The sequence below is a fragment of the Lysinibacillus sp. G1-3 genome (genome assembly GCF_056322905.1).
Genome location: NZ_JBWHYQ010000009.1, coordinates 1 through 57,671 on the forward strand (window position 1 = coordinate 1; position 57,671 = coordinate 57,671).

General features: G+C 34.3%; 55 protein-coding genes and 2 pseudogenes (1 of these 57 running past the window's edge). 39 read left to right on the forward strand and 18 right to left on the reverse strand.

All coding sequences use genetic code 11. The features are described 5' to 3' along the window. Window positions 1–81, forward strand: a complete 81-nt coding sequence (locus ACVYAD_RS10665) for a hypothetical protein (RefSeq protein ID WP_476424579.1) — start codon at window positions 1–3, stop codon at window positions 79–81. Window positions 82–161: 80 nt separating this feature from the next. Here ACVYAD_RS10665 and ACVYAD_RS10670 read toward each other — a convergent pair whose 3' ends face one another. From ACVYAD_RS10670 to ACVYAD_RS10680, 3 genes are all read right to left on the reverse strand, one after another. After that, window positions 162–482, reverse strand: coding sequence for a hypothetical protein (locus ACVYAD_RS10670; RefSeq protein ID WP_476426338.1), 321 nt, complete (start codon window positions 480–482; stop codon window positions 162–164). Between the two features lie 44 nt (window positions 483–526). Continuing rightward, on the reverse strand, window positions 527–742 hold the full coding sequence (locus tag ACVYAD_RS10675) for a hypothetical protein (RefSeq protein ID WP_476426339.1): 216 nt from the start codon (window positions 740–742) through the stop codon (window positions 527–529). A 97-nt stretch (window positions 743–839) separates the two neighbouring features. Continuing rightward, window positions 840–1,643, reverse strand: a complete 804-nt coding sequence (locus ACVYAD_RS10680; protein WP_476426340.1) for a hypothetical protein — start codon at window positions 1,641–1,643, stop codon at window positions 840–842. A 1,076-nt stretch (window positions 1,644–2,719) separates the two neighbouring features. Here ACVYAD_RS10680 and ACVYAD_RS10685 point away from each other — a divergent pair. Beyond that, window positions 2,720–2,947, forward strand: a complete 228-nt coding sequence (locus tag ACVYAD_RS10685) for a hypothetical protein (RefSeq protein ID WP_349658492.1) — start codon at window positions 2,720–2,722, stop codon at window positions 2,945–2,947. Window positions 2,948–3,439: 492 nt separating this feature from the next. Here the strand turns inward: ACVYAD_RS10685 and ACVYAD_RS10690 are convergent, their stop codons facing one another. After that, window positions 3,440–4,363, reverse strand: coding sequence for a VanZ family protein (locus ACVYAD_RS10690; protein WP_476426342.1), 924 nt, complete (start codon window positions 4,361–4,363; stop codon window positions 3,440–3,442). Window positions 4,364–4,897: 534 nt separating this feature from the next. Here ACVYAD_RS10690 and ACVYAD_RS10695 point away from each other — a divergent pair. Continuing rightward, entirely contained in the window at window positions 4,898–5,200 is a 303-nt protein-coding gene (locus tag ACVYAD_RS10695) for a YfzA family protein (RefSeq protein WP_476426344.1), read from the forward strand. A gap of 219 nt (window positions 5,201–5,419) precedes the next feature. Here the strand turns inward: ACVYAD_RS10695 and ACVYAD_RS10700 are convergent, their stop codons facing one another. The 6 genes from ACVYAD_RS10700 to ACVYAD_RS10725 all read right to left on the reverse strand — a co-directional run bounded on the left by ACVYAD_RS10700 (window position 5,420) and on the right by ACVYAD_RS10725 (window position 12,400). Then, complete coding sequence (locus tag ACVYAD_RS10700; protein ID WP_197143042.1) at window positions 5,420–5,665, reverse strand: YkuS family protein; 246 nt, start codon at window positions 5,663–5,665, stop codon at window positions 5,420–5,422. 335 nt (window positions 5,666–6,000) lie between these two features. Next, window positions 6,001–6,312, reverse strand: coding sequence for an RNHCP domain-containing protein (locus tag ACVYAD_RS10705; protein ID WP_476426346.1), 312 nt, complete (start codon window positions 6,310–6,312; stop codon window positions 6,001–6,003). Between the two features lie 423 nt (window positions 6,313–6,735). Beyond that, window positions 6,736–7,884 carry a hypothetical protein gene (locus ACVYAD_RS10710; protein ID WP_476426348.1) on the reverse strand — a complete coding sequence of 383 codons (1,149 nt, stop codon included), beginning with the start codon at window positions 7,882–7,884 and terminating at the stop codon, window positions 6,736–6,738. Window positions 7,885–8,238: 354 nt separating this feature from the next. Next, window positions 8,239–9,387: a hypothetical protein gene (locus tag ACVYAD_RS10715; RefSeq protein WP_476426350.1), complete on the reverse strand. Its 1,149-nt coding sequence runs from the start codon at window positions 9,385–9,387 to the stop codon at window positions 8,239–8,241. Between the two features lie 360 nt (window positions 9,388–9,747). After that, window positions 9,748–10,899, reverse strand: a complete 1,152-nt coding sequence (locus ACVYAD_RS10720) for a hypothetical protein (RefSeq protein WP_476426351.1) — start codon at window positions 10,897–10,899, stop codon at window positions 9,748–9,750. 292 nt (window positions 10,900–11,191) lie between these two features. Continuing rightward, window positions 11,192–12,400, reverse strand: a complete 1,209-nt coding sequence (locus ACVYAD_RS10725; RefSeq protein ID WP_476426353.1) for a hypothetical protein — start codon at window positions 12,398–12,400, stop codon at window positions 11,192–11,194. Between the two features lie 165 nt (window positions 12,401–12,565). Here ACVYAD_RS10725 and ACVYAD_RS10730 point away from each other — a divergent pair, with 165 nt between their 5' ends. The 5 genes and pseudogenes from ACVYAD_RS10730 (at window position 12,566) to ACVYAD_RS10750 (ending at window position 14,973) form a co-directional block, all read left to right on the forward strand. Then, the gene (locus ACVYAD_RS10730) at window positions 12,566–12,760 is read left to right on the forward strand and encodes a transmembrane Fragile-X-F protein (RefSeq protein ID WP_349658483.1); all 195 of its coding nucleotides are present in this window, start codon (window positions 12,566–12,568) and stop codon (window positions 12,758–12,760) included. Window positions 12,761–12,775: 15 nt separating this feature from the next. Continuing rightward, a pseudogene (locus tag ACVYAD_RS10735) lies at window positions 12,776–13,072 on the forward strand (HAD family hydrolase); the annotation flags it as partial. 9 nt (window positions 13,073–13,081) lie between these two features. Continuing rightward, window positions 13,082–13,249 (forward strand): hypothetical protein, encoded by a 168-nt coding sequence (locus ACVYAD_RS10740; protein WP_476426354.1) that lies wholly within the window; start codon window positions 13,082–13,084, stop codon window positions 13,247–13,249. 114 nt (window positions 13,250–13,363) lie between these two features. After that, the gene (locus ACVYAD_RS10745; protein WP_476426356.1) at window positions 13,364–14,104 is read left to right on the forward strand and encodes an alpha/beta hydrolase; all 741 of its coding nucleotides are present in this window, start codon (window positions 13,364–13,366) and stop codon (window positions 14,102–14,104) included. A gap of 281 nt (window positions 14,105–14,385) precedes the next feature. Then, window positions 14,386–14,973 carry a hypothetical protein gene (locus ACVYAD_RS10750; RefSeq protein ID WP_476426358.1) on the forward strand — a complete coding sequence of 196 codons (588 nt, stop codon included), beginning with the start codon at window positions 14,386–14,388 and terminating at the stop codon, window positions 14,971–14,973. A gap of 78 nt (window positions 14,974–15,051) precedes the next feature. Here ACVYAD_RS10750 and ACVYAD_RS10755 read toward each other — a convergent pair whose 3' ends face one another. Next, window positions 15,052–15,627, reverse strand: coding sequence for an LOG family protein (locus ACVYAD_RS10755; RefSeq protein WP_476426360.1), 576 nt, complete (start codon window positions 15,625–15,627; stop codon window positions 15,052–15,054). A 124-nt stretch (window positions 15,628–15,751) separates the two neighbouring features. On the opposite strand from ACVYAD_RS10755, the gene ACVYAD_RS10760 reads away from it, so the two are divergent. The 5 genes from ACVYAD_RS10760 (at window position 15,752) to ACVYAD_RS10780 (ending at window position 18,619) form a co-directional block, all read left to right on the forward strand. After that, a complete protein-coding gene (locus ACVYAD_RS10760) occupies window positions 15,752–16,069 on the forward strand; it encodes a MazG nucleotide pyrophosphohydrolase domain-containing protein (protein ID WP_386830581.1) in 318 nt (105 codons plus the stop codon). Between the two features lie 25 nt (window positions 16,070–16,094). Then, window positions 16,095–16,538, forward strand: coding sequence for a GNAT family N-acetyltransferase (locus tag ACVYAD_RS10765; protein WP_349658480.1), 444 nt, complete (start codon window positions 16,095–16,097; stop codon window positions 16,536–16,538). Between the two features lie 192 nt (window positions 16,539–16,730). Then, window positions 16,731–17,249, forward strand: coding sequence for a hypothetical protein (locus ACVYAD_RS10770; protein ID WP_476426362.1), 519 nt, complete (start codon window positions 16,731–16,733; stop codon window positions 17,247–17,249). A gap of 87 nt (window positions 17,250–17,336) precedes the next feature. Next, the gene (locus ACVYAD_RS10775) at window positions 17,337–17,912 is read left to right on the forward strand and encodes a suppressor of fused domain protein (protein WP_476426364.1); all 576 of its coding nucleotides are present in this window, start codon (window positions 17,337–17,339) and stop codon (window positions 17,910–17,912) included. A 200-nt stretch (window positions 17,913–18,112) separates the two neighbouring features. Then, a complete protein-coding gene (locus tag ACVYAD_RS10780; RefSeq protein ID WP_349658477.1) occupies window positions 18,113–18,619 on the forward strand; it encodes a hypothetical protein in 507 nt (168 codons plus the stop codon). 79 nt (window positions 18,620–18,698) lie between these two features. Here ACVYAD_RS10780 and ACVYAD_RS10785 read toward each other — a convergent pair whose 3' ends face one another. Further along, on the reverse strand, window positions 18,699–19,871 hold the full coding sequence (locus ACVYAD_RS10785; protein ID WP_476426366.1) for a multidrug effflux MFS transporter: 1,173 nt from the start codon (window positions 19,869–19,871) through the stop codon (window positions 18,699–18,701). Window positions 19,872–20,380: 509 nt separating this feature from the next. Here ACVYAD_RS10785 and ACVYAD_RS10790 point away from each other — a divergent pair. The 4 genes from ACVYAD_RS10790 to ACVYAD_RS10805 all read left to right on the forward strand — a co-directional run bounded on the left by ACVYAD_RS10790 (window position 20,381) and on the right by ACVYAD_RS10805 (window position 23,473). Continuing rightward, window positions 20,381–21,244, forward strand: coding sequence for a GNAT family N-acetyltransferase (locus tag ACVYAD_RS10790; RefSeq protein WP_476426368.1), 864 nt, complete (start codon window positions 20,381–20,383; stop codon window positions 21,242–21,244). 105 nt (window positions 21,245–21,349) lie between these two features. Beyond that, window positions 21,350–21,880 carry a GNAT family N-acetyltransferase gene (locus tag ACVYAD_RS10795; protein WP_476426370.1) on the forward strand — a complete coding sequence of 177 codons (531 nt, stop codon included), beginning with the start codon at window positions 21,350–21,352 and terminating at the stop codon, window positions 21,878–21,880. Window positions 21,881–22,190: 310 nt separating this feature from the next. After that, a complete protein-coding gene (locus tag ACVYAD_RS10800) occupies window positions 22,191–22,400 on the forward strand; it encodes a hypothetical protein (RefSeq protein WP_476426372.1) in 210 nt (69 codons plus the stop codon). 245 nt (window positions 22,401–22,645) lie between these two features. Further along, window positions 22,646–23,473, forward strand: coding sequence for a DUF4097 family beta strand repeat-containing protein (locus ACVYAD_RS10805; RefSeq protein ID WP_476426374.1), 828 nt, complete (start codon window positions 22,646–22,648; stop codon window positions 23,471–23,473). Window positions 23,474–23,665: 192 nt separating this feature from the next. Here the strand turns inward: ACVYAD_RS10805 and ACVYAD_RS10810 are convergent, their stop codons facing one another. Then, entirely contained in the window at window positions 23,666–24,064 is a 399-nt protein-coding gene (locus ACVYAD_RS10810; protein WP_476426376.1) for a glucosamine 6-phosphate synthetase, read from the reverse strand. Window positions 24,065–25,448: 1,384 nt separating this feature from the next. On the opposite strand from ACVYAD_RS10810, the gene ACVYAD_RS10815 reads away from it, so the two are divergent. The 14 genes and pseudogenes from ACVYAD_RS10815 to ACVYAD_RS10880 all read left to right on the forward strand — a co-directional run. Continuing rightward, the gene (locus ACVYAD_RS10815) at window positions 25,449–26,927 is read left to right on the forward strand and encodes an Lsa family ABC-F type ribosomal protection protein (RefSeq protein ID WP_476426378.1); all 1,479 of its coding nucleotides are present in this window, start codon (window positions 25,449–25,451) and stop codon (window positions 26,925–26,927) included. 839 nt (window positions 26,928–27,766) lie between these two features. Continuing rightward, window positions 27,767–28,363 carry a hypothetical protein gene (locus ACVYAD_RS10820; RefSeq protein WP_476426380.1) on the forward strand — a complete coding sequence of 199 codons (597 nt, stop codon included), beginning with the start codon at window positions 27,767–27,769 and terminating at the stop codon, window positions 28,361–28,363. Between the two features lie 438 nt (window positions 28,364–28,801). Next, window positions 28,802–30,625, forward strand: coding sequence for an IucA/IucC family protein (locus tag ACVYAD_RS10825; RefSeq protein ID WP_476426382.1), 1,824 nt, complete (start codon window positions 28,802–28,804; stop codon window positions 30,623–30,625). Next, window positions 30,597–32,351 carry an IucA/IucC family protein gene (locus ACVYAD_RS10830; RefSeq protein ID WP_476426384.1) on the forward strand — a complete coding sequence of 585 codons (1,755 nt, stop codon included), beginning with the start codon at window positions 30,597–30,599 and terminating at the stop codon, window positions 32,349–32,351. Before ACVYAD_RS10825 ends, ACVYAD_RS10830 begins: the two co-directional genes overlap by 29 nt. Further along, entirely contained in the window at window positions 32,348–33,586 is a 1,239-nt protein-coding gene (locus tag ACVYAD_RS10835) for an AMP-binding protein (protein WP_476426386.1), read from the forward strand. The genes ACVYAD_RS10830 and ACVYAD_RS10835 overlap by 4 nt, the downstream gene beginning before the upstream one ends. Next, window positions 33,583–33,840: a petrobactin biosynthesis protein AsbD gene (gene asbD / locus ACVYAD_RS10840; protein WP_049666019.1), complete on the forward strand. Its 258-nt coding sequence runs from the start codon at window positions 33,583–33,585 to the stop codon at window positions 33,838–33,840. Before ACVYAD_RS10835 ends, asbD begins: the two co-directional genes overlap by 4 nt. A 13-nt stretch (window positions 33,841–33,853) precedes the next feature. Further along, window positions 33,854–34,828 carry a DUF6005 family protein gene (locus ACVYAD_RS10845; RefSeq protein ID WP_476426388.1) on the forward strand — a complete coding sequence of 325 codons (975 nt, stop codon included), beginning with the start codon at window positions 33,854–33,856 and terminating at the stop codon, window positions 34,826–34,828. Then, complete coding sequence (locus ACVYAD_RS10850) at window positions 34,825–35,649, forward strand: sugar phosphate isomerase/epimerase family protein (protein WP_349658461.1); 825 nt, start codon at window positions 34,825–34,827, stop codon at window positions 35,647–35,649. Before ACVYAD_RS10845 ends, ACVYAD_RS10850 begins: the two co-directional genes overlap by 4 nt. 371 nt (window positions 35,650–36,020) lie before the next feature. Then, complete coding sequence (locus ACVYAD_RS10855; RefSeq protein ID WP_476426390.1) at window positions 36,021–36,860, forward strand: hypothetical protein; 840 nt, start codon at window positions 36,021–36,023, stop codon at window positions 36,858–36,860. Between the two features lie 1,269 nt (window positions 36,861–38,129). After that, the gene (locus ACVYAD_RS10860) at window positions 38,130–39,143 is read left to right on the forward strand and encodes an aldo/keto reductase (RefSeq protein WP_349658459.1); all 1,014 of its coding nucleotides are present in this window, start codon (window positions 38,130–38,132) and stop codon (window positions 39,141–39,143) included. Between the two features lie 17 nt (window positions 39,144–39,160). Continuing rightward, complete coding sequence (locus ACVYAD_RS10865) at window positions 39,161–39,571, forward strand: SRPBCC family protein (RefSeq protein WP_476426392.1); 411 nt, start codon at window positions 39,161–39,163, stop codon at window positions 39,569–39,571. 169 nt (window positions 39,572–39,740) lie between these two features. Next, on the forward strand, window positions 39,741–40,910 hold the full coding sequence (locus ACVYAD_RS10870) for a class I SAM-dependent methyltransferase (protein WP_476426394.1): 1,170 nt from the start codon (window positions 39,741–39,743) through the stop codon (window positions 40,908–40,910). 35 nt (window positions 40,911–40,945) lie between these two features. Then, the gene (locus ACVYAD_RS10875) at window positions 40,946–41,239 is read left to right on the forward strand and encodes a putative quinol monooxygenase (protein WP_476426396.1); all 294 of its coding nucleotides are present in this window, start codon (window positions 40,946–40,948) and stop codon (window positions 41,237–41,239) included. Window positions 41,240–42,049: 810 nt separating this feature from the next. Beyond that, a pseudogene (locus ACVYAD_RS10880) lies at window positions 42,050–42,294 on the forward strand (IS66 family transposase); the annotation flags it as partial. Between the two features lie 295 nt (window positions 42,295–42,589). On the opposite strand, the gene ACVYAD_RS10885 reads toward ACVYAD_RS10880, so the two are convergent. The 4 genes from ACVYAD_RS10885 to ACVYAD_RS10900 all read right to left on the reverse strand — a co-directional run bounded on the left by ACVYAD_RS10885 (window position 42,590) and on the right by ACVYAD_RS10900 (window position 46,963). Further along, window positions 42,590–43,225 carry a hypothetical protein gene (locus tag ACVYAD_RS10885; protein ID WP_476426398.1) on the reverse strand — a complete coding sequence of 212 codons (636 nt, stop codon included), beginning with the start codon at window positions 43,223–43,225 and terminating at the stop codon, window positions 42,590–42,592. 65 nt (window positions 43,226–43,290) lie between these two features. Next, the gene (locus ACVYAD_RS10890; protein ID WP_476426400.1) at window positions 43,291–43,803 is read right to left on the reverse strand and encodes a PadR family transcriptional regulator; all 513 of its coding nucleotides are present in this window, start codon (window positions 43,801–43,803) and stop codon (window positions 43,291–43,293) included. A 6-nt stretch (window positions 43,804–43,809) separates the two neighbouring features. Further along, window positions 43,810–46,275, reverse strand: a complete 2,466-nt coding sequence (locus tag ACVYAD_RS10895) for an ABC transporter permease (protein ID WP_476426402.1) — start codon at window positions 46,273–46,275, stop codon at window positions 43,810–43,812. After that, the gene (locus ACVYAD_RS10900) at window positions 46,244–46,963 is read right to left on the reverse strand and encodes an ABC transporter ATP-binding protein (protein ID WP_476426404.1); all 720 of its coding nucleotides are present in this window, start codon (window positions 46,961–46,963) and stop codon (window positions 46,244–46,246) included. The genes ACVYAD_RS10895 and ACVYAD_RS10900 overlap by 32 nt, the downstream gene beginning before the upstream one ends. 485 nt (window positions 46,964–47,448) lie before the next feature. Between ACVYAD_RS10900 and ACVYAD_RS10905 the strand changes: the two genes are divergently transcribed. The 5 genes from ACVYAD_RS10905 (at window position 47,449) to ACVYAD_RS10925 (ending at window position 52,780) form a co-directional block, all read left to right on the forward strand. Beyond that, window positions 47,449–47,619, forward strand: a complete 171-nt coding sequence (locus ACVYAD_RS10905; protein ID WP_476426406.1) for a hypothetical protein — start codon at window positions 47,449–47,451, stop codon at window positions 47,617–47,619. A gap of 309 nt (window positions 47,620–47,928) precedes the next feature. Next, on the forward strand, window positions 47,929–48,354 hold the full coding sequence (locus ACVYAD_RS10910; protein WP_476426408.1) for an HTH domain-containing protein: 426 nt from the start codon (window positions 47,929–47,931) through the stop codon (window positions 48,352–48,354). Window positions 48,355–48,607: 253 nt separating this feature from the next. Further along, complete coding sequence (locus tag ACVYAD_RS10915; RefSeq protein WP_476426410.1) at window positions 48,608–49,165, forward strand: carbon monoxide dehydrogenase; 558 nt, start codon at window positions 48,608–48,610, stop codon at window positions 49,163–49,165. Window positions 49,166–49,511: 346 nt separating this feature from the next. Continuing rightward, complete coding sequence (locus ACVYAD_RS10920; RefSeq protein WP_476426412.1) at window positions 49,512–51,641, forward strand: type IA DNA topoisomerase; 2,130 nt, start codon at window positions 49,512–49,514, stop codon at window positions 51,639–51,641. 296 nt (window positions 51,642–51,937) lie between these two features. Continuing rightward, window positions 51,938–52,780, forward strand: a complete 843-nt coding sequence (locus ACVYAD_RS10925; protein WP_476426589.1) for a nucleotidyltransferase — start codon at window positions 51,938–51,940, stop codon at window positions 52,778–52,780. Between the two features lie 198 nt (window positions 52,781–52,978). Here the strand turns inward: ACVYAD_RS10925 and ACVYAD_RS10930 are convergent, their stop codons facing one another. Continuing rightward, window positions 52,979–53,491, reverse strand: a complete 513-nt coding sequence (locus ACVYAD_RS10930) for a peroxiredoxin family protein (protein ID WP_349658440.1) — start codon at window positions 53,489–53,491, stop codon at window positions 52,979–52,981. A gap of 382 nt (window positions 53,492–53,873) precedes the next feature. On the opposite strand from ACVYAD_RS10930, the gene ACVYAD_RS10935 reads away from it, so the two are divergent. From ACVYAD_RS10935 to ACVYAD_RS10945, 3 genes are all read left to right on the forward strand, one after another. Continuing rightward, window positions 53,874–54,317 carry a MarR family winged helix-turn-helix transcriptional regulator gene (locus tag ACVYAD_RS10935; protein ID WP_476426414.1) on the forward strand — a complete coding sequence of 148 codons (444 nt, stop codon included), beginning with the start codon at window positions 53,874–53,876 and terminating at the stop codon, window positions 54,315–54,317. Between the two features lie 72 nt (window positions 54,318–54,389). Next, a complete protein-coding gene (locus ACVYAD_RS10940; RefSeq protein ID WP_476426416.1) occupies window positions 54,390–56,153 on the forward strand; it encodes an ABC transporter ATP-binding protein in 1,764 nt (587 codons plus the stop codon). Next, window positions 56,146–57,671, forward strand: the 5' portion of a protein-coding gene (locus ACVYAD_RS10945) for an ABC transporter ATP-binding protein (RefSeq protein WP_476426418.1). It continues 301 nt past the right edge of the window; the window shows 1,526 of its 1,827 coding nt (coding positions 1–1,526); the start codon lies at window positions 56,146–56,148; its stop codon lies off the right edge, out of view. The genes ACVYAD_RS10940 and ACVYAD_RS10945 overlap by 8 nt, the downstream gene beginning before the upstream one ends.

A 57,671-nucleotide genomic window follows, 5' to 3' on the forward strand; every position in this document is an offset into this window, starting at 1 on the left:
ATTCATTTTTATAATTACGATCGTTATCAGAAACGATTAAACGGCTTGAGTCCTTTAGAATTTAGGGCTCAAGCCGCTTAATACATTTTTTATTATTTCCGCTGTCTACTTGACGGGGGGCAGTTCATAATTGCCGTCTTGGTCATTTTTCTAATTTTAGATTAAAAACTTACATAACTAACTTCATCACTATCGGGGTCATAATATTGAAAATCTCTTATTCCGTGTTTTTCCTGTAAGTATTCTTTTACTTTTTCTATATCTCTACCGAAAGTAGGAAATGGAGTGCTTCCGAATCTTATTAAATAGGGTCCATCTTCAGGTATAGAAGCGTATAGTATTTCTTTATCATCGTAGTGAAAATCGAGATTCCATCCTCTGTAACAAATCAAATAAGTTCCATCGTCTCTTAGTCCGCATTTGTCTTCATAGGGAACGATGTTAATATTACAAACTTTGTCATTAATTAAAAATGAATCCATGTTGCCGTTACTCCTTTATGAAATTATGTACATAATGCATTTTATTATTTTGTAAGATGATTATCATAGTATTCACCAAGCTTTTCAGCCACGCCTAATCCCATACGACTGATGTCGCTAACACCATCTACATAGCGTTTGATTGCCCCCTGTGTAAGTCCACACTCCTTAAAGATTCGATATGATGTATGTTCGCCTTCACCATTTTTAGCATCTTGTGCAGCCCTAACAACCGCCTCTACTTTTTCTGTAAGTTTCAATGCCTAACACTCCTTTTTTAAATACCATTATAAATCATATGAAATATAAATCAAATGATTTCTATATCAAAAGAAAAAAGCCACTCATTTGAGCGACTTATTTTAGTTTAGCTTGCAATATTGCAGAATCATTTTCAATACTACTGTGGTATGTGTACATAAAAGGACTATGACTATGTGATTTAGTGTGATCAACTAATTTCCCATCACCTGTAAATCCAAGTTTCTCCAGAATAGCTGATTGTTGCTGAATACTTAAAGTATTATCTACACTTTGTAATAATGCTTCGAATGCAATTTTCACTTCTTTATTTTGTGATGCAAAAGCATTCGATGAGACAGCAGCACTAATTTTTTCAAAGTGATTTTCTTTATTCATATCGATAAAGATAAAAATATCACTTGTTAATTCAATGCTATATCTTCCGGCTTCAATTAATTCCTTGTCTTTCATAGTGATATTAGAATTACTCTTAGTCTTGGCAATAATTTGTTTTAATGTTGATTCGTATTTGTCAACGGCATCAGTTGAAGCTTTACCCATTGAATTTGATACATCTTCAGCAATTTTTTCTTTTTGTTCTTTAGTCAGCTCTACTTGCTCTGTTATTAAACCATCTTCTATAATAGAATTTAATTTTCCATCTTTGAAAATAAGTGATACTGAAGAATCTTTATCTACGCCATTTTCTCCATCGTAGTTTAATTCCAATAATAAGTTGTCATTTTCTTTGGCATCTGGATTTTTCGATATGCCACCTACAATTTCTTTTACCTCATCAGGACTCATACCGTTTTCCAACTTTTTAAACTCATCTGGTGTAATTGTAGCAGTTTCTTCTTCACCACATCCAGAAAGTAATAATGCAGACATAGCGCCTATATAAAATAGCTTTTTCATTTAAAAATCCTCCCTCTATATTTCCATTTTAGGAAATTTGATATCGAAAGTACATATAAAAAACAGACAACTTTGTTTAGTTATCTGTTCCCTCATCATCTACTATCATCATTAGTTCGTTCATATCTGTTATCCCGAATGCGTTCACTAGTAATTAAATCGTAATTTAATACCGAATTACGAAATTGAATTACGAAATTGAATAACGAAAAAAGAAGGTGAAAAACAAATGGCATTCGAAATACCTAGCACAATACATAATATTCGACTCAGATATGGATAAGAGTGTGGAGGACCATATGGCGGTTCATTATTACGATTTAACAGAATCAGAAAGAGCTATCGTTTTCAAACTTGCATAGTGATAGTTCAAATTCAATATCAGGCGGATATTTTCTCGAATGAACCCGTGGACTTTGAGGAATTTGAGCAAACCACTGAAGAATTGCACTGCAAAGGGTGTAATTTTAAAGAATTATGTGTGTAGAATTGGAGCGAGTAATCAACTAATAAAAGTCATCAAACTCAAAAATGAAAGCGCCTTTAATTATCGGTGCTTTTTTATTATAAATAACGGGTTATAGTTTCATTTTTGGAGAAATATGCAACAAATCTAATGGTTTTATCGTTATTGTAGATAACTGTACTTTTTGTGGGCAGTATACGTTTTACAGCTGCAGATAGTTTTCCAGGAGATTTGAGTAGCTCTTCTTTAGTCATAATGAGTTTCGTGTTTTCTATCATGCATTTTGTTGTATTAACAATGTATTTACTTCTACATAATTTACTGGTGTCTTTATTTAAAATTAAGTTTCATTATAAGATTGCGTTGGTGTTCAATACGGTTGTTGCTGTCAGTTTAATTATTTACTTTATTAAAGTGTTTTTATATTGAGCTCTTAATCCTATCTTTAACAACATTTAAGGTTCTATAAATATGGAGTACAATACTGTGCAGTAAGAATTATTTAACAAAGCAGAGGCAAATGTCATACCTAACTAGGTGTGGCTTTTTATTATGCTCATATTTCTTGTCATTACAATCCATTCTATAGATAGATGGGAGGTGTTGACTTATGGAGTATGAGTATAAAGTGAAGTTTTACTATAACGAAGGTCATGAAGAAGAGTATAAAATCAAAAATAATATTGAACAAGAAACATTTACGGAAGAAATTTCTAATGGGTTCAATGAGAAGCCTTGGTATTCATTTACTGAAACAGAACATTATAAAACGATTTTAATTAGTACTATAGATGTTTACAAAGTTGTAGTAGAAAAAAACATTTTAGAATTTGATTAATCAAATGTATGTAGTCACATCTTCTAAAAAGATGTGGCTTTTTTTCTTTGAAAGGATGAAATAATTTTTAAGTGCGCTGTTATAAAGGTAGGATTAATTTCAAAATTTATATAGAATCAATTTTGCCATTAAAGCGCAAGAAAAATAACTGTTTCAATCAAAAAATTTTTAATATACAAATGTTTGATACATGATAGAAATTAGAGAGGCGATGTCATCATTGATAGCTTCAATGTGGATGCGATTCGTTAAATTTGTATTTGTACTATCTAAATTTCTAAAGTTAGTTGTCACAAAGTTTTTTTCGATTCAACAACGTTGAAATAAAAAATATACAATAAACAAAGTGAAACCCAAGTACTCAATAAAATTTTGAGCCTAAGCTTCACTTTATTTATGAAACGTAAGAGAACGTCCAGAATGGTATAAATAAGAACATTCTTCTACACTGTTAAGAAAGATGCAATTACTCCAATAACGAAATGAATCACTCTATTCCCACCAATGCTTCAGTTCTGTGAAGCCTACATCCCATAGCATTATATTACCTGTGATCATAATGGTCATTTCTTTAGCTTCGTAATATAACGGAATTTCTAATGGCATTTCAATTGTTTCGGATTCTTCTTTCAAATTCACTTCATTTTTTTTGAATATTACTTTTCCGTCCGTAATTATGGTCACTTCACCTATGAAATCCTCTTGATCGGGAATGCCAATGTTTAGAAAAAATAATAGCTCCTCTTTATCTTCAATAGTATAAGTATAGGTTTTGGTAGTATTTTCATTATTACTATATAAATTGAATTGAGGTTCAATTTTATGTCCAGCTACAGTGAAAGTCGGTACTTCGTTCGTTAGTGGTTTAGTTCCTGTGACTTCTTTAATAGCATGCAATGGTTGTACCGGACTAACTCGTTTATCTAAGACTTCAGAGACAATCATCACGCCAACTAACAGTATAATGGCAGTTATGGATGAAGCAATGAGTTTTTTTATAGTCAGGTTTGAAGTGAACCCAACTTTGTATACAACATATCCAATTGTTGCACCTATACTATTTGAAATAACATCATTTACATCAAAAGTCCCGAGATACGCTAAAGATTGAATCGTTTCCAATCCAAGAATCACAATAATGAACCATCCTATAAATTTTTTATAATTAATTTGATTGAGTAAAGGAAATAAGATACCAAAGGGGATAAATGCTGCTATATTTCCGAAATCATATAACCAAGAAAATGTAAATCTAGGGAAATTCAAAGGAACGCCTGATGGGACGAGCAGAAATTCGTAGCCGGCGCTTTTGTATTCTTCATAACCGTCAAGACGATTAAAGCCTAAGAACATGAAGTATAAGGTCAGACCTGTGTAAAGAAAAGTAATCACCATAATTAAATTTCGTTTTTTCATATTTTTATCTCCTTTTCATACGATACCGCTTGTCATTGTACGAACTACCTTTGGTCCTTAACTTTGAGATTGCCTATAGTACATAAAGCACTCCTATAGAATTTTGTGGCAGTATCATTATTGTAAATGGAAATAATTAATAATTAATAATTAATGAGGGTATTTATGAAGATTTCTTAAGAAATTGCAATAGAAAACTTTCTTTATTTGTTGTGAAGCAACGAAAAGGATTGGTTAATAGGGGAAGTATTGTAATTCAACAAGAAAATAAGTGAAATGAGGGTTAGCAAGCGCGTCTTTTTTCATTAAAATTTCTTGCTAAAATCATAAGTGGAATGATGAAAGGGTGTAAATATGTTGTATGTATCTAGGTCATTATTGGTGATTCATTACAAGGATTTTGTTTCACACAACAAAACATGTTGGATGGAATGGAAAAGGCAAACGGTGTTAAGTAGATTTGTTTAATATTGGTATTTAACCCTTGATTTTACGTATATGTATAAATAGAATTAAATAGAGGGAGGGAATTACTTGGCTAATAAACAACATCATACTCCATTTTTGAAAAAACCTTGGGTATCTTCTATTGGTGTATTTGTATTGTCACAAATAATTTTTATTACATTAGAAGCAATAGGGTGGGTTCCTAATTATCGAGATATTAGTGGAACGCTATTTGGACGAATTACTGAATCGCCAATTTTCAAAGAGTGGTTTACCTTTTATGAAACAAAAAATTTCAATTTACTTACTATCTTTTTTGGCATTGTCTTTCTTGTGCCCGGAATAATTGGTGCACTCAAAAACGTTTTTTCACCAAGCCTACAAAAGTAATACTTGTTCATGCCATATACATATGGAATTTGTAAAAATTGCTTCTGGGAAGATGATAGGCTTCTATTCACAAAGCCAATTCCGGATGCAATATGCCGAGGCATAATTGATATGCTTTGAATGGGCAAATATATTAATGTCCATTCTATAATCGACATAAATATTAAAAGGTGCTGCGCTATAGTCAACAAAGCTATAGCGACAGCACCTAGTTATTTATTAGTGGAAATATTTGTCGACACGTTGAAGTACTTCGTCAGCAGAAAGACCATCAGCGTCAATAACAGGTCCCGCCATGACAGGATCGCTAATTCCCATGATATCTCGATCTTGCCCAGTGATTACACAAGCATCACATTTTTTTGCATCCTCTTCAGTACGAAGCTGAATAACTTCATAACCTTTTGCTTTTAAAGCGTCTTCAACGTTTGTTAATGATTGTTCTACACCAATTATTCTAGTCATTATTCTTCCACCTCCTATATGTAATGTGTCATATAGGATTGCTAATTATTCATTACATTCATTTTTTTGTTATACATAATAAAAAACGCGTCTAATTTGAATTGAATCTAAATCAAAGAATAAAATTTAATGTTAGGAGGGAAGTACAAGATAGTGTTTTCTTTGTACCGAAATAAAAGGGACTTATATTTATAGTGTTTTCGGAAGATGGGATAATGGTAGTTCTTCTTATATTTTTGCTATAGAAGTAAAATGAATACGATAAACATTGGATTATTATGAAAAAGAAAGACACATTGAAGTTTATTTCCAATGTATCTTTTATAAATAATTAACTAAATAATCGATTGCATAAAGTGAATAATTTGATCCTCTTGAATGGAATCAACAGCAACTTTATTTCGACTCTTTTTTTGACATTTTGTACATTGATGGATAAGTTGAAAGCCTTTTTTGCCAGTATAATCTACTGCAATTGGTCTCATCAAACCTTTACAAGTACTCGCTCTGTCACCAGGAACATTATCCATATGTTTCGAAAATAAACAATTTGGACAATGATTTCTGAAGCTGCCGTTGCTTAATGGTTCAACCATCGTACTACAATTTTCACATTGAAATGCTGTATTCTCATTTTTTCTACTCAATTGCTCTTCCTCCAAATGTTATTTCAACATTGAAGGAAGGGTTCCGTTTTCTTTTTCTGCAATAGCAGTAACAGGCTTTTATAGGGAATGTACGAATTCACCGTCTTGCTCTTCAAAACGATTACTTCTAGTTCCTGCTTCACAAAGACTTTTTTCATCCTTTGATCCGGACCACGATTGATTTTATGCTTTTGTGTCAACCACTGTAAGACGGACTGCTCCATCTTCCACTAGTAGGTGTTCACCTATAATCACTGACTTCGGCATTCGTCCCCTAACGAGCAATTGTTTTGAATAAATCAAACGTCAATCTATCACCCCTTAAAATATGGTATTTATTTAAAGGATAACAAATATATTGAAATATTTAAATAGTCTGTACTTGGTGGACGGAGCAAACTTTTGAGTCCCCGATTCTTTTATTTATTGAGGAAGGTAATCTTGGCCGTTAATTGTTATTTTAGAAGCAGAGATTAGAATAGCTTTAATTGCTTCAAAATATGGCTCTAATATATTGTAAAATGCTTCCCATTTTTCTTCAATCTTTGCTGAATCTTCTTTTCTATCTAGCTTTAAGATTTCTTCATAAAGTTGTTTTAATTGTTTGCTATCTGCTTTATTAACTTTGAATTCAAAGCTAGACATATATTCTTCAAACGTTTGAGGTATTATGAATTCACCAAGGATGTCGTGGAATTCAGCCCAGATTTTACCAAATAAATCATAGTTCTCTTCTCTTTCGGCTTTACGTACATCTGCATAAATATTTTTAAGTTTTGTTATAGTTTCAGCAGGGATATCTATTAAGTCCAAGCGTCCGATATATTCTTCAAACGTTGGAGTTGGATAAAGCTCATCAAGATATGGTTGGAGTATTTTATTGAATCCTTTCATTTTTTCCTTAGCCTTTTCATCTTGACCATCTTTTTCAAGCTTTACCCATTCTTCATAAATAGATTTAAGTTCTTTTTTATCATTTTCTGCAATAACTATATTGTTCTCATTAAATCCGTAGTCTTCTAGAAACTCTTCAAAAGGTTGGGGCTGCCAACTAGCTAAATAATATGGCTTCGTGATTTTATTCATTTCTTCATAAATTTTATTCATTTCTTCATATTTCTTTTCAGCCTCATCCATATTTTTCACATTTGAAGCTTCTTTTTCTAGCTTCTTCACTTCACTAAACATTTTTTCTAATTTTGTTAGCTCATCATTAGGTACATTTTTAGGCAAGTCTTTTTTATAAACTTCGAAAGTGTAGAAGTCTAAATAATCCTCTACTACTCCGCCTTCAACTGTGATTTCCTGTCCTTCTACTAAGTTCATTTGTTCTAGTTGCTCGTCAGAAAATTTAAAGAAACTGATGAAGTAGTTTTTACCATCTCTGGCTTTTAAGTTAATCCCGTCTCCGTGGACGCTTTTAATCGTTCCAGTAACTTGTTGTTCGATTTGAACAGTAACACCATTTGTTGGTTCTACTGCAGTAGCCCCTGCTTGAAGTGGCGTCAGAACAGCCATTCCTATTGTTAGTGCTGATGCAATCATCCAAGTTTTTTTAATCGGTTTTTTCATGAACGTATCTCCCTTTTTTTTACTTTGGAACTCTTTGTTTCCAATATTTAGACGAATTACCAAATATAAAGGTTCGTTATTTTTTGGGAAAGATACAATTTCCCAAGATTTCATGTTGAATGTTTAAATGGGGTATAACAATAAAGCTTGGGCAGTAGCAATAGTACAAGGTACATATTGTTGGAAATGAAGGTGTTAATCAATTCCACCACCAGCTTATGAATGACATCGGAGTAGAAAGGGGAGGTATATTTATCGTATTTCAGGAAGGGGGGCTAAATTATTGTAGAACCAGCAAAAAGGGGAATCCCAACAGTCTTATTCATGATTGTTGAGACACCCCGATTGTTTTATTTATTGTGGTAGGTATTCTTGACCGTTAATTGTTAGTTTAGAAGCAGAGATTAAAATTTCTCTATTTGCTTCAAAATATGGCTCTAAAATAGTGTGAAATGCATCCCATTTCTCTTCAATTTTTGCTTGTTCTGCTTTTTTATCTAGCTTTAAGATTTCTTCATAAATCTGTTTTAATTGCTTGCTATCCGCTTCATTAACTTTGAATTCATAGTCTGCCATGTATTCTTCAAATGTTTGAGGCTTTATGAACTGTTCAATGATGTCATAGAATTCCCCGTAAAGTTTATCTTGTAAGTCATAATTGTGATCTTTATCTGCTTTTTGGATATCCTCATAAATAGTTTTTAGTTTTGCTAAAGTTTCAGCAGGGATATCTACTAAATTGAATTCTTTCATATATTCTTCAAATGTTTGAGGTGGATTAAGTTGTTCAAAATATGGATCGAGAATTTCGTAAAATTCATTCATTTTTTCTGTAGCCTTTTCGTCTTGACCGTCTTTTTGAAGTTTTACCCATTCTTCATAAATAGCTTTAAGCTGTTTTTTATCATTTTCTGCAATAACTATATTTTTTTCACTAAACGGAAATTCTTCTATATATTCTTCAAATGGTTGAGGCTGCCAATTAGCTAACATATACGGCTTTGTAATTTTATACATAGCTTCATGAACTTTATTGATTTCTTCAAATTTCTTGTCAAACTCTTCTTCTGTCATTTCACCCGACAATTCTTTTTCCAACTTCTTCACTTCATTAAACATTTTTTCTAATTTTGTTAGATCTTCTTTTGTTACTTCTTTAGGCAAGTACTTTTTATAAACGTCGAAAGTGAAGAAGTCTGAATAATTCTCTACTACACCGCCTTCAACCGTGATTTCCTGTCCTTCTACTAAGTTCATTTGTTCTAGTTGTTGTTCAGAAAATTTATAGAAACTGATATAGTAATTTTTACCATCTCTACCTTTTAAGTTAATCCCGTCTCCGTGGACGCTTTTAATCGTTCCTGTAATTTGTTGTTCGATTTGAACAGTAACACCATTTGCTGGCTCTACTGAAGTAGCTCCTGCTTGAAGGGGCGTTAGAACAGCCATTCCTATTGTTAGTGCTGAAGCAATCATCCAAGATTTTTTAATTGGTTTTTTCATGATCATATCTCCCTTATTTTACTTTGGAACTTGTTGTTTCCAATATTTAGACGAATTACCAAATGAAAAGGTTCGTCGTTTTTTGAAAAAGTTGAAAAGTTTCAAACATTCCATGTTAAGTGTTTAAATAGTTAACATTAAAGTTTGAGCAGTAACTATTGGTCAGGGGAGATAAATGGAGATGAGATTTGCCATAAAAATTGAAAGTAGTGTTTTTTCCACACTGGCTAAAGAAGGTTCTTCTTATACTTACAATGCCGATAGACTTTGAATAAATCCCCAAAAATTGTTGTGGAATCAACAAAAAGGGGAATCCCAACAATCATTTTAATGATTGTTGAAACACCCCGATTCTTTTATTTATTGTGGTAGGTATTCTTGGCCGTTAATGATTAGTTTAGAAGCAGAGATTAGAATTTCTTTATTTGCCTTAAAATATGGCTCTAAAATAGTATCGAATGCTTCCCATTTTTCTTCAATTTTCGCTTGTTCTTCTTTGTAATCTAGCTTTAGGATTTCTTCATAAAGCTGTTTTAATTGCTTGTTATCCGCTTCGCTAACTTTGAATTCATAGCTGTCAGCCATGTATTCATCAAATGTTTGAGGTTTTATGAACTGACTAATGATGTCATAAAATTCCTCGTATAGTTTATCTACTAAGTCAGTATTGTAATCTTTTTCTGCTTTTGGTATATCCTCATAAATACTTTTTAGTTTTGCTAAAGTTTCAGCAGGGATATCTACTAACTCGATGTTTTCTAGATATTCTTCAAATGTTTGAGGTGGATGAAGCTCTTCAAGATATGGATTGAGGATTTCGTAAAATTTTTCCATTTTTTCATTAGCCTTCTCCTCTTGGCCATCTTTTTCAAGTTTTAACCATTCATCATAAATAGCTTTAAGCTCTTTTTTATCAACCTCTGCAATAATTATATTTTTTTCTGCGAATCCAAATTCATCCATATATTCTTCAAACGTTGGAGGCTGCCAATTAGCTACTGTATAAGGTCTTGTAATTTTATACATCTCTTCATAAACTTTTCCAATTTCCTCAAATTTCTTGTCAAACTCTTCTTCTGTCATGTCATCTGAAAATTCTTTTTGCAACTTCTTCACTTCATTAAACATTTTTTCTAATTTTGTTAGCTCTTCATTTGTTACTTCTTTAGGCAATGACTTTTTATAAATCTCGAAAGTGTAGAAGTCTGTATAACTCTCGACTACACCGCCTTCAACTGTGATTTCCTGTCCTTCTACTAATTTCATTTGTCCTAGTTGTTCTTCAGAAAATTTATAGAAACTGATATAGTAGTTTTTACCGTCTCTACCTTTTAAGTCAACTCCGGATTCGCCAATGCTTTTAATCGTTCCTGTAATTTGTTGTTCGATTTGAACAGTAACGCCATTTGCTGGTTCTACTGAAGTAGCTCCTGCTTGAAGGGGCGTTAGAACAGCCATTCCTATTGTTAGTGCTGAAGCAATCATCCAAGATTTTTTAATCGGTTTTTTCATGATCATATCTCCCTTTTTTAATTTGGAAATTACCATTTCCAATATTTAGACGAATTACCAAATAGGGAGGTTCGTCGTTTTTTGAAAAAGTTTTAAAAATTCCATATTAATAATGAGTGTGTTAATAATTTTCACCACCTGCCTTTGGATGCATCGAAGGAGAAGGGTGAAGGGGGGAATCTATCATATTTATGGAAGGAAGGTTTAAAGGAAGTTCTTTAATTGTGGCATCAACAAAAAAAGGGATCCCAACAGTCATGTTAATGATTGCTGGGACTCCCGATTCTTTTGCTTAATGTGGTAGGAATTCTTGGCCATTAATTGTTAGTTTAGAAGCTGAGATTAGAATATCTTTATTTGCTTTAATATATGGCTCTAAAATAGTATTGAATTCTTCCCATTTCTCTTTTATTTTCGCTTGTTCTTCTTTTTTATCAAGCTTTGAGATTTCCTCATAAAGCTGTTTTAATTGCTTGCTATCCGCTTTATTAATTTTGAATTGATAGACAGCCATGTATTTTTCAAACGTTGGAAGTACTCTAAACTGACCAATGATGTTATAGAATTCCCCCATAAGTTTTCTCATTAATTTGGAATTGTCATCTCCTACTGCTTTTCGGTAATCTTCATAAATAGTTTTTAGTTTCGCTAAATCATCAGCAGAGATATCTAAATTAATGCCTTCAATGTATTCTTCAAATGTTGGAAGTGGATGACGAAGTTGGAGATAATATGGTTTGAGGATTTTGTCTATTTCTTCCATTTTTAAATTAGCCTCATCTATTTGAACATCTTTTTCAAGCTTTACCCACTCTTCATAAAGGGCTTTGAGCTCTTTTTTATCATTTTCTGCAATAATTATATTTTTTTTACTAAGTCCGTAAATTTCTAGATACTCTTCAAATGGTTGAGGCTGCCAACTAGCTATCGTATATGGCCTTTCGATTTTATACATAGCTTCATAAATTTTTGTGATTTCTTCATATTTCTCGTCAAACTCTTCTTGTGTCATTTCACCCATTTCAGCCTGCAATTTTATTTCCAACTTCGTCAATTCATTAAACATTTTCTCTAATTTTGTTAGATCTTCATTGGTTACTTCTTTAGGCAATTTCTCATTTTTATACACTTCGAAAGTGTAAAAGTCTGTATGACTCTCTACTACACCGCCTTCAACTGTAATTTCCTGTCCTTCTACTAAGTTCATTTTTTCTCGTTGTTCTTTAGAAAATTTATAGAAACTGATATAGTAGTTTTTACCGTCTCTACCTTTTAAGTAAACCCCGGATCCGTCAAGGCTAAAGCTTTTAATCGTTCCTGTAATTTGTTGTTCGATTTGAACAGTAACACCATTTGTTGGTTTTACTGAAGTAGCTCCTGCTTGTAGAGGCGTTAGAACAGCCATTCCTATTGTTAATGCTGAAGCAATCATCCAAGATTTTTTAATTGGTTTTTTCATGATTATATCTCCCTTTTTTAATTTGGAAATTAAAATTTCCAATATTTAGACGAATTTCCAAATGAAAAAGTTTCGTCATGTTTTGAAAGAAGTTTAAAAGTTTAAAATGTTCCATATAAGTGCTTAAATGGTTGTATAACAATTAAATTGAATGGCGAAATTTAGATATCTATTATTTTATATTCCAATTTGATAGGTGGTGCGAACTTGGGAATTGCTGAAGTTTTAACAATTGTATTTGTAGTATTAAAACTTTCGGGTGTGATTGCATGGTCATGGTGGTTAGTTCTTTTGCCAGCGATCATATCTTTTAGCGTGTATGCATTGATTTTGGTGATGAAGTTAGTAATGGTGTTAATAGCCGTAGTGGCAGTGAAAAAACGTAGTCGAGGAATTAAATAAAAGAGACGGATACTAATGATTAAAGCTGTGATTTTTGATTTAGATGGAACATTGCTAAATCGAGATAGTTCTGTTCGCTCATTTATAGATCAGCAATACGAGCGTTTAATACCACATCTATCACATATTTTAAAAGAAAATTATGTTCATCGCTTTATTGAGTTCGATAATCATGGATATGTATGGAAAGATAAAGTCTATCAGCAATTAATCAAAGAATATTCTATCATGTTGTCTTCGGAAGAGATGTTAGAGGATTACTTACAGGAATTTAAAAATCATTGTGTTCCATTTGAACATTTGAATAGTATGTAGCGCAATTTGAAAAAGCAGGGCCTAAAACTTGGTATGATAACGAATGGAAATCGACTAATGCATTATCCTACTAGTAATGTCCAGATAATAAAATCAACTACAGCATACAATATCGTTGCTCAAGGTGCTGGCTGTAAAGTAGTAGATTATTTCACAGAAGAGCTACTGCCATGAAAAGTAAGTGCTAATAACAAAACGATTGGATGTTATACTTTCATGGAATTTTAAAAATTCGATGTTCAGCTTTTTAATTAAAGCCAAAGAATAAGTTAGTGAGGTATTAAAATAATGATGAAAATAGTACCCCCTAAGCCTTTTTTCTATAAAGGTGGAGAGAAGGCCGTTTTACTTTTACATTCTTTTACTAGCAATACTATTGATATGAAAAAGTTAGGGAAGTATTTACAAAAGAACAATTATTCTTGCTACGCACCATTATATAGTGGGCATGGTTTAACAGCAGAAGAACTTCTCACATTTAGACCATCAGATTGGTGGCAAGATGTCCTAAACGGTTACCAGTTGTTGAAGAATGAAGGTTTTGAAAAAATAGCTGTGATTGGTCTTTCTCTCGGTGGTGTGTTTGCATTAAAAGTTGGTCAAGAGTTGGAGATTAATGGTGTTGTGACAATGTCAGTGCCAACAAACAGGGAAGCTGCTTTTCTACAGAAGCGTGTCTGTCATTATGCAAAAGGATACAAACAACTCGAAGGGAAAAATGAAGAGCAAATAAATTTAGAAATGAAACTTCTTCAAAATATGTCGATCGATTCATTAGTTGAGTTCCAACAGCTAATTAGTACAACGATGAATAAATTAGCACTTGTAACCTCACCAATTCGTATATTATATGGTGAATTAGATGAGCTGTTGTATAAAGAGAGTGCAGAGGTGATTTTTCAAAACGTTGCAACGAATCATAAAACAATAAAGGGGTATCCGAACTCTAAACATTTAATGACAATAGGCACGGACATTAACGACGTGAACAAAGATATTCTTACATTCTTAAATGATTTAACTTGGTAGTTTTAATGAAACTTTAACTAACAGTTAAGAAGGAGTAAAGCTGTTCCTTATTAATATTTTTGTATGTATGTGCCTATTAAGCTTTGTAAAAAAGATTGATCACAGTTTGATTGAAATCACCTCGCTAGTTATTCTTAGAGGTGATTTTTATGTTGGATATGTATGTTAAAATTGATTTGAAGATTGTTAAGAAATGTACTTAAACTAACGTTGCAGTTTAAGATAGAAGGGACACATGTGCATTAAAACGCATCTTGATTCAATAAGGGAAAGTGATGAAAATGAAAAAAATTAGTTTGATTTTGTCCTTAATGTTTTTTTCAATGGGTTTATTTGGCTGCCAACAAAACAATGACAAAAAGGTTGATAATGCAACGCTTAATACCGAAAACTTGGGAATGAATGCGGAAGTCACTGAGGGAGACTTTGTTTACCGACTTGTAACAGAAAAAGCTGAGTATGGTGAGAATGAACCTTTAAAAATATATGCAGAACTAGAATATATAGGTGATAAGGAAGAGGTTAAAATATCTCATGCTGCTTCGCCATTTTATTTTCCGATGGTGGAGACGACACGAAATTATGAAATTAGTTACCGTATGGAGGAACCGGCATTAAGTACAGTTATTTTTAAAGGAGAACCACTTCGTACAGAATATAGGGGGAGTGGCGGTTACGGTTCGCAGGACAAAAAAGAATATATCGAATTTATGAAGCGAATTATGAATCAGGAATTTCCAGAGGGACAATATGTTGTAAATGGTATGGCTGACTTTAATGTTATCGCTAACGAGGAAACAAAACAGAAGAAAGAATATAAACTAAAAGCACAAATTGAATTTAGAGTCAACAACATGAAAAACAGCTGAATGCATATGTTCAGCTGTTTTTTGAGTATGTAAGGTAGTAATGAATTTTTAATAGAATTCATACAATATCCTCTTAGCTCATTTATTTGTTTGATATGTTTTGACTGCAGGAGGAACATAGGCTGCACATTTATCTAGTAGAGCCACAACCTCTTCATCTACAAGTAGGGCATTTCTAGATTGGGCTTGTAAAAATTGTTCGTTTTGCATATGGTCAAATAACCCAATGAGTAAATCATAATAATGATTGATATTTAAAATACCACAAGGCTTTTGCAGAAGACCGATTTGATTCCAAGTGAATACTTCGAATAATTCTTCTAGCGTACCAGGTCCTCCAGGTAAAGCAATAAAGCCGTCAGCTAGTTCCATCATTTTGCTTTTACGTTCATGCATAGAATTGACGACAATTAGCTCTGTTAAATGCTTATGAGAAATTTCACGCTCCTCTAACAACGTCGGAATAACCCCAATGACCTTGCCCCCTTCACGAAGAACCGTGTCAGCTACTGTACCCATCACACCAACACTCGCTCCGCCATAAATTAACGTAATATTCCGTTTTACTAGTTCTTTTCCTAGAAGAATAGCCCCTTCTTTATATGCTTCAGAAGCGCCGATGCTCGATCCGCAAAATACTGCAATACTATTCATAATGGTTCCTCCATATCTGAGTTTTTTCCGCAATAACGGTTAGTGAAGTGGGGATTAAAAACTTCACCGATTCACTTTTATAGTATAATTTAATTTTAAGAGGAATGAAATGGAGGAAATGGAAATGGAATTAAATCAGTTTCAAAAATTCGTGAAAGATTACTATGATGCTCGTGGTTGGTCTGATTTAAGTATTTTTACGCGTATTGGCTTTCTAGCTGAAGAAACTGGGGAAGTAGCAAGAGCTATACGAGCGTTGGAAATTGGTAGGGATCGACCAGATGAAAAGATTCAATCCTATGAAGAAAATAAGCAAGAATTAGTAGAGGAGCTTGGAGATGTTTTAGGGAATATTATCGTGATTGCTAATAAATATGATATTTCACTTGAAGAAATTTTTTCAGCTCATCAGGATAAGCTAATGGAGCGTTATAAAGCATAGAGATACATATGGAAAGGGGAAAGATATGGATTATCAAGTAGAGATTTTATTAGAAAATAACGATGATTTTACTACGTTTTTAAATACAAAGATTAGAGAGTACAACGATGAACATTCACCGTATCATAAAGAAAGTAGAAAAAAAGGTTCTGTTCGTCCGTTGAATATAATCGTAACCGATTTTCAACAGCAATGGATTGGCGGTATCACTGCTGAGGTTTATTGGGGGTGGGTAGAAATCAATAAGTTTTGGTTTAGTCAAGAATTCCGTGGAAAAGGTATTGGAGGACAGCTACTAGCGAAAGCTGAAGAAACAGCCAAGCAAATGGGTGCTACGAAGGCATTGTTAACTACCTATGATTTTCAAGCACGTACGTTTTATGAAGCAAGGGGTTATCAAGTAGTAGGAGAAATAAAAGATTATCCTCCTGGCAGTAGCTATTTTACCATGGTAAAAACACTGATTTAACTTCTTTAATATGGGGGGTGTCAAATGAAAAAGAGCCCCCTTGAATACATAAAGATTGCAAGGTTTGTTATAAGTTAACGAAGCATAGAAATTATAGAAAATAGGGAGCGGGTTTATATTAGTATAAAAGGTAAAAGAATCAGTTGGGTATTAGGAGGATTCGTTGTAATAACTATTGGTTTTATTTCTTTAATGACTTGGTTTTATCCATACTCCTCTTTCAGTGTAAAAAAAAGTTATGCCTACCATCCAGATAGGGTTTTATATAGCGGTAAAAGCTATGAAGCAATCCTCAGTGAGTTTAAAGAATCCTATCAAAAAGATTTAAATGCAGATATAGATAACGAATATCCAAATCTTACGATAAACCGAACACAATATGTACTGCCTATTTTTGAACAAGATTGGTTAATGAGTAAAGATTCTATCCCATTTGATGCAATGAAATTAGACAAGATGCTTTTAGATGTAAAACAAGTTCGAGAGGTTTTGTTAGAACTTGTTGTACAAGTGAATTATACAAGTGAAGAAAGAGATTATTTGGTTAATAATATAAAAACTCTATTATCATTAGAAGATAATATTACTCAATTAAAAAATGACAAGTACTTGTCCAGACAGGAACTGAAAATTCAATTTCATAATCTATACGTAGAATATATACATAACTTTGATTTATTTGTGACTTTTTATGAAAGGTCACGCCATTGAGGAGTGTTTTTCAACGAACGGTGCAGGTAAGTAGAATAAGAATATGTGATAATATGAGGAAAATACATAAGTAATTGGGGGATTTTGGTGAGCGTATCAATAGAAAACAAACAAATTGCTCAATTAGCACTGAAAGCATTTGGGGGTAAATCTAAAGTTTTTAAATATTGGGATAAAAATAACGAAAGTTCAATAGATATTCTTTCATCTAAAGACATTAAATTTGCTGATGATGTAATGTCATTTTCTACAATTGGTCTTTCTGATTTTTCGATTGGTTATGAAAACAATGAATTAACGTTAAGAGTTGAATTGGTAGGTGCAAGTGATTTTGAATGCTTTCCTAACATACTTGGTACGTGTGCGTTTAATATAATTAATTCTAAATTTGAATGCCATCCTGGTGCAATATATAAAGATGTAGTTAATATGTATTTGCCAAATAGTTCTATGAAACATATTTTATTTACAAGTCCATTTTTATGGGAAGATAAATTGCAAACAGTAAATTTCGAAAAAAAACAAGTTACATGGTTAATGATTATTCCCATCTCAGAAGAAGAAAAAAGTTATGCAGATAAATTTGGAGTTAAGACTTTAGAAGATATATTCGAAGAGAAACAAATCAACGTGTTTGACTTAGAGCGAAATTCAATAATTTAAATTCTAATTGAACTAACGTGGAGCTTTATTTGAATAAGATAGACAAACCAGAAGCAATAATTTGAAAAAACACCCATTATTAAAGAATTTAAGGGCATTTGTAATCTCTTCTTTCAGATGATTGATCTGAAAAATATATGGTTGAATGATGACTAAAAAATCGCGCTAATGTCAACCTTATAATAAAGGGGAGATTTAGTGTGTATTCGATATCAAACTTTAAATTACTTGTAGATAAGCAGGCAGAAATTGATACTCTTCATCAAAATTGTGATAATTTAATACAGACAACTGTAACACCTAAAATGGATGCGGAAGTCAATACATTGTTAGATGCCATTAATAAAAAATTAACTGAACAAGGCTTTACCATTACAGTGACATCTACAGGACTAATCGCAAATTATAATGAAGCAGTTATCAATGTTGACAAGCATTCGAAAGATTTGGAAGAGTGCTTTTTCATTAATTTGAATAGTTATGCGGAGGATCAAGTTTCCCTTGTTTTAGACGTTTCCGATACAATGATGCCAAAGATCTCTAATAACCTTGATGGCTATTCTGAGATTATCGAGCAAATGACCGATACATTAAAGTACGCAAAAAGTCTTGAAAAAGCTTGTACTTCACCAAAGTTTATTTATAAAACGCAAAGCAATATTATTTTTCATTCGGCTGAAGAAGTAGTCAATTATTATTTTCAGTAAATAAAAGGCCACCCTAATAGATATATAGGGTGGCCAGTAAAGGAAGCGCTATTGATTTATATATTCCCGCTACAATAGTTTAATCAATAAATTTTCTTCCGAATATGAAAAGAATCATCGTTAAAATGAAGAAATATAGTGGCATAATTATCAAAGAACCAGTATGCAGGAAACTCATACCTGACGTTATGCAGCTTACGAGTAAGTAATAGCCTAAGCTGAAAATCGCGCCAGCTGTCCCGATAACGTCCTGAAAGTTGACAAGCGCAAGGCTTAGGCAATTAGGTAGAGCAATTCCTGATCCTAATAATGTAATAAAAATGGTCACTAACATGCCTATTAGTAAGACGATAGTAGGCAATGGTAATGTACTAACGATTAGTAGTAATAAAGCGCCGACAGTCATAACCAAACAACCGAGATGAATAACTTTTTCTGGCTGATATTTGTTGACTAGTCGTTTAGAAATCATGGCACCGATAATAGAGGCGAGAGCCACAATTATACCAAGAAATCCATAAAGTCCAGGGGATAAATTGAAGTGGTCAATAAAGATAAAAGGAGCTTCAGCATAGTAACTGAATAACACACCATTTATCCCACCAATTAGTAACCCAAAGACAAGAACCCGTGGAGATGAAATCATTCGTTTTACAACTGGAAAAATAGCCGTTCTTTTTCTAGTTGATTGTTCTGTTGTTTCAGGAAGTCTGAAATAAGCATAGATAAACAACAAAATACTCATCGCAACGAGTACAAAGAAAACAGCTCTAAAACCAAGTGCTTGATCGACCCAACCACCAATCAGCGGCCCTACAGCAGGAGTAAACGCAATGACTGCAGAAATTTGCGCAAACATCGCATGTCTTTTACTGCCGGATACACTTTCTCGCAAAATGGTTTGCGTAATAATGGAGCCTGTCGCTGCCCCAAAAGCTTGAATAAATCTACTTACTAATAGAAAAGTGATCGTTTCTGCGTAAAAACACATGAAACTTCCAATACCATAAAATATTAAACCGCCTAGCATGGCCGGTCTTCGTCCAATAAAATCAGAAAGCCATCCCCAACAAAAGACACCGATAGCAAACCCTATAAAATAAATACTTAAAGTTAACTGTACAGAGCGATTTGAAGCATTTAATGCATTTGAAATATCAGGTAGAGATGGTGTATAGATTGTCTCACTAATCTGTGGAAAAGCTACAAGAACAATCATTAATAACAAAGATGGTGCTACATGTTTTTTCAACTTATTGCCCTCCTACAAGCAAAATCTACTTCTTTAGAAAAGAGTAGACGTAGCTAGGGAAACGGCGGGACCATTATAAGTATTCGTTCATAAGATGTCATTTTCAATCACCTATATATGCTAAAAGTAGGAGTGCATAGTCTAGCTTCTATTATATAGATAATTGTAATTTTTAAAAGGCATATATAGAAATAATTTCAATATTTAGGTTCTATACCATACCTTGTGGTTGATTTCCGTTCCGGCTGGGCGCTTTGTCGCTGCCGCTTTGCTTTCGCGCAGAAAACATTTGTCGTTGCCGCTTTGCTTTCGCGCAGAAAACATTTGTTGTTGCTGCCGCTTCGCTTTCAAACAGGATAAAGGCTTCCTTGGCCTTTTTCAAATTACAACGTTTAAAAATGTCATTTCTAACTTTTGATGACGAATCTGAATTTTTTTAAAAAATAAACTTGTGCATAAAAGGGTATACATATAAAATAGAAACAAACGTTCTTTATTGGGAGAGGGAAATGACTACATTTAATCAATTACATTTAGTAGTATTCGAAGAAAATGATATTACAGGATTAATTGCACTATCTAACTCTGTCGGATGGGATTACGATGAATTTGAAATTAGAACAGTGATGAAGTCTGGTGAAATATTTGGGCATAAAAATGCTGAGGGGGAAATTGTTTCAAGTGCGGCCATTATCAGATATGATTCAAATATAGCTTCTATAGGCATGGTTATAGTGCATGAAAATTACAGAGGGCTTGGCCTTGGGAAAGTAGCTACTCAAAAATGTATTGAAAGTGTTTCAGAATATACGGCAATTATGCTCGTCGCAACGGAAGAGGGTGTACCGTTATATAAGAAAATGGGCTTTGCCACTGTTGATTATGTACATAAATATCTGAGTAACAACTTTTTCAGTGACAAAAACCTAGCCTGTAACGAGTATACAATTGAAGATTTTCATGAGCAAAATTTTGCCGATATTGTCAGCTTAGATGCAGTAGCCTTTGGAGTTAAAAGAAGTAATTTTCTACAGAATAGAATAAAACAATCGAAGCAATGTATCGTTATGAAAGATTCTCATGGGGAAATTATAGGCTTTGGATTATCCATTTTAGGACCACTTAATCTAATTTTAGGCCCTATTATTGCGCCTGATTCTCTAACAGCTAGTCTCATCATTAATACATTAGCGAAGGATCATAATGGAAAATTAAGAATAGATGTACCATCCGGTCATGCTAAATTTCTAAAATGGTTAGAGCAAAGTGGTTTTACAGAGGTAAATAAACCTCCAGTGATGATTCTACATACTGAAAAAATGCCAACTAGAAATGATACACTATTTGCTATAGCTGCACAAATTTTTGGATAAAACATATAAACAAAGTGAGCACACGTTTTATTGGGTGTGCTTTTTTGTATTAAAGGATTTTAACGGGAGTGTGGAGAATAAATGTAATTAAAGGGGGAGAAGTTTGTGTTTCCAAATTTAGAGACCGAAAGACTTATTTTAAGAGAGCTGACGCAGGATGATGCGCAAAGCCTTTTCAATTGCTTTTCTAATGAAGAAGTTACCCGCTATTACGGACAAGAACCATTTATAGAGTTACAACAAGCAGAAGATTTAGTGGACTTATTTTCAAAAAACTTTGCCGCAAAAAAAGGGATAAGATGGGGCATTGAGAGGAAGGGAGAAAAGGGTATAATCGGGACAATTGGTTTTCATGCCTGGTCGCCTATACATAGACGAGCAGAAATCGGTTATGAAATTCATCCTGATTATTGGCGAAAAGGATATACGCAAGAAGCGGTTACCGAAATTGTGTCGTATGGCTTTCAAAATATGGGGCTAACTCGTATAGGTGCTGTTGTATTTATTGAAAATGAAGCCTCGAATAAGCTGCTAACTAAAATAGGCTTTCAAAAGGAAGGAATTCTTAGAGATTATATGTATCAAAACGGGCTGGCACACGATACATTTGTCTATTCCATTTTAAATAATATATAAGGGATCATTTCTTCCACCTCAAAATTCGGCAAAAGCGAAAAAGTGGGTGGGGGATAAACGTCACGTAAAAGCCTAATTCGTTCAATTGATAATGATTGGGGAATGAGGAAAACCCTACTGATTAAAGTGCCGCTTTATTAATAATAAATCCTTTAACCTATGAAAATATATTTGCATTATTGATATGCATTTTATTGGTTAATAAATGATGACTAAGATGTGGTTTTGTGCTTGCTTTTTTCGGTTATAGTGCTAATAAAGGCATCGTGTTATTAGTAGTGAAAAAGTAACAGTAAGGGGCTTTGATAGAATGGAGATACAATATAGCACAGCTTATTTTGAAAAGTTGGATTTACTTGAAATTCTATATGCAGGGCAGGCAGCGTTAAAGGGAGCGCTACCCACACACAATGTCGATAAAAGTCATTTGGAAAGCTTTGAACAAATAGAAGCAGCTATTACTAAGCTAAATAAGGAAATTCGAATACTTGAGCTAAACATTATCCAGTCCGTAAAATAAACAAAATAAAACTCATGCAAAAGGTAATGAATTGCATGAGTTTTTTTGTTGCGAGTAGTAGCTTTTTTTTCAGAATTAAAGCATTTCACACCCGATTATTTAATTATATTGGAAAATTAAGGTTTTTGTAAGAGATAGGTAAGAGAAAAGACGCTTTTGATCGATAAAATTAAAGCAGTATAAAAGGGGAGAATACATGACCTTAGAGATTGTGTATTTGAATGTTATTTTAGGAGGTAAGAATAATGAAAAAAGTTGTTGGCGGTATATTGATTTGTATAGCTGCAATAATAGGTTACTCGTTTATAGGACCCGGTTTTGCCAAAGTAACATCTGTTCAAGAAGAAAAAGAGATTGAGATCGATACTATTAAAGATATTAATTTCGAAACTACAGCTGCTGATATTAAAATTATACCGAGCGCGACAAAAGATATGACAGTGAAGTTAGAAGGGGAAATTCAAAAGGATCTTAAAGATAAATATCAGTTAAATATAGAAAAAGAAGGAGGATTGCTGAAAGTTTCATACTTAACAAATGAAAACAGTATAGGTATCAAATTAGGAAGTGAAAAGGATGTTATCTTACAAGTTAGTTTACCTGAAAGAGCTTATAGAGAATTGTTGATACATACAACTTCTGGTGATATTGATATAGGAAGCGTAATAGCCGATAGAATTAATATACAAACTACATCTGGAGATCAAGTTATTAAAAGGGCCAAAGCTAATGACCAAATTTCAATGAGATCTAATAGTGGAAATGTAGAAATAGATGAGTTGTTTTCACCAAGTGGGATGATAAATACAAAATCTGGGCATGTTTCAATGATAATAGAAGAAATGATGAATTCATTAGATGTTGTTACAACAAGCGGAGATGTCCAAACAACTTTCAGACAAGATCCTAAATCTCTCAAAATAGATTTTAAAGGAGATTCCGGAAAACCAGTTATAAAGTTGAAAAATATTATGTATGATGACAAAGGGAAAAATAGTGCTTATGGGACTATTGGGGATGGTATTAATACAATAAATGTGAAAACTAATTCTGGGGATTTTACTGTTGAATAAGATTCTTCAATTATATTTTATCCCAAATTAACGGGCTGTAATACGCCACCTTGAAGTTGGGAGGGAAAGGTGCTAACTGTAGATCGACCATCCTATCCTTCAATTTAATAAAAGAAGCTCTCGTTTTCTTATGAAACGAGAGCTTTTACCTTCTTTCAATACCGGGCGCAATTATGCCGAGGCATAATTGAACTATTTACTTACTAATGCGAGTATGAACTTGTCTCGATCCGCTTCCTCCTGCATTTTATTCTCGACGAGCATTGCACCATATCTCACATTTGTCATATCCCGATCAACTAAAAATTGAACATTCACTTTTGCAGTTTTTTTATTGACAGGACAATCTCCTTTAAATTCTACAACGTCCTGTCCTTTTTGAGTTTTAAAATATACCCAATATGGATTTTTACAAGTGTTGGCAAAGCCAGATTCTAATGTCTTATTACTATTTTCGAATGAATAGTTTTTAACATATGTAATATATTCATTATCTGTAATGTCCTTTTGTGGACCGTAAAAATACCAGAATACCCCTAAAATCCCGATTGGCACAACCCACAGAATGTTCCTTTTGCTTAATTTCCCCATATTTGAAAGCCCCCTTTATGAGAATATTTTATCATCTTTATACTGATTTTTGCTAGCTTACAATAATATTTTCTAGTCTAAGAATTATTATTGTAGAAAACGTTGTTTGTCTGCCGTTTGTTAATAAATTGTTTTTTATTTCTAAATATTTATGGAAACTATGAGGCTTATAATGATGTCATTTATGAGCGTATGTAGGTAACCAACTGGGATAATGTCACAATGTTTGAGTATTGAGCCTCTGAAAAGACAGTACTTATTAATCTGTCTTTATGTCTTAATAGCAACAATCTTTTAGAAAACAGCCTTTATTTATTAGAAAAGCATACTCTTTTTTAAATAATATAAATTTTGAGCTAGAAGTAAAGACTAGTGTAATGATAGGGTAGATCAGATTTTGATAACGATCTTGCTTGATTGTGGATAGCGAAGTAATGAAAGCACAATAAACAAAAAGGGATGACTATTGTGAGAAGAAAAGGCCATTTCATAGACAAAGACAAAAATCAGATTTTTAACGATGATGCATTAGTTTCAAGTAAAGTTTACCCTGATACTCCTACGTTACTGGAACTTGAACAAATGATTTTTAATGGATTAGTAGAAATGATATTTATCTGTAACTATTAAACAGAACAAACAAGCAAATTAGAGCTACTGTCGATTAATGATATTAAGTATGAATGGAATACAAAATATAAATATAATATCAGCCCTGATGATGAAGTGTATCTAAATGATTTCCCTAATGGATACTGTTTTTTTGTTGAGCTTTGGGAAGGCGAAAAGGGAACTCCTATTTTAGTGTTATTCGAATGCCAATAATAGTCCAAAAAAGATTGAAGGGATAGGTATATAGATTGGGGAGACTTCACTAAATTTTACTGTCAGGCGACCATTAGAACTCAATTTTGCATTGATATCGACGCTGATTTGTATTTCATAAAAAAATTTGGTAAAATAAAAATACAAATTATGAGAGGACTGATGAATGGACGATGATTAACTAAACTATATTTTTATTTGAAATGAACAACTTCAAACTTCAAACTTCAAATTACAAAATATAGGATTAGTCTGTCCATTTTTATAAATCAGTTTATACTTTATTTGTCATGTTTCCATTGGCAATTAAGGGACTTATTTACAATCAGTAAAAGACTAATCCTTCCAATTACAAATTGGGAGGATTTTTTTATTCTCTCATAAACAATAATCGATAAGGGGAGAGAGAAATGGGCGATTCAGATACTATTGTTACGCATGTATTACTCCGTACAAGTCGTTAATATCCATCAAACTTATGCGGAGAAATTTAAAATGGATGGATATGCCGACTTTGTATAAAAAGTAAAAAGAGTTGATATACAAAGGAGGAATTATCATGTCAATGATACAAGTTCAAAATTTAACTTTTTCTTATCCAAGCAGCTTTGACAATATTTTTGAAAATGTAAGCTTTCAAATAGATACGGATTGGAAACTTGGATTTATCGGTAGAAATGGACGAGGAAAAACAACATTCTTTAATTTATTATTAGGGAATTATGAGTATAGTGGGAAAATCAATTCTTCGGTCGAATTTAATTATTTCCCTTATCCAGTTTCGGATAAAAACAAGTATACCCATGAAATCATGGAGGAAATTTGCCCCCAAGCAGAAGATTGGGAAATTCTTCGTGAAATATCCTATTTAGACGTTGATGCCGAGGTCATGTATCGACCTTTTCATACATTATCAAATGGAGAACAGACAAAGGTGTTACTTGCTGCACTTTTCTTAACAGAGGGACAATTTCTATTAATTGATGAGCCAACCAACCATCTAGATACGGAAGCGCGAAAGATAGTCTCTGAATATTTAAGGAAGAAAAAAGGATTTATTTTAATTTCACATGACCGAAACTTTTTAGATGGCTGTGTTGATCATATTTTATCTATAAATAGGGCAAATATTGAAGTTCAAAGTGGTAACTATTCTTCTTGGAAACTGAATTTTGATCGACAGCAGGAACACGAAGAGGCAACTAATGAGCGTCTACAAAAAGACATAGGGCGATTAAAACAATCTTCAAAGCGGACATCCGGTTGGTCTAATCAAGTGGAAGCTTCCAAAAATGGGACAACGAATTCAGGCTCTAAGTTAGACAAAGGTTTTGTAGGGCATAAAGCAGCGAAGATGATGAAGAGAGCAAAAAACCTTGAATCAAGGCAACAAAAAGCTATTGAGGAAAAGTCAAAACTGTTGAAAAATGTGGAAAAAACCGAGTCATTAAAATTAGAGTCATTGACGTTTCATTCAAATGAATTGATTGTTTTGGCCGATGTGTCTGTTCAGTACGATAACCAAATAGTGAATAAGCCAATTAGCTTTAAACTTGAACAAGGTGACCGAATTGTGCTTGATGGAAAGAATGGAAGCGGAAAAAGTAGTATCCTCAAACTCATTCAAGGAGATCAGATACAGCATACAGGCTCGATGTATGCAGGTTCAGGCCTCATTATTTCCTATGTCCAACAAGATACTTCTCATTTGAAGGGAATGTTATCGGACTTTATTGAGGAGCATGGGATTGATGAAACGTTATTTAAATCGATCCTACGTAAGATGGACTTTGACCGAATTCAATTTGAAAAAGATATATCTCATTATTCGGGTGGACAAAAGAAAAAGCTGCTTATCGCCAAAAGTTTATGTGAAAAAGCGCATATCTATATTTGGGATGAACCGTTGAATTTTATTGATATTTATTCGCGCATGCAGATTGAAGAGCTTATTCAAAAATTTAATCCGACAATGGTGTTTGTTGAGCATGATCAAGCATTTCAACAAACAGTTGCAACAAAAACGGTAACGCTGTAAAAAATGATCAAACTTGTATATCCTGCTTTAACGGGCAGTTATGCCTCCACCTCAAAATTCGGTAAAAGCAAAGAAGTTAGTTGGGAGATAAACTGCCCGTAAAGCCCGATTCGTTCAACTAATAATGAGTGGGGGATGAAGAAAACCCCCACTCATTAAAATTTCACTTTATGAAAGCTAAAACCTTTTAAAAAAGAATCCATTTTGAACAAATTTTTTAAAAAATGGATTCTTTTATTTGTTGTAAAATATCGGTTTATTTACATATGAAATGACAGAGATCTACGATACATAACGTTTGTCGAAGTTCGATATTTAGAATAGAAAATTGAAAGGGGATGACCAACTGTTGGTAATCGAAAAAATAATGTCCGTTTATTATTTGATAGATGATAAGGTTACCATCATACCAACTAAAGTATTTTATGAGCAATCAGAAAATGACGAATTGGAAAGTATCTACTATGAAATTTCTTTAGAAAGTTAACGTTATATAGCAAAGACATCGGATGCTACAGAAGTTGCTATTGTGAATCTACAAAAAGTGCTTCTACAAAATATAAAAATAGCTTCCTGCCAATCGTGTAGATACGGTAACTTCTGTCCATTTGTTGATATCGATAATGAAGTGTTTTGTCTTAAAGATATTGAAGTCAACGATAAACGTGATGTATGTGATGTTTTTTCATCACATACGTCCCTTGAAAAAAGAAGACGACATTTGCTTGATTTCTGCCCAAATTACATGCCAATATCTGAAGAGTATTACACGTACAATGATTGGAATTAGGAGAAAAAAAGGTGAAGTATTAAGAAAATAATGAAAGAAGGTATATGGCATGTCATTAGAAAATTTAGTAAATCGTATTTGCATAGAGGCTAAAAATAGAGATAGTAAAAAAGTAGACGAATTACTATATCAACTTTGTGAGTATGAGAATCTTAAAATACTGGATATTTATCCTTATCAAATAAAAAGTAATGAAAAGTTTAGTCAAGTAGAAGTATTCTTTGATAAATTGGAAAGTAAAGATTTCCAACAAAAAAATCAGGAATTTCATTCGTATTTTAAAAGCTTAGAAAAATTCGAGAAATTTTTTGAACTGATATGGTTAGGATCATCTGAATTTTATGCTTCTTATGATGTACCATTAACTTTGTATAAAGATACAATGTATTATAAATTCTACGAGAGGGAATGGAATGAAATATTACCAAAAAATCGTGAAGAATCAAATTTAATAAACATTGATGAGTATTCTATGTTACTTTCTCTCATTAAATTAGCTGTTTCGGATCATCTTGATGTATTCTTCATTATACCTGAAAAGAATATTGTATTTAGAGGGGGTGGATTAGCGTTTATCATATATAGTGAACAAAATCTTGATCTATTTGAAAAGATAGCTAATACTGAGGGGCTTTATATACGTTGATACTCTGTCTATATTGGGCATCTTTTCTAGTAACTAAATAAATATTAATTAAAAAACGTCAAAAAATTTTGCATGTTAGGATGTGAAATTTTTTGACGTTTTCTAGTTCTTCGTAATATTTTGTCGTCACGCCGTTTCTTGTATCAATAATCTTGCGCAAGTGATACAAGAAACGAAATATTCTTCTACACTTTTACCTATTTCGATGGTTTATATTGCCATATAGGTCTTTAGACGGTTGAGTCATTTCAGTCTTTCCTATAATATGTAATTGTAATTGAAAGTGATAATCATTATCAATTGTTATCAGCACCACATTTGTTTCTATTCGCTTCTTATCATCAGTCTTTCTAATTAGGGAGACTAATTTTTTTATCAGTGAGTGATAATTATTATCATTTGGTAGGGAGAAGGCTTAGTGAAAGGATGATTAATTACATGCAACAGATAGCTAAACAGATTGCAGAAAATGCAACGTTTCAGGCGTTTATGAATTGTTATATACGAGAGGTGAGTAGCGGACATTGGGTCAGAAAGGAGGAGTGGATAAAAGAACAGCGACTATCTATCTTGATTACAGAGGCGCATATGTTAGAGATTGAGTTGCCGATCCAAAACACACGTTTTGCATTTGGCATGGAATACAAATCTCTAGTTGGAAGACATATATTTGGTGTCTCGTTGAAGTATTGTACGAAACAAAAACAATGGCTTGTCGAAGATAAATTAACGATACTCATCACGCTCATTCAGGAACTACATTTTATGGCTAAGGCGGATGGATGTCTTGGACTTTCTTCCCATTTTGATGAGCTCATTCTTCGCATTATAGAGAGCTATCAAACGATGGCAAATTATATTGAAAAGAGTTTGGAAGATAAGAAACAAAATGGAGCTAACGGTACGTTTATTGAAGCTGAGCAGTCTCTCTTACTTGGCCATTGGCTTCATCCGACACCTAAAAGCAGACAAGGGATGGCAGATTGGCAACAAACGAGTTTTGCTCCAGAGCTACAAGGTTCTTTCCAACTTCACTATTTTCGTGTCGACCGTAAAATTGTGAAAGAGTCTTCTGTATTAGAAAAAAGTGCAAGTGAACTCATTACTCAGTCATTAACAAAATCACAACCTGATTTTGTTATGTCAGAGAAGCATTGCCTCATTCCGATGCACCCGCTTCAAGCACAGTGGCTTTTACAACAACAGTATGTAAAAGAAGCGATTGCTGAAGGGGTAATAAAATACGAAGGTGCGCTTGGGGCATTTTATACAGCAACTTCTTCAATTAGAACGGTATATAGCCCAAATGAAGAAATGATGTATAAGTTTTCAATTCCTGTAAAAATAACAAATTCATTGAGGGTAAATAGAACGCATGAACTAAAAGCGGGAATTGTTATGGCTCGGTTAATGAATAAGATTGATTTCTTACAGAACTATCCATCTTTCCGGATGATTGATGACCCAGCCTATATGACTGTAGAATTCCCAAATCAGACGGAGTCAGGGTTTGAGGTTATTTTTCGCTCAAACGTATTTCCTAAAGGGCATGATGAAGGAATATGCATGATCGCTACTCTTGTGCAAGAGCCCTTGCCAAACGAAAAATCAAAATTGTGTCAGCTCATTATGAAAATATCTCAATCAGAATTCCGCTCAATAGAGAGTGTAAGTTTAGACTGGTTTAAAGACTATTGGAAATGTGCTATTGAATCATTATTAAGATTATACGATGAGCATGGGATCGCTCTCGAAGCACACCAGCAAAATAGTCTGTTAAACATTTCTTCTGGTTATCCAACTACTTATTTTTATCGAGATAACCAAGGTTATTACTTATCAAAAACATATAAAGAAGTACTACTTTCAATAGAGCCTTCTTTACATGAAACAGCTGAGCTATTTTACGAAGATGCCCTTATTCATGATAGATTTACATATTATTTGTTTATGAATCAACTGTTTCCCGTTATATCTCGATTTGGAGCAGATCAGCTAATCGATGAAAAAATTCTTTTGAAGTGGTCTATCGATCAACTCCACTTATTAGAAAAAGAATTTACAGGTTTCGGGAAGGCATTTGTTCGTAACATTCTAAAACAAGAAGAGCTTGCGTTCAAAGCAAATTTATTAACAAGGTTTCATGATGTAGATGAACTAGAAGCCGAACTTGAACAAGCGGTATACACGAAAATTCCAAATCCGTTTGTTCTTCAGCATGAGGAGGCAGAATATGCAGCAGCTACAGCCTTTAGCTTCTAAACAAGGAGAGTTACGTGTAAGGCGGCAGCTTGTAGAAGCAATGATTTTTGAAGGACTAATCAAATATGAAGAAACACCTCTAGATAAATGGACTTCAATTTTTACTCTTGTTGGACAGAAGTGCACCTATCGTTGTGAAGGAAGAAGAATGGCATTTGATCGCATCCGAATAAAGGGAGATAGTATTTTTCTCATAGGAAAAGATGAAACGTTACTAGAAGCAAGTCTTGAGGATCTAGTAGATGAATTACTTTCGACTCGCCAAGACAAAGTTCGGTTACTGAAAGAACTTCATTTGACGAGTAAGCTTTGTGAATGGAATGATCGACATCTCCAAATGCCTATGTCGAGAAGAAGTTCAAGCTATGAAGAATTAGAATCAGAAATTACTGAAGGACATCCATATCACCCTTGTTTTAAATCCAGAACCGGTTTTACGATCGACGACCATAAAGACTATGGCCCTGAGGCAAAGCAATCTTTTACCCTTCAATGGGTTGCAGTGAGAAGAAGCTACGTACGAATTTCTGTTCTTGAAGAAGAAGAGAACTTTTGGAAAAGAGAGCTAGGGAATTTGCTGTGGGAAGACCTTCTTGCAATGCTTGCGGTATTCGATGGAACATTTGAAGAATATACGTTCTTACCAGTTCATCCTTGGCAATGGCATAACATGAAGCAAGAACTAGCTGGATTAATGGAGCGAAAAGATCTAATACCTCTAAATGTGAAAGGAGATTATTATAGGGCAACCCAATCAGTACGAACATTATGGAATTTTTCAAATCCAAAAAAGGCGCAATTAAAATGCTCGATGAATATGGTGAATACCTCTTCATTACGAAAGTTACATTCTCATGCTGTTTGTGCCGCTCCTCATATTTCAGCATGGCTTAAACGGGTGATTCAATTAGACGACTATTTACATAATGAAACGTCTCTTATTGTACTGGAAGAATATGCAGGGATTATTTTTGAACCGAAAACACAAAAACATAGTAGAAAACTAGAAGGTCAGCTTGGCTCCATATGGCGAGAAAGTGTGCGCTCGTATATGAAGGATGAGGAGGAAGCAGTACCGTTTACGGTACTAATGATGATGGAGAGAGATGGGCGTCCATTTATTGATGATTGGCTTCGCCGATATGGAACGGAGGAGTGGGTAAAACGATTGATCGAAGTGAGTGTTATTCCTGTGTGGCACTTGCTTGTCGCTCACGGTATTGCTGTTGAGGCACATGCGCAAAATATGATTTTATTACATCAAAATGGATGGCCAACTCGAGTTGTACTGAGGGATTTCCATGACAGTATTGAATATATGGAAGAATTCATTGCAGACAGAAGCCTCGTTCCAGACTTTGAAACGATACACGAACGTTTTAAAGGTGCACCCGTCGATCATTATTATTGGATGTCTTCAGTAGAGGCTTTACGAGAGTTAGCTATGGATACACTATTCGTGTTTCATTTAAGTGAATTATCTTATTTGCTAGAAGAGCAGTATGGATTTGCAGAAACACGTTTTTGGCGTCTAGTTAAGAACGCAATACAGAAGCACTTTGAACGTTTTCCATCATTATGCTCAAGAAATGAACAGCTTCAGCATACTAGCACACATATTTATGTTGAATCTTTGCTAACAAAGAAAGTTCAAAATCAAGAAGAAGGTAATTTTCGACATAACGTCAACAATACGTTGGCGCAAGCGGATGAAAAGGGGAAATGATGATGTTTTATGTCAACGATCAATTTTATAAAGTAGAAGATATCGAGAAGCAGTTTGAACTATTTGAAAGCTTACCTCATCTAAGGGAGTGTAACAATCGCAGGGTAGCTATTTGTACGGATGATACTTTCCAATATATAGCTCTTTGTTTATACATTCGTGAAAAAGGTGGATCAGTTGTCCCAATCCATCCTGCGACGCCTAAAGAGGGCTCTATACGGCTTGCTTCTTCAGCAGGTAGTCATCTTTTGTTGTTCCAATCAATCGATTTTTTCATCGAACTATCAAATCATTCCAACAACCAAGAAGGCGTATTAGTTCAAATGAGCTCAGGTACAACAGGAGCTCCGAAATGTATTGAACGAACGTGGAGTTCAGTGGAAGAAGAGATTGAAAGTTATGTGAAGACATTACCTGTAGACTCCTTGACAAATTCTGTAGTTGCTTGTCCGGTTACTCATTCTTATGGATTCATTTGTGGTGTCTTAGCTTGCATAAGAAGGGGAGCAAAGCCGGTAATTATTACGAATAGTAATCCTAAATATATATTGAAAAAGCTAAAAGAATATCCTAAGCACATACTCTATGGGGCTCCAGCATTACTTTATACATTAAGTAAATTATTACCTATTGATCAACAATTTGATCGCGTGATGACGTCAGGTACTGTGATGCCACATAGCTGGTTGACATCGTTAAGAGAGAAATCTAACCAAGTACTACAGCAGTATGGATGCTCTGAATCAGGGTGTGTTGCGATTCACCTCAGTGTGGAAGATCCGAAAGAAATGGGTTGTCCCCTTCCTCATGTGAAGGTGACAGCTGGTAACAAACAAACACCGAGCGAAATTATCATTGAAACGTCTACACAAACGATTTATACGAAAGATCTTGGCTATATTGAGGATAATGTTCTTTCTTTTCTTGCAAGAATAGATGACACGATTAATGTAGCAGGCTTGAATGTGTATCCGAAAGAAGTTGAAGATGTGTTAATGGATGAGCCAAGAATAGTCGAAGCAGTCGTATATAAGAAACAAGACAACTTATCAGGAGAGCGAGTATGCGCTCTATATGTGTCTACTGAACCAATCGATAATATGGAACTTAGAGAATGGTGCCGGAAATTTCTCGCGCCACATCAAATTCCGATGGAGTTTGTGTTTGTTCATGAAATTGAAAAGCTACCTAACGGAAAAGTAAGTAGAAAAAAACTTGGAGGCATACCAGTATGACGCGCCAACAATTGATCAAGAGCATCTACGATATTATGGAAAATTCATTAGAGTTGCAGACATTGTCCTCTTTTAATGAAGATGCCCGATTAAATGAGGATTTGTATATGGATTCAATTATGGTCCTTCAACTGATTCTTCATATAGAGTTGGATCTTGGCATTTCCATTCCTGATGAGGTTCTCGTTCCGAAAGATTTCAAAACAGTAGGAACACTAGCAAGCTTTTTAGAAAAACAGCAGAAGGTAGAATAATCGGAGGCTAAAAATGATAAAAGTTCATTGTTTTGTAAGCTGTGTTTGTGAGGTTATTAAGAAAACGAAAGGCGTCGATCATAGGCCCTACTATTTTGGAGTATGGGACGCAGATTTTGATGTGCTTGAAAATGGAATGCTAGCATACCACTCTGATCAAATTGATCATCATTTCTTTCAAACATGGTATGAAATGCTCTATGGAATCAAGCTTTACAAATGGTATGACGAAAAGCAATCAAAACAAGAAAATATAAACAAACTGCTAGGATTATTAGAGAATAAATCTTCACATCAACATGTGATGGTGATGCTGGATTTATCGATGCTTCCAGAGCGAGAGAATAAATTTCATCAACGTCCATTCCCTCATTATGTGATGCTAGAATCAACAGAAAATGAAGAAGAATGGTTTATGTATGACCCTGATTTTCGCTGGGAAGGGATTTTACCGAAAGAGAGAATTTTAGCTGCAATTCAAGAGCCAACTGTCGAAGGTGGTTATTACTTTGATGCAAAGACGATTATTCCTCCAACTACAGAGACGGTGGAAGCCTATTTTAATACATGTATAAAGCTTCAATGTAATCCGTTGACAGATGCAATTACCAAAATTATTAAAGAGTATGTCGAAGGAAAAGAAAAAGAAAGGATGTCAAAACTTCCGACTGCATTAAAACAATTGCCGGTAATAGCGATTAGAAAGTATGCATATGAGCATGCGTTTGCATTTTTTTGGGAAGCACTTGGCCGCGAAGAGGAAGGCTTTGACACATGGTGTAATGAAATTGAGCGTCTAGTGAATGGCTATACAACGATTCAGTATCGAGCGATGAAGCTTGCGCTGACGGAAAATTTGTTATTAGCGGAAGATATTTTTGTGAAGTTAGAAGAACAAAATCTCCTTGAGTTCAAGATTAAGCAAGGATTACAAGAATGCTTTCAAGCATGGTTAACAATACAGCACAAGAAAGAGGTTATAATATGAAACTATCTATTTGTACAATCTCGTTTCGGCACCATCTCCACTCGATTGACCAATTAGCCCAATTTGCAAAAACGCAAGGTTTTCAAGGAATCGAGCTCTGGGGTGTTCATGCAAAGAACTTGGCAGATGAACTTCATTATGGAGCAGATTGGCTAAGCTCCTACGGTTTGGAAACGAGCATGCTTAGTGATTATTTGCCATTAGAAGCACCAGTTTCTGTGATGATGGCTGAAACAGAGAGGTTATCTTCACTTGCAAGGCGCTGGGGAACAAATAAGATTCGTACATTTGTAGGAAAGAAGGGTAGCTCAGACACGAGTACAAAAGAAAGGGAAGAACTTATTTTTAGACTTAGAATGCTCTGTGATTATCTTGAGTCGAAAGGACAATATTTGCTTGTTGAAACTCATCCGAACACATTGACAGATAATCTACCTTCAACAATGCAGTTACTCGAAGAAACGAATCACTCAAGCCTACGAGTGAACTTTGACGTTTTACATATATGGGAATCAGGGATGGACCCTATTGTCGCCATGAAGCAACTTCGTCCTTATATCTCACATTTTCATTTTAAAAATATTGCCTCACGTGCACAACTTGATGTTTTTGCTCCTAACAATGTTTATGCTGCAGCAGGGTCTAGAGAAGGGATGGTTCCATTGTTTGAAGGTACGGTTGATTATGGTGAATTCCTAGCAGAAGTAGGTTCAAACATGGAGGTAGATGCATCATTGGAATGGTTTGGAGCCAATGTGAAGAGCGTATTAGCAAAAGATGTTCAGGAGGTTAAGAAGGCAGTGCAATTGGTGCGAATATAGGGCTGTTTAAAACCTATGCATGAATCACAAGAATAGATTATGTAATAGATAAATAAGTTGAAAAGCTGACGGTCCATCCTAGACGTCAGCTTATTTTAATAGGTTAAAGCGAACATTGTGTAAGTTGGCAGCAGCAGAAATGATCTAGATGGTTAGGACGTTATTTTAGGGACGCGGGAAATAATGAGTTCTCTTTCTTTGAGCCTAATCTTAATGCTAGAACTCAAATCAGAGATAAAATATTTTCGGGAAATTAATCCATATGCCCCAAAATCTCCAGGTAATCTTTAGATAGTCTTCACAGTAACTACAGATAACGCCTATACAATCAAGACTGTAAGACAAATTACTTTAAAAGGAGATTAAAAACTATGAAAAAGAGAAAGAAATTGGCTGCTACAACTTTAGGTGCTGTATTTGCACTTTCGACTTTTGGAGCTGCGTTTGCTGCCGAAATCCCAACCGAAATTAATGGAGGTAGTGAAATTGTGAAAGGGCAAGTTAGTAAACCAGCTAACTTTGATGAGATTTCTAAAGAAAAAGTACGAGAAATTTTTAACCAAGTAAAAGCAGGTATATTAACGAAAGAGGAAGCAATAAATCAACTTGATGAAGCTCTTGGAATGAAGGGAGATAAACAACTAGTAATTAAACCAGCAAACTTAGATGAAATTGCTAAAGAAAAAGTACAAGAAATTTTCAAACAAGCAGAAGCAGGTACATTAACGAAAGAAGAAACAACACAACAACTTGATGAAGCTCTTGGAATGAAGGGAGATAAACAACTAGTAAGTAAACCAGCGAACGTAGATGAGATTTCTAAAGAAAAAGTACAGGAAATTTTCAAACAAGCAGAAGCAGGTACATTAACGAAAGAAGGGGCAACAAAACAGCTTGATGAAGCTCTTGGAATGAAGGGAGATAAACAACTAGTAAGTAAACCAGCTAACTTAGAAGAGATTTCTAAAGAAAAAGTACAAGTAGTTTTCACACAAGCAGAAGTAGGTACAATAACGAAAGAAGAAGCAACACAACAACTTGATGAAGCACTTGGAATGAAGGGAGATAAAAAAACAGTAAGCAAACCAGCTAACTTAGAAGAGATTTCTAAAAACAAAGTACAAGAAATTTTCAACCAAGTAGAGGCTGGTACATTAACGATAGAGGAAGCAATAAATCAACTTGATGAAGCTCTTGGAATGAAGAGATAAAAATATAGTGAGTAGTTCAGTAAGCAAACAAGCGGTATTTAAAGAGAAGGTATAAGCTATTTAACTAGCACGAATAGGTACACTCGGGAGCAATAAGCCAATTTGATGCAGATAGTAAAAAAACAAACTTAAATAAAATACAGTAATAGTTGTACTTGAGCTTTCTAAACATTCCTCTTCATAGAGGTTCATATAAACTCCCCCCAATGGAGAAACATTTACTTTAGGAAAAACTACACTTCCAATAGCTGATGAAATGTTCCCCTCGTAAGAAAATCGCTATGTGCCAATAGGTACATAGCGATTTTTTGTGCATTTTTAATACAATCAAAGAATTGTCCCCTGATGAATGGGATGATAATAAGAACACGTATTACAATCCTGGTACGAAGATTTTAGGAAGTAATAAGTAAAGTAATTTACACTAAACTCAACTAATCTGATTAGTTGAGTTTTATGATTATATATAAAGCTACTAAAATATTTTATAGAAGATGTGATGATTAATGGGGAAAATCGCTATTTTGTTATATGGATAAGGGTGGACTGGCAATCATAATTGTACCTCAAACATCCTTAATAACGTATGATTTACAAAGGTTTAAGAGGGATAGATTTGTTTGACTATTGTTATGATATAAGTCAAACAAATTGAGTATATAAAAATATTTAATATACTAGATCAACTACTACCCCCTTTATAAAAGCCCTTCTTTTTTCTAGGAAAAGGAGGTCTTTTAGTGGCCAAATCAAGCTGTTTAGCTCAGTTAAATAAGTATGGAAAACGTTGATTTAATAAGGTTTTCAGCAATAGCAAAATCAACTGAGTTAAATAAAAAAGACTGAAAAAAATAATTCTGTGAGCAATCTGTGAGCAATTTGGGGAGCACAGTTCATATAATTGCGAGTAACTTTCAAAACTGCGTATTTTTTTGATACACCTAATGCGAGAACTAATTGCAACAATGTTTAAACGGTACACTAAAAAAATATAGTAACAAAGCTCAGATACTCAATTAATTTTGATCCTGAGCTTTTTTAGTTGATCCTGGTACTGTATAAAAACTGAGGTTCTATGGACACTCATATACATTCTTTAGCAGTTATAGGTACTTATTAGTGCCCATATTACTTTAAAGTGCGTACTTTTTTTTTATGTTTAGGTGTTGCATAATCAGTTTTGCCAGGTAGAGAAATGACACTTGTTGACTCCAGTCATTGAACATACTGGCACCAATTTTTAATACTTACATTAGGAGTGTTTTATAGATGCGAGATTTACTGCAAGGAAAACAACTAGGTTTTGGTACAGCACCGTTAGGTAATATGTATCGTAATATTCCAGAAGAAGAAGCATTAGCAACTGTAGATGCGGCCTGGGAAAGTGGAGTCCGTTATTTTGACACAGCGCCACTTTATGGATCAGGCTTAGCAGAGATTCGTCTTGGTGAAGCCCTATCGAAAAGAAATCGTGATGATTACTTTTTAAGTACAAAAGTAGGTCGAATTATTTCAGATGAACTAGAAGATCCGTCTGCACGTGATTTTGGAGAAAAGGGTGGAATATTCGAGTTTGGTCGTAAGAATAAAATTATCCCTGACTATAGCGCTGATGCAACCCTTCGCTCTATCGAGGATAGTTTAAAACGTTTACAAACGGATCGTCTGGATTTTGTTTTTGTTCATGATCCAGCCCAGGATTTTTATGGTGATGAGTGGCTGGCACAATTTGAAATAGCTCGAACAGGAGCGTTCCGTACGCTTACACAATTACGTGAAGAAGGAGTAATTAAGGGGTGGGGACTCGGAGTAAACCGCGTAGAACCAATTGAACTTATGCTTGACTTGGAAGAAGCAAAGCCGGATGTTTCCTTGTTAGCTGGTCGTTATTCATTACTAGACCATGAACGAGCGTTACAACGTCTAATGCCTGCAGCAAAAAAACACAATATGGATATTGTCGTTGGTGGTCCATATAGCTCAGGTGTTCTTGCAGGAGGAGCTCACTTCGAATATCAAAAAGCATCACCAGAAATTATGGCAAAAGTAGAGAAAATCAAAAATATTGCAGATCGTCATCAAATTAGCGTAAAGGCGGCAGGGTTACAATTTTCACTAGCGAATCCAGCGGTTGCTGCTGTCGTTCCTGGTGCGACTAAACCAGAGCGAATTGCAGAAGACCAAGCTGCATTGAAAACAGTCATTCCAGCAGCATTCTGGGAAGAAATGATTGAACAAAAATTGATTGCACCGAATGCACCACTACCAATCGACGTTAAATAAAAAGGAGAATAATCAAAATGGCAAATATTATTACATCTATTAAAATTCCAGCTTCACCTGACCAAGTATGGCAGTTAATCGGTGGCTTTGACTCCCTTCCAGACTGGTTACCTTATATTCCAAGCAGTAAAGTAAGCGAGGGTGGACGTGTACGTAGTCTAGCTAATCCTGATGGTGATACGATTGTAGAGCGTTTAGAAGTATTCAATCATAAGGAACGCTACTACACGTATTCAATTATGAAAGCACCGTTTCCGGTTACTAATTATTTATCTACAATCCACGTTAAAGCAGATACTGATGGTAAATCATCATTGGTAGAGTGGTCTGGCAGTTTCACGCCTGTAGGTGTTAGTGACCAAGAAGCTATAGATCTATTCCATGGCATCTATAAAGATGGCTTAGAAGCATTACAAAATATATATTGAGTATTTATGTAAATCTGAAGATCTACAGCAGCCAAGAGCTTTTTCAAAAAAGCCTTGGCTGTTCATATTAGTACGTACTGTTACTGACCTTCAACTCAATCATAATTAGTTAATTCTAAATGAATTGATTATCAAGGTAGTTTTAATCTTATTTATAGGAGATGTTTATATGGTTGAAGAATTTTTTTATAAAAATATACTAAAAAATCTCTTTTCAGACCCTGTTCAAATTACACTTTGGAATGGAGAAACCTTACAATATGGTGAAGGAAAACCTCTATTTCATGTAACATTCCATAAGCCTCTATCAAAAAAAGAGGTTGCTAAGGACCCTTCTATAGCATTCGGTGAAGCATATATGAATGGAAATCTTGAAATACAAGGAGATCTTGAAAAAGCAATTCAATCTATTTATAAAAAGCAGGATAGCTTTTTAGGTAATAGTAAATTGCAATATTTCAAAAGTAAATGGAATTTCTCAAAACAAAAAAATAAAGAAGATATTGCTCACCATTATGATATCGGGAACGATTTCTATAAACTGTGGCTCGATGAAACAATGACATATTCTTGTGCATACTTTCTAAGCGAAAATGATTCTCTAAAAAAAGCTCAACATAATAAAGTAAATCATATTTTAAAAAAGTTAAATCTTCAGAAAGGTGATACTTTACTGGACATTGGTTGCGGATGGGGTGAACTGATCACGGCTGCCGCAAAGCAATATGGCGTTAAAGCAATGGGCGTAACATTAAGTGAGGAGCAATATACAAAGACTTCTGAGCGAATTAAGCAAGAGGGACTTACTGAGTTAGTTGAAGTATCTTTACTTGATTATCGTGATATTCAAGATCGTAAGTTTGATAAAATTGTTAGCGTAGGCATGATTGAACATGTAGGAAAAGACCACATTACGGAATACTTCGAAACAGTTAATAAATTATTAAATAACGGCGGGGTATCTCTGCTTCATTGTATAACTTCTCCAACGAATGGTGCTACCAATGGCTGGATTGATAAATATATATTCCCTGGCGGATATGTTCCCGCTGTCAACGAATTAATCACCAATATGACAAACCAACAATTTTATATTGTTGATGTGGAAAGCTTACGCAGACATTACGGTAAAACCCTACAACATTGGGCTCAAAATTTTGAAAATGCATTAGAGGAAATTCGTCAGACTAAAGATGAAAGATTCATTCGTATGTGGCGCTTATATTTAAATGCCTGTGCGGCATCATTCTTTACGGGTAATATTGATTTACATCAATTTGTATTTACAAAAGGCATTAATGATTCAATTCCTATGACGCGTTCTTATATGTATGAATAAGAGAATGATATGGCTTAACAAGAAGAGGGAAAATAATGAACGAAATTATAATCAATGTAGTTTTAAAAGCTAAATCAGGGAAAGGTGAAATGCTTAGAAAAGAGTTATTAAATTTAGTTGAAGCATCTCGAGTCGAAGATGGCTGTATTCAATATACTCTTCATGAATCTGTTGAAAATAGAGATACATTTGTTTTTTATGAAAGATGGAAAGATGAAGAGGCGCTTACTTTTCATACTAATACTGAACATTATAAATATTGTGGTCAGCAAACAGAGCCACTACTTGAAAAACAAGAGGTTCATCGATTACAAATATTAAATTCTTAAACGAGAACTCCTGTTGCACCGTTTACATTCTGAATGGTGCTTCTTTAATTGAGACTTATTTATTCGTATAAAGTAGGATGGGAGGATTGGTTCTCCAGAAGCAGAGCCATCCAATTCTGTACTATCTTGATATCGGAAATGTAGCATCAATTACTGAAAAAGTTGGTCAAAAAAAGAAGCAAAGCAATATCAAAAGATATAGGGCTATCAAGGCATGATACTATTTGCTTTTTTCCTTTCCTCATACAGAAAGAATAAATTGGATTAGTTGGAACGCCGTATGCGGTGAAAGTCGCACGTACGGTGTGAACAGGGGAAAAGCCAGAGATAACTTCAAAGGCTTACCTATCTGTATGAAGAAGGGAATGATATAATTTGATAAAAATGTAAAAGAAAAGTAGCTTAATATGATAAAATATAAAGGTCGTAAATTTATATTTTAATTGAAAGTTTCTATATTGACTCTATTTGAATATAGACAAGAAGGAAATATCATCCCTGCATTATATAGTGATAGAGAATTATACATGGGATGCTAATCGCAATTTAAACGAGGATAGTTAATGAAATGAATGGGTAGTTTCCCTCAAAAACTGTAGTGCAATTTAATTTATTTTCTCTAGTCTTGATTTGAAAATGAGAAGTTTTAGGAACGATGATATAGACAGTGAAACTGGGGGATAAAAGTATGAAAGCAGTAATGGATCAATGGCAATGGCATTGGCATTGGTTGGACTATTTTCTATCTCTTATTCGTATGATATGGATTACTTCTAATGGCTACTCGATATTCGTTAATACAACAGGTTTGATGGGCGTATTGAAATCGATAATAATCCAGCTGAAAATGCCATTCATCCCAACGAGGGAGAAAAAATTGGCTTTTCTCTGTCAGTGAATCAGGTGCAAAAGCAAACGCCATCTGCTTGAGCATCGCAGAAACGGTCAAAGCAAATGGTGTGGACTTCTATCAATACCTGATGAAGTTAATGATGGATCTACCGAATCTGGATATCCACCGAAACCTAGAAATTTTAAATCAGTACATGTCTTGATCAAAAAACATCCAAGCTGCATGTGGAAAATAAAATAGCCGTATATCTGATAAAAAAATCAATGATACACGGCTATTCGTGATGCGTACCGAAAAGGTGCGCCTATTTTTTTATAATTCGGGCTTACACTTTATTAATACCTTTTTATAAAAAAGTGTAATTAAACAACACTATTTCATTGTGGACATGTATTCAAAGAATAGATTAATATCTTGTTTCCACTAATTATTAAAAGGCGATTATAACTTGTAAATGCCATAATTGTGCGAATTTTGAAGTTCAAACTTACTTCTGCCTATTTTTTTGGAAACAATGTATAAGACCATGAATTAATAAAGTCAGCAATAAATACAATTCCCCAAATTACACCTATTGCAAACGCAGCATCATTTGGATAAGGTGATTCTTTAGCATTTCCATTTCCTAGCCACGAAAAATCACTTAAGTACATCTTTATTTCTTCCAAACTTTCTGTACCAATTACCCACAGAATAGCTTGAACTGTAATGAACAAAACTGAATGAAAATAGGATGATACACGATATTTCTTTGCAATATATTTAGGATTATTATTTTTTTCAATAATCTCATAATCTTTATCAGTCAATAATTCAACGCCACGTAACTTTCCAATTTTTTTACGCATCCAACGATCCAATTTGATAAAATCGAGTATACCAAATGTAAAAGCATAAATGATAAAGATGATAATAACGATTTGAAAAGTTGATATTTCTCCTGTTTGACGATAGACATACAGTCCGAGTAATCCCTCAATTATCAACAAAAACAGAAATAAAAAAATAAACATTAGGCTCAATCGAGTTTTTTTAAAAAAATAGCGAAATATACCGAATAAGATCAGGGATCCCAATGACAATACCTCTATAAAGATAAACAATTCCCAATTGTAATCAAGGATAACATCCAAAAAATTTTCACTCCCCTTCAAAAGATTGAATAACGGCAAAGGTTTTTAAAAGAGAAAACCTTTACCTAGAATTTTGGTCTATTTCGATTTTCAACTTGATTTATCCAGTTTAAATCTGCTTCTAAATGCAAGAGGGTACCAGTGATTAATAAATACCTATTCTCGTCACCTTGAAGAAGAAATTCCGTTTTAAATTTAGTCAATTCCATGACATCTTTCATTATCATCGCTTTTTGTTGATCAAGCATTTTCTTTTCTTGTTCGAAATCAATCTTACGAGCACAGCTCCATTTAAAATGAAAGTCTTCTTTAGTAGAATGATAGGGTACAGGTTCCAGTAACCAATTTTCCAACTCTTTTTTACCTTCCGTAGTGATTTCATAAAGTTTTCTTTCTTGGTCATCCATTCCTACAGATAAGACAAGTTGATCACGTATTAGACGGTCTAGAGTCGTATAAATTTGACCAGGATTAATTTTTCCTTTAACTCCCAGATGGGATTCTAGCTCTAGTTTTAATTCATACCCATGATTTTTTTGTAGAAATAGCAGAGTTAATATTCCGTTCTTAATCGACATAATTGCTTAACCTTCTTTGAGTGATGATATAATATTTATTTTACTAGCTGTAGTACTGGAAATCCAAGAAGCAAGGAGACTTAGAGAAACACCAGCAATCAGTGCCAGAATAATATTCCCTAAAGGTAATTGAAAAGATATAAACCCTCCCAATAGTTCGGATTGGCTAGTTTTATAAAGTAAAACTACACCCGAAATTATACCACCAATAACCCCCGACAATCCTATAAGTAAACCTTCTCCAATGATCATCTTTTTAACTTGCTGTTTCGTAAAACCAAGCGCTCGCATTGTCCCTATCTCGGTGGTGCGTTCCAACGTATTCATTAATAAAGTGTTTGCTGTACCGATACTAGCTAGTCCAATGATTAAAACTAACATGATTAAAATCAACTCATTCATACCGGTTAATGCTGAAGTAGTTGATTTAATTTCATCTTCTACTGTTTCTACTTTTGAGAGATGAGTGCTGAAATCCAACCATAACTCATTCCGTAATTGTTCACCAGTATATCCGTCATTTAAAGTTAATAATATGTCGAAATGATTCGCCCAACCAAATTTATTATTTAAATGATTCTCATCCATAAATGCAACATAGCCTGAGTAATTCGATGTTTTCACTACATCAAGGACTTCAAGTTGTTGTTTACCTGAGGGTGTATTAATGTAAATATATTCTCCTATATTTCCACCCCATTCATCAAAAGCTCTTTCGCCGAGGATAACAGAAGGTTCCTTTGCCAGTTCATAATATAAAATGTCTTTATTAGAACTTTCAAATAAGGTGGGGCCTTCTTCATCTACAGCAAAAATGGAAAACTGTCTCTTCTCCCCATCAGTGGTTACCCATGTAATTGGCGTAGCTTCCGTTAAAGGATCAACATTTACAACAGCATCATACGATAGTAACTTTTCTATATCCTGATTAGACCAAGGTGCTTCTGATGAAACTCTCAGGTCTCCTCCATACGTATTCCCGATTTCATTTTCATAACCTTCAGGTGCGGATTCAATAACAGCACTTAGTAATAATATCACTGCAATCCCCACAGCAAGAATAGCAGCAGTATTAGCATTTCGATTTAATTTTTTTGTAAGGGTTTGCGTTGCCAGACTACCAGAGTAGCCGAAGATTAATTTTAAAATAGGTTTAAATATCCTGCTCACACCAAGTAACAATAATGGAAACAACAAAATGATGCTTACTAAAATCGCTAAATAAGAGATGGGATGATTGATAAATACAAAAGCAAGCAAGCCAACACCTAGAACTGTCCTAACTATGTACAGGCTTCTCGATGATTGGGTTTGATTTGCCATTTTTAATGTCAATAACACAGAGGTTTTCCCCGCATTGTAAATAGGAAATAATGAAGATACAACAGGAAATAAAATTCCAACTACTACAGCTATTAATGCAGGTATTTTCCAATTTAATGTGTAAACCATGTCAAATTCAAATACGCTTAGTAAAGTTTGCATGAACATATCCCCAAGCCAAATTCCAATAGGCACCCCAACAGCTGTACCTATTAGTCCCAACAGTAGTACTTCAATAAGAATAAGTCTGGAAACAGAACTTTGTAGATATCCGAAACTTTTCATGATTGCAAATTCCTTTTTTCGCTCCATAACACTTGTATAAATCATATTAAAAACAATGAATCCGCTAATAAACATAGATAACCCAGCAATTAAGTAAAAGAACGTATATAGTCCCCCTATATCGTTACTTTGTCGATCATCCGCGATAACTGGTTGTACATATACATTTGAATTACGAAATTCTTCCTGGAGAGATTGAAAAAGTTTCTCTCCTTCTTCAGTTGTTTGAAATCTTACATAGGAAAGTTTGTCCTCCATACCAGTCCATTCTTGTAGCAATTCAAGTGGAGCCATGATTCGGAAGCTGGTTGATTCAGCACGCTCCCAGTTACTCGGACTTGCAAGCAACGGCGTATATTCAACAATGGCGGAAACCTTAGCTTCTCCCAAATCGGTAAACCTAATTGTATCTCCTACGTTTTTATTTAATAGATTTGCAACAGCTTTTGGTATCACCAAACCTTCATTATCCAAACTCCCTTCGATAACAGGAAGTTTCAGTAAAGAACTGCTTTGATCATTCACGCCTGTAATTCGGACGGATCTTTGATTTAAAGATTGATCACCCTCCAGCTCAAAAAAGGCTTGTTTATCAAGTGCAAGCATGGTTTCCGTCACAATTGGGCTAGTTAAAACTGACGAAACCACATCCTCAGAGTATGTATGTTCATCGCTTAGAACCCAATAATCCGCATTTGCCACATACATTTCTTCATAATAATCGAAAACATCATTTGTTGTTTTGTCTGCAATAAGCATAGATGTTACAAAAGCTATACCTAAGATGATCCCAAGTAGGGAAATGAAAAACCTTTTTTTATTTTGTGTTATATTACGCCATGAAATTCGCCACATATTTAGCATAATCATCATCCTTTCTAGAAATCACTTGATCAATAACACCATCCTTAAAAAGAATAATTCGATCAGCAAACCCAGCTGCGAAAATATCATGCGTTACCATGATGATTGTTTGATTATTCTCTCGATTGAATCTTGATATTAATCCGAGTATTTCTTCGGCTTTACCTCTATCTAAATTTCCTGTTGGTTCATCGGCTAATAGAACAGAAGGGTTATTAACTAACGCCCTAGCTATAGCAACTCGTTGTTGTTGACCGCCACTCAGCAAATTAGCACGTTTCCGACCAAGTCCTTTCAATCCTATAGAATCAAGTAGTTCTGTAATTATTTGGTTCTTCTTTTTTGTTAAACTACCATCTGCATGAAGAGGGAAAGCTATATTTTCTTCTACACTTAATGTAGGGAGTAGCTGGTAATTCTGAAAAATAAAACCGATATACTTTCTACGAAATATCGTTCTTTCTTTTTCCGTCATATTACTTAAATTACTTTGATTTATTACTATATCTCCCTCAGTAGGGACATCAAGACCCCCCAAAAGTTGTAGTAATGTGCTCTTTCCAGAACCGCTTGGGCCCATTACAGCCACAAATTCGCCTTCTTCAACGTTCAAATCAAAACCCTTCAAGACTTGAGTTCTTTCTTGCCCCTGTATAAATTCCTTTTTCAAATTTCTAACTTTAATCATGTTTTAATTCCTCCTATTCTTTGGAAATTATTATATACTAAGTATATAATGTATAAAAGTAAAATTATTTAAATTTCATTATAAATTATGTATTTTTTATAAAAGACCCCCTAAGTATAATATATACTTAGTATACATTGTACATAAATATTGTAAATATTGTATAATGATAATAAAGTCGTCACTTTATCGTAAGCCCGTATTCAAATAACGCATATAAAAACACAGCACCTCCCGGTAACTTTATTCTAAAGCTACATAATTCTTATTGAACTAACGGGTAGCTTTACTTAAAGATGGGATACCACAGAAATCCCATCTTTTCTTATTCAACTAACTGGGCAGTTTAGTTGAATAAACGCAGGTGCTTTTGTATTTCGATTTCAAATAAAGGAAATTGGTGTTAATATTAAATGAAGTGTCAAAAAAGTATCAATAATCTGAATAGTAATAGTACAACTGCTATTAAGGTGGAGGTATAACTTATGAAATATATTAAAGGCTTATATGTATCACTTGCACTAATGATGTTAGTTATTTTGGTTAACACAACAATATTTGATGATGAATATTCAGGGATTGTTATGTTCGTTTGTTTAGGCATATTTATAATAGGAACAGCATTTTTTGTAAATACCAAACAATTAAAAAATTAGGATGCACAAAGCGTTGATCGGTAACCTCTATCTAGCTTGTTATTCATATTTTCGCTTGTTATACGGGATCACTATGTCTCAACCAGCCTAATCATGTGTTAACAAGTAGAGGGTGAACAGTTTAGTTGTCGGGATCAAGTCTCACGGGTGCTTCCGTTCGAACCCCGGCTACTATCAATCTATAAATTGAATAAAAAATAGTCAACCAGATTTTAAAATGTACCCTATAAGATAGACACTTTCAAAAAGGTCATCTTATAGGGTATTTTTGTTTATAATGAAGAAAAAAACGAGTGGTGGTTAAATAGGATGACTAAAAATTTATTTTCGAAACAACAACAGGCGCAATTAAAATTAAATCCATACATCAAAACGGTAAGTGCGAAAGCCATTACTTATACGGATGAATTTAAGGAATTTTTTATTGATGAATACGATAAAGGAAAATATCCAAGTGAAATTTTTCTTGAGGCGGGTTTTGACATTGAAGCCCTTGGTCCTACGCGTATTCGTAGAGCTTCGAATCGTTGTCGTACGGCTTATAAAGAACATGGGCTAACAGGTTTAGAAGATGCCAGAAAACATACTTCAGGTCGCCCTTTAGAGCGTGAATTAAGTTTAGAAGAAAAATACGCCCGCTTAGAGGCGAAGATGAAATTGTTAGAAGCAGAAAACGAACTTTTAAAAAAGCTAGATCAACTCGAAAGGCAGCTGATGAGGAAGAAATCAAAATAAGTACTGTACAAAAATTTGAATTAATCCATCAGATTATTGAAAAATATCAATTAAAACGAATGGTGCGTTATCTTTGTGAAATTGCAAATGTTTCACGCTCAGGTTACTATCGCTATTTTAAGGAAGAAGCTGTCTTGACTCGTCAAAAACAGAATGAAGAAGATGAAGTGGTTTTATTAAAAATCATTGAGTTTCGAAGATGGAATTAATGTAACTGAACAGGACACACTAATCCTAATTATAATTTAGGGTGATGAAAGTGAATAAAATTATTCCTCTTCTATTGGTTTTATTTAGTATATTAATTTGTGGGTTGAATTACGGAATAGTAAATGCTAATCCGAACGACACTCCACCTTCTTTTGAGGAAGGGTTCAAAAAAGCTGGATATAAATCTGTAAAAAAAGCAGTAAAGGAATTTGAAAATCATTTTAAATGTGATGTAAAGTTGCCCGAAATGTTGCCTTCAATTCCTTTCACACATCAATTTGGAAGGTTTTTTGAAGATAAGAACTATAATGTGAATGATTCCTTAGAAATTAGGTTTGTTAACAAAGAAATAAGAGAAAATATCTTTAAAATTGACATTCGTCCTTCAAAAAATAAATTGAACTTCAAAAATAAACTGAACTTAAACGGTAAGGAGTATATACTTCGAGATGGTACCAAAGGTATTTATTTCGAGGATCTATTATTTAATTTTTTTGTCTTTGAAAAGAATAATTTGCAGTATATGTTGGGGGTATATAATAAAGTAGCCAATACAGAAACACCTGACATATTAGTCAGAATAGCTAATTCAATTGACTAACTTCTTCAATTAAAGTCCATTAGTTGTTTTCTGCTTCAATTAACGGAGGGATGATAATAAGCTTTATCGAATGACATATTACATGTTTAAATGCATTAGCGATAGTTGGTAATAAAGTGATAAATGAAAATTACTTAGTTAAATCACAGCAGCCTGATTCAGGAAAAATTGCACAAAGCTAGACGAAATAGATTGGCTTGCAACTAGCAATTTAAAATATTTGAAGGGTGCTTCTGGTACAAAGATTTTAGTAAGTGATATTTTAAATTGTTTAAAGTAAAATAGTAGTAATTTATGTTTTTATATAAAAAGCTACTAAAATATTTTAAAGAAGATGTGATGATTAATGGGGAAAATCGCCATTTTGGCAGAGAAACCATCTCAAGCAAGAGCTTATGCAGACGCTTTTAAAATTAAACAAAAAGAGAAAGTATTTATTGAATTGGAACCTTGTTCTACTTTTCCTGAAGGTGCAGTAATTACCTGGGCAGTTGGTCATCTTGTTGAATTAAAAGAACCAAAAGAATATCAAAAGGAATGGGAGAAGTGGTCGCTTGGATCATTACCAATCATTCCTCAAAAATTTGAAGATAAAGTTGTCTCTAAAATGTATATACAATTTAATGCCGTAAAAAAAATCTTTAGTGATCCACAAATAACAATGATTTATAACTGCTGCGATAGTGAACGTGAAGGTTCAAATATCTTCTACTCACTTTTAAAAATGACGAAAGTAAATAAGCCTGTTAAACGATTATGGATCAATTCATTAGAGGTTGAGGAAATTCGAAAAGGCTTTAATAATATGCAAAGTAATGAGCGTGATCTGCTCATGTACCAAGAAGCAAAAACACGTCAAATTAGCGATTGGTTAGTAGGCATGAACTGTAGTCGCCTATATACGCTACTTTTACAAAAAAAGGGCTTTAAGGGTAGTATCTCTATCGGTCGTGTGCAATCGCCAACCGTATATTTAATTTATAAAAGACAACAGGAAATCGAACATTTCAAGCCTGAAAAATTTTATGAAATTGAAGGGGTCTTTAAAGCACAAAATGGTGTATATAAAGGGAAGGCAAAGTTAAAAACAAAAGAGCGTGCAGAGGCTGTGCAATTATTGCAACAACATGGGGTTGAACCGATGGATACGGGTCTAATTACGAGTGTAACGAACAAAACGAAGCGTATTGCACCACCAAAACTACATGCGTTATCAACATTACAAGCCGCCGCTAATAGACGTTGGAAATACAGTCCGTCACATGTGTTGAAACTTACGCAATCACTTTATGAGAAAAAGCTTGTTTCTTACCCACGTACCGATTCGCAGCTCATTACACATAATGAGTTTGCTTATTTAAATGAATCATTGGCAAAATATCAGCAGCTCGTGGGAAAGACATTTAATGCGATAAATCGAGGGAATAACAAACGCTACGTCGACAGTGCCAACGTTGGGGAGCACTATGCTATTATTCCAACGAAAAAAGTGCCGACAGAAAAAGCGTTACAATCAATGAATGCGGATGAACGAAATATTTATTTTGAAATAGTCAATACGACACTCGCTATGTTCCATCAAGATTATGAATACGATGAAAAAACAATTTTAACGAATGTCAAAAATATAGAGTTTAAAACGGTAGGGAAAACAGAACTTGTAAAAGGTTGGAAAGAATTGTTTTCAAGTGAAAAAGAGTTAAAGGAGCGGGAAGAGTCGTTACCTGTCGTTTTCCAAGATGAGATGGTACAAAGTAAGATTTCTATTTTAGAAGGCACGACAACGCCACCTAAACCATATACAGAAGGGCAACTCATTACGATGATGAAAACATGCGGTAAATCAGTTGAGGATGAAGAGGAAATCGAGGTGCTGAAATCGATTGAAGGTATTGGCACAGAAGCAACTCGAAGTGGCATTATAGAGACCATTAAAAAACATGGATTTATTGAAGTACGAAAAAACATAGTGAGCATTACGCAAAAAGGGGAGCTTTTATGTCGGTCAATTGAAGGGACATTACTTTCAAGCCCATCTATGACTGCAAAATGGGAAATTTACTTAAATAAAATTGGTCGTGGAGAAGGGTCTGCAAAACATTTTATTGAAAGCATAGGCAAGTTTGTTAATCAATTAATAGCCGAGGTACCTATACAGTTAGAGTCACTTACAATAGACACAGAGCAGTTTAAACCAACTGCTGTAAAAGATATTGTGACGTGTCCGACATGTAAAGTAGGAAAAATAGGTTTGCGTAAAAGCTTTTATGGTTGCTCGAATTATAAAAATGGTTGTAAACAAACGTTCCCAGGAAGGCTATTAGGAAAAAAACTAACTGAAAAGAACATTAATGATTTATGTAAGATTGGTAAAACAGCTCTGCTTAAAGGGTTTAAATCAAAGAATGGTAAACAATTTAATGCGTCACTCCGTTTGGTAGAAGGAAAGATTGAATTTGAGTTTAATGAAAAGTAATGGCGAATACTTCAGCTGGAAGATGGAGTTTACTGAAAAAAGTATTAAAAATTAAGTATAGTTTTTTAAGGTTATCTCAGCCTAAATCACTTCCAAAATGAAAGTAGGATAGCATGTTCGATAAAGAACGTGCTATCCTATTTTTATGTGAATTAGATATAATAAGTGAATATTCAAAAAAATCCCTATTCAATGTCGTTATTGAAACTTGTTTTTATTTGTTAGAAGATATAACCCGCAGCGAGAGGCGTAGCATAGTAGGTAGAGTTACTATATTTTATAAAAGGAGTAATGTGATGACTACTATTAGAGCAATTGGAAGCTTATGTGTCACGGATAGTGATGGACATATTATTAATCATTCAGATTGGAATAACATCAAGCCGATTTTTCTTCCTGTAATAAACGATGTAGTTCATACGTATTCTACCCATCTTCAAGCTGATTTACATAGTGTATACATAAGGGGATCCATTCCAAGAGGAATAGGTATTGAAGGTGTAGCTGACTTAGACACAATAGCGATTACTAAGCAAAAGCTTAATAATCTGCAGCTAAAGCGGCTAAAAGAAGTAGAACAAGAATTATCTCAAAAATATACTTGTGTAGATGGTATTGAACTAAGTGTTCACTGCATGGAAGCTGTTTTAAATACGTCAACATTTTCTATCATTAGTTTCATACTCCAAACCCATGGCATGTGCGTGTTTGGAGAAGACTTGATCCCTCAATTACCAAAATATAAAGCGAATGAAGCTTTGGCAAATGACCATCTTATTCATTTACAAGGTCAAATTAAAAATGCCTGTGATGATCTACAAGATAATTCAGATATAGAGGATATTAAGGATTGTTGCAAGTGGATTATGAAAATTATAGTAAGAGCAGGGCTTGCACTAATCATAACCAAAGAAAACACATATACAAGGGATTTATACCCTGCTTATAAAATGTTTTCTAAATATTACCCTGAAAAGGAAAGTGACATGAGAAAGGCACTTGAATATGCCATTACACCTATAGTAGATACTAACCTATTGTTATCGTTTTTAAATGAATTTGGAACATGGATCATTATTGAAGCTGATAAATGGCTAAAATCCTATAACCCTAATAGAGAATTAAATATGAAAATATAATAACTTCCGAAATCAAATTCTAGTTTGCTATCACAAATGGAATTAATATTGTTTTTATGGCCTAGTGACGAATTGATACCACGTAAAGAAAAAAGGTAATCACAACTCTATGTGATCACCTTTTAAGTATTTACTATAAAAAAATCCATTTGATATGGATCATTTTGCTGCTCTACTATTGCGCCCAATCACTTTTGTTTATTGATTTGACTTTAAATTTTTTCCAATATATTGAACGATCTTGCGAAGTTCAGTAGATGATGGGCGTCCAAATGGACTTGTTTGTTTTTGTTGATATAGTAGTTGTCCATTTTCATCAACTAGGAAATAGGCTGGCTCTCCGTGCGTGCCATGATCCTCATATGGCGCATCCTCACCGTGATAAAATACATCGTATGCTTTTAATGTTTTTAACTCTTCATCAGCTAAGACGGTAAAAGAAAGGCGATGCTCATCGACCATTTTCTTTAAATTATCCAACTGATCCGTTGAGATGGTAATTAGGTGTACATTCTTGCTTTCAAAATAACTTTTGTTTTCTTCAAGCTCTTTTAAGTCATGAAGGCAAACAGGACACCATGATCCTCTGAAAAAGATAATAAGATGCCAACTTTTATGCTGGCTTTGATGGGATACAAAAGAGAATTCTTCTCCATTCACTGCTGGAAGAGTGAAATCAGGTACTTTATCGCGCAAATTAAATGTAGACATGCTAGTCCTCCTAAAATAGAAAATCTAATGACCACCTTGTATTATTCCCTATTTTAAATCAGATATGTAAAATGAAAAAAACATATATGAATATGCCTTGGTAAATCTTCTTCTCAACAATTTTAATTTCATTCTTTCTTTATTGAAATATATTTATGCAACCAAGCCCAATGTCATTGTTATTTTGACATTTTTAAGCATACTTTATTGTTGGATTATTTAAAGCCAATATGGCAAACTGAATACGAAGATAAATCTCAACATGATTCATCGGTAGCTAAGGACGTAAGTATCTTTATTATGGAGATGTTCGACCCAAAATACTTATAAACTAGTTATTTACATGCGAAAGTTTAGCGTTGATAAATCGGGGGTAATAGAATTGGGCAAAAGGAGATCAGTTGGATTAGAATTGCGTACTTTGTCGCTTTTAATGAGAAGACAATTGGATCAAATCACAAGTGCTACGCTAACGGAAAAAGATAACCTTACTGCCATGCATGGTTGGACGATTAGTTATCTTTTCAAAAACCAAGATCAAGATGTGTTTCAAAAGGATTTTGAAAGAGCATTTTCTATTCGTAAATCAACAGCATCTAGAATACTAAAATCCATGGAAAGTAATGGCTTGATTACAAGGCAATCTGTTTCCTACGATTCAAGACTGAAAAAAATTGTCTTAACAGAAGATGCGCTAAAAATCCATGAAGATATTAAGACGCGTAGAGAAATCCTTGAACAAAAATTACTATCAGGTATCCCGGAAGAGAAACTTGACGTTTTTTTTGAAGTGATGGATGCCATGAAAGAGAATATAGGATCTTGAAGAAGAGGCTATTTTGAAGCTTTATTTGACCATATAGTTAGCGTGCTAACTAAAACGAGGGGGACTGCGAATATGTTGAAAATATTTAAATACTTAAAACCGAAAGAATGGACGCTCGTTGTTGCTAGTATTGTGTTCATAGTAGGGCAAGTATATTTGGATTTAAAGTTGCCGGATTATATGGCTAAAATTACGACTCTTGTACAAACAGAGGGCAGTAAAACGAACGAGATATGGACAGCTGGAGGGAAGATGTTATTATGTGCCCTTGGCAGTATGATATTGGCAGTTATTGTTGGCTATTTTGCGGCAAAGGTAGCAACATCTTTGTCAAAGGAATTACGAAAAGGTGTATTTGATAAAACGCTATCTTTCTCTATGGAGGAGATTAATGGTTTTTCAATCGCTAGTCTTATTACTCGTTCTACTAATGATATAACGCAAATACAACAAACGGTTGCGATGGGGCTTCAAGTTATGATTAAGGCGCCGATCCTTGCAGTATGGGCTATTTTGAAGATTACCGGGAAAAGCTGGGAGTGGTCAGTGGCAACAGGAGTAGCTGTCATCGTTTTACTTATTTTGATAGGCAACCTGATTATCTTTGTACTACCGAAATTTAAAGTCGTTCAAAAAATGACAGATCATTTGAACCGCGTAACAAGAGAAGGTTTAACTGGTATTCGTGTTGTTCATGCTTATAACGCACAACAATATCAGGAAGAGAAATTTGAAAAAGTAAATAAAGATTTAACGGATACAAATCTTTTCGTGAACCGACTTATGGCCCTTATGCAGCCTGGGATGGGTCTGATCATGTCAGGTTTAACTCTTTCTATCTACTGGATTGGTGCTTATTTGATTAATAATGCAGGAGGTATGGATCGAATCGGTTTGTTCAGTGATATGGTCGTATTTTCGTCTTATGCAATGCAGGTAGTTATGGCATTTATGATGTTATCAATGACGTTCATTTTGCTGCCAAGAGCGGCAGTATCTGCAGCGCGTATTAATGAAGTGCTAAATACACCTCAAACAATTATCGATGGAGAATTGCAATCGTCACCTAAAGGAATCGAAGGTGAAATCGAACTGCGTAATGTTAGCTTTAAATATCCGAATGCAGAGGACTATGTTTTAGAAAATATTAGTTTTACAGCACATAAAGGCGAAACTGTTGCTTTCATTGGTTCTACTGGTAGTGGTAAAAGTACGCTTATTAATTTACTTCCAAGATTTTACGATGCTACTGAGGGTGAAGTATTAGTCGACGGCATTAATGTGAAAGAGTATGCACAAGAAGCTCTTCATAATAAGATTGGGTACGTTTCTCAAAAAGTCGTACTATTTTCAGGTACAGTAAAATCTAATGTTGCCTATGGTGGTAACGGCCAGACCCCATCAACAGATGAGGAAATCAAAAAAGCGGTAGAAATTGCTCAAGGGAAAGAATTTGTGGAGAACATGGATGACCAATATGATGCGGCTGTCGCTCAAGGTGGTACAAATCTTTCTGGAGGTCAGAAACAACGTCTTTCTATTGCAAGAGCAGTGAATCGAAATCCAGAAATCTTTATTTTTGATGATTCATTTTCCGCTTTAGATTATAAAACAGACCGTCAACTTCGTTCTACGTTGAAAAAAGAGACAAAAGGTGTAACAACTTTGATTGTGGCACAGCGAATTGGAACGATTAAAGATGCTGATAAAATCATTGTTCTTGATGAAGGTAAAATCGTTGGTATGGGAAAACATAGTGAATTATTGAAAACTTGTAAGACTTATCAGGAAATCGCTTATTCTCAGTTATCGAAGGAGGAGTTGGACAATGCCTAATACACAAAATAAGCCCCGAAAAGGTCCTAGTGGCCCAGGTCATATGGCAGCTCCTGGGGAAAAGCCAAAAAATTTTAAAAAGCCTTGGGGCAAGTTGATTGCCTATTGTAAACCTTATTTACCAGCGATGATTTTTGCACTTGTATTGGCAACTGTAGGAACAATTTTCACGATCGTTGGACCTAATATGCTTAGTGACATCACTGATTTGATAACGGAAGGCATTACTGGTGAAATTGATATTACGGCGATTGGAAAAATAGGACTGTTCCTTGCTATTTTGTATGGATTGAGTTTTATTTTCAATTATTTGCAGGCGTTTATTATGGCTACGATTACGCAGCGAGTTTCTAAAAAGTTACGGAAAGATATATCGAACAAAATTGATAGATTACCGTTGAAATATTTTGATTCTACAACCTATGGTGATGTATTAAGTCGTGTCACGAATGATGTGGATATGATCGGACAGTCCTTAAATCAAAGTATTGGTTCGTTAGTGACAGCGGTCGTTATGTTCTTTGGATCGTTAATTATGATGTTCTCAATTAATGTGACGATGACACTTTCTGCCATTGCTGCAACTTTCGTAGGGTTTGTATGTATGACCTTTATTATTTCAAGATCCCGAAAATACTTCATACGCCAGCAGCAAGACCTTGGTAGAATAAACGGCCATATTGAAGAAATCTATTCAGGGCATGATGTCATGAAGGTATATAACGGTGAAAAAGTAGCGAAGCAAGAATTTAATGAAATCAATGAAAGTCTGTTTAATAGCGCTTGGCGCGCGCAGTTTATGTCCGGCATGATGATGCCTCTCATGATTTTTATTGGAAATTTAGGTTATGTTGTTGTTTGTGTCGTAGGGGCTGCACTAACAGTGAAAGGTTCCATTACATTTGGTGTAATCGTTTCATTTATGGTGTATATCCGCTTATTTACGCAGCCGTTGTCACAGTTAGCACAGGCAGCTACAAGCTTGCAGTCAACTGCAGCAGCAAGCGAACGTGTTTTTGAGTTCTTACAAGAAGAGGAGCTTGAAGACGAAAGTAATAAGAAAGCCACTTTAGATGCCAAAGATGTTACTGGCAATGTGGAATTTAAAAATGTTAAGTTTGGCTATACGAAAGAGAAGTTAATTATTAAAGATTTCTCTGCGCAAATAAAAGCAGGTCAAAAAGTTGCTATTGTCGGACCTACTGGAGCAGGGAAAACAACGCTTGTTAATCTTCTTATGCGTTTCTATGAAGTAGATAGAGGGGAAATCATGATTGGAGACGTGCCGACTAAATCGATTTCTCGTAAAAATGTTCACGATTTATTTTGTATGGTGCTACAAGATACTTGGCTATTCGAAGGTACCATTAAGGAAAATATCGTGTATAACAAGGAGCATGTAACCGATGAAGAAGTGATTTCGGCATGTAAGGCAGTAGGTCTGCACCACTTTATTAGAACTTTGCCAAAAGGTTATGATACGATTTTAAACGATAAAACGAGTTTATCTGTTGGGCA

Coding starts and splice junctions, on each gene's coding strand:
- ACVYAD_RS10760 (WP_386830581.1), top strand. CDS start 15,752: ATGGAATTAAATCAGTTTCAAAAATTCGTGAAAGATTACTATGATGCT.
- ACVYAD_RS10930 (WP_349658440.1), bottom strand. CDS start 53,491: ATGTCTACATTTAATTTGCGCGATAAAGTACCTGATTTCACTCTTCCA.
- ACVYAD_RS10825 (WP_476426382.1), top strand. CDS start 28,802: ATGCAACAGATAGCTAAACAGATTGCAGAAAATGCAACGTTTCAGGCG.
- ACVYAD_RS10755 (WP_476426360.1), bottom strand. CDS start 15,627: ATGAATAGTATTGCAGTATTTTGCGGATCGAGCATCGGCGCTTCTGAA.
- ACVYAD_RS10670 (WP_476426338.1), bottom strand. CDS start 482: ATGGATTCATTTTTAATTAATGACAAAGTTTGTAATATTAACATCGTT.
- ACVYAD_RS10895 (WP_476426402.1), bottom strand. CDS start 46,275: ATGCTAAATATGTGGCGAATTTCATGGCGTAATATAACACAAAATAAA.
- ACVYAD_RS10810 (WP_476426376.1), bottom strand. CDS start 24,064: ATGGGGAAATTAAGCAAAAGGAACATTCTGTGGGTTGTGCCAATCGGG.
- ACVYAD_RS10920 (WP_476426412.1), top strand. CDS start 49,512: ATGGGGAAAATCGCCATTTTGGCAGAGAAACCATCTCAAGCAAGAGCT.
- ACVYAD_RS10685 (WP_349658492.1), top strand. CDS start 2,720: ATGGAGTATGAGTATAAAGTGAAGTTTTACTATAACGAAGGTCATGAA.
- ACVYAD_RS10845 (WP_476426388.1), top strand. CDS start 33,854: ATGATAAAAGTTCATTGTTTTGTAAGCTGTGTTTGTGAGGTTATTAAG.
- ACVYAD_RS10715 (WP_476426350.1), bottom strand. CDS start 9,387: ATGAAAAAACCAATTAAAAAATCTTGGATGATTGCTTCAGCACTAACA.
- ACVYAD_RS10900 (WP_476426404.1), bottom strand. CDS start 46,963: ATGATTAAAGTTAGAAATTTGAAAAAGGAATTTATACAGGGGCAAGAA.
- ACVYAD_RS10680 (WP_476426340.1), bottom strand. CDS start 1,643: ATGAAAAAGCTATTTTATATAGGCGCTATGTCTGCATTATTACTTTCT.
- ACVYAD_RS10745 (WP_476426356.1), top strand. CDS start 13,364: ATGATGAAAATAGTACCCCCTAAGCCTTTTTTCTATAAAGGTGGAGAG.
- ACVYAD_RS10805 (WP_476426374.1), top strand. CDS start 22,646: ATGAAAAAAGTTGTTGGCGGTATATTGATTTGTATAGCTGCAATAATA.
- ACVYAD_RS10910 (WP_476426408.1), top strand. CDS start 47,929: ATGACTAAAAATTTATTTTCGAAACAACAACAGGCGCAATTAAAATTA.
- ACVYAD_RS10830 (WP_476426384.1), top strand. CDS start 30,597: ATGCAGCAGCTACAGCCTTTAGCTTCTAAACAAGGAGAGTTACGTGTA.
- ACVYAD_RS10875 (WP_476426396.1), top strand. CDS start 40,946: ATGAACGAAATTATAATCAATGTAGTTTTAAAAGCTAAATCAGGGAAA.
- ACVYAD_RS10720 (WP_476426351.1), bottom strand. CDS start 10,899: ATGAAAAAACCGATTAAAAAATCTTGGATGATTGCTTCAGCACTAACA.
- ACVYAD_RS10905 (WP_476426406.1), top strand. CDS start 47,449: ATGAAATATATTAAAGGCTTATATGTATCACTTGCACTAATGATGTTA.
- ACVYAD_RS10915 (WP_476426410.1), top strand. CDS start 48,608: ATGAAAGTGAATAAAATTATTCCTCTTCTATTGGTTTTATTTAGTATA.
- asbD (WP_049666019.1), top strand. CDS start 33,583: ATGACGCGCCAACAATTGATCAAGAGCATCTACGATATTATGGAAAAT.
- ACVYAD_RS10815 (WP_476426378.1), top strand. CDS start 25,449: ATGTCAATGATACAAGTTCAAAATTTAACTTTTTCTTATCCAAGCAGC.
- ACVYAD_RS10790 (WP_476426368.1), top strand. CDS start 20,381: ATGACTACATTTAATCAATTACATTTAGTAGTATTCGAAGAAAATGAT.
- ACVYAD_RS10750 (WP_476426358.1), top strand. CDS start 14,386: ATGAAAAAAATTAGTTTGATTTTGTCCTTAATGTTTTTTTCAATGGGT.
- ACVYAD_RS10850 (WP_349658461.1), top strand. CDS start 34,825: ATGAAACTATCTATTTGTACAATCTCGTTTCGGCACCATCTCCACTCG.
- ACVYAD_RS10835 (WP_476426386.1), top strand. CDS start 32,348: ATGATGATGTTTTATGTCAACGATCAATTTTATAAAGTAGAAGATATC.
- ACVYAD_RS10690 (WP_476426342.1), bottom strand. CDS start 4,363: ATGAAAAAACGAAATTTAATTATGGTGATTACTTTTCTTTACACAGGT.
- ACVYAD_RS10700 (WP_197143042.1), bottom strand. CDS start 5,665: ATGACTAGAATAATTGGTGTAGAACAATCATTAACAAACGTTGAAGAC.
- ACVYAD_RS10860 (WP_349658459.1), top strand. CDS start 38,130: ATGCGAGATTTACTGCAAGGAAAACAACTAGGTTTTGGTACAGCACCG.
- ACVYAD_RS10855 (WP_476426390.1), top strand. CDS start 36,021: ATGAAAAAGAGAAAGAAATTGGCTGCTACAACTTTAGGTGCTGTATTT.
- ACVYAD_RS10710 (WP_476426348.1), bottom strand. CDS start 7,884: ATGAAAAAACCGATTAAAAAAACTTGGATGATTGCATCAGCACTAACA.
- ACVYAD_RS10865 (WP_476426392.1), top strand. CDS start 39,161: ATGGCAAATATTATTACATCTATTAAAATTCCAGCTTCACCTGACCAA.
- ACVYAD_RS10940 (WP_476426416.1), top strand. CDS start 54,390: ATGTTGAAAATATTTAAATACTTAAAACCGAAAGAATGGACGCTCGTT.
- ACVYAD_RS10870 (WP_476426394.1), top strand. CDS start 39,741: ATGGTTGAAGAATTTTTTTATAAAAATATACTAAAAAATCTCTTTTCA.
- ACVYAD_RS10770 (WP_476426362.1), top strand. CDS start 16,731: ATGACTTGGTTTTATCCATACTCCTCTTTCAGTGTAAAAAAAAGTTAT.
- ACVYAD_RS10925 (WP_476426589.1), top strand. CDS start 51,938: ATGACTACTATTAGAGCAATTGGAAGCTTATGTGTCACGGATAGTGAT.
- ACVYAD_RS10765 (WP_349658480.1), top strand. CDS start 16,095: ATGGATTATCAAGTAGAGATTTTATTAGAAAATAACGATGATTTTACT.
- ACVYAD_RS10800 (WP_476426372.1), top strand. CDS start 22,191: ATGGAGATACAATATAGCACAGCTTATTTTGAAAAGTTGGATTTACTT.
- ACVYAD_RS10820 (WP_476426380.1), top strand. CDS start 27,767: ATGTCATTAGAAAATTTAGTAAATCGTATTTGCATAGAGGCTAAAAAT.
- ACVYAD_RS10890 (WP_476426400.1), bottom strand. CDS start 43,803: ATGTCGATTAAGAACGGAATATTAACTCTGCTATTTCTACAAAAAAAT.